General features: G+C 57.8%; 59 protein-coding genes (2 of these 59 only partly in view). 30 read left to right on the top strand and 29 right to left on the bottom strand.

Features of this window, described 5'->3' with window-relative positions; translation table 11 throughout:
- Together GOW92_RS12760 and GOW92_RS12755 are read left to right on the top strand one after the other, a co-directional pair.
- Positions 1–258, top strand: the 3' end of a protein-coding gene (locus GOW92_RS12760) for a crotonase/enoyl-CoA hydratase family protein (RefSeq protein ID WP_170560983.1). 525 nt of this gene lie to the left of the window's left edge; only the last 258 of its 783 coding nucleotides appear in the window; its start codon lies off the left edge, out of view; it ends in the stop codon at positions 256–258.
- On the top strand, positions 255–617 hold the full coding sequence (locus GOW92_RS12755; RefSeq protein WP_170560982.1) for a VOC family protein: 363 nt from the start codon (positions 255–257) through the stop codon (positions 615–617). The genes GOW92_RS12760 and GOW92_RS12755 overlap by 4 nt, the downstream gene beginning before the upstream one ends.
- On the opposite strand, the gene GOW92_RS12750 is transcribed toward GOW92_RS12755, so the two are convergent.
- The 4 genes from GOW92_RS12750 to GOW92_RS12735 form a co-directional block, all read right to left on the bottom strand.
- Positions 614–946 carry a DUF1992 domain-containing protein gene (locus GOW92_RS12750; protein WP_170560981.1) on the bottom strand — a complete coding sequence of 111 codons (333 nt, stop codon included), beginning with the start codon at positions 944–946 and terminating at the stop codon, positions 614–616. The genes GOW92_RS12755 and GOW92_RS12750 overlap by 4 nt on opposite strands.
- A 39-nt stretch (positions 947–985) precedes the next feature.
- Positions 986–2,149 carry a benzoate/H(+) symporter BenE family transporter gene (locus GOW92_RS12745; protein ID WP_170560980.1) on the bottom strand — a complete coding sequence of 388 codons (1,164 nt, stop codon included), beginning with the start codon at positions 2,147–2,149 and terminating at the stop codon, positions 986–988.
- Between the two features lie 139 nt (positions 2,150–2,288).
- Complete coding sequence (locus GOW92_RS12740) at positions 2,289–5,363, bottom strand: valine--tRNA ligase (RefSeq protein ID WP_170560979.1); 3,075 nt, start codon at positions 5,361–5,363, stop codon at positions 2,289–2,291.
- Between the two features lie 77 nt (positions 5,364–5,440).
- Positions 5,441–6,172, bottom strand: a complete 732-nt coding sequence (locus tag GOW92_RS12735) for a dienelactone hydrolase family protein (RefSeq protein WP_170560978.1) — start codon at positions 6,170–6,172, stop codon at positions 5,441–5,443.
- A 108-nt stretch (positions 6,173–6,280) separates the two neighbouring features.
- On the opposite strand from GOW92_RS12735, the gene GOW92_RS12730 reads away from it, so the two are divergent.
- Both GOW92_RS12730 and GOW92_RS12725 read left to right on the top strand, forming a co-directional pair.
- Positions 6,281–8,572 carry a xanthine dehydrogenase family protein molybdopterin-binding subunit gene (locus GOW92_RS12730; protein WP_170561526.1) on the top strand — a complete coding sequence of 764 codons (2,292 nt, stop codon included), beginning with the start codon at positions 6,281–6,283 and terminating at the stop codon, positions 8,570–8,572.
- Positions 8,550–9,626: a DUF2235 domain-containing protein gene (locus tag GOW92_RS12725; protein WP_170560977.1), complete on the top strand. Its 1,077-nt coding sequence runs from the start codon at positions 8,550–8,552 to the stop codon at positions 9,624–9,626. The genes GOW92_RS12730 and GOW92_RS12725 overlap by 23 nt, the downstream gene beginning before the upstream one ends.
- Positions 9,627–9,629: 3 nt before the next feature.
- On the opposite strand, the gene GOW92_RS12720 is transcribed toward GOW92_RS12725, so the two are convergent.
- Together GOW92_RS12720 and GOW92_RS12715 are read right to left on the bottom strand one after the other, a co-directional pair.
- Complete coding sequence (locus GOW92_RS12720) at positions 9,630–10,187, bottom strand: hypothetical protein (protein WP_170560976.1); 558 nt, start codon at positions 10,185–10,187, stop codon at positions 9,630–9,632.
- A gap of 329 nt (positions 10,188–10,516) precedes the next feature.
- Positions 10,517–11,092, bottom strand: coding sequence for a GcrA family cell cycle regulator (locus tag GOW92_RS12715; protein ID WP_170560975.1), 576 nt, complete (start codon positions 11,090–11,092; stop codon positions 10,517–10,519).
- A gap of 126 nt (positions 11,093–11,218) precedes the next feature.
- Here GOW92_RS12715 and GOW92_RS12710 point away from each other — a divergent pair, with 126 nt between their 5' ends.
- Entirely contained in the window at positions 11,219–12,022 is an 804-nt protein-coding gene (locus tag GOW92_RS12710; RefSeq protein ID WP_170560974.1) for an ABC transporter permease, read from the top strand.
- On the opposite strand, the gene GOW92_RS12705 is transcribed toward GOW92_RS12710, so the two are convergent.
- Positions 12,019–13,254, bottom strand: coding sequence for an MFS transporter (locus GOW92_RS12705; protein ID WP_170560973.1), 1,236 nt, complete (start codon positions 13,252–13,254; stop codon positions 12,019–12,021). The two genes, GOW92_RS12710 and GOW92_RS12705, sit on opposite strands and share 4 nt — an antisense overlap.
- A gap of 110 nt (positions 13,255–13,364) precedes the next feature.
- Positions 13,365–14,249, bottom strand: coding sequence for a DMT family transporter (locus GOW92_RS12700; protein ID WP_170560972.1), 885 nt, complete (start codon positions 14,247–14,249; stop codon positions 13,365–13,367).
- 292 nt (positions 14,250–14,541) lie between these two features.
- Between GOW92_RS12700 and GOW92_RS12695 the strand changes: the two genes are divergently transcribed.
- A complete protein-coding gene (locus GOW92_RS12695) occupies positions 14,542–15,729 on the top strand; it encodes an aspartate aminotransferase family protein (RefSeq protein ID WP_170560971.1) in 1,188 nt (395 codons plus the stop codon).
- 28 nt (positions 15,730–15,757) lie between these two features.
- The gene (gene argF, locus GOW92_RS12690) at positions 15,758–16,684 is read left to right on the top strand and encodes an ornithine carbamoyltransferase (RefSeq protein WP_170560970.1); all 927 of its coding nucleotides are present in this window, start codon (positions 15,758–15,760) and stop codon (positions 16,682–16,684) included.
- On the opposite strand, the gene GOW92_RS12685 is transcribed toward argF, so the two are convergent.
- Both GOW92_RS12685 and GOW92_RS12680 read right to left on the bottom strand, forming a co-directional pair.
- On the bottom strand, positions 16,681–17,286 hold the full coding sequence (locus tag GOW92_RS12685; protein WP_170561524.1) for a ferric reductase-like transmembrane domain-containing protein: 606 nt from the start codon (positions 17,284–17,286) through the stop codon (positions 16,681–16,683). The two genes, argF and GOW92_RS12685, sit on opposite strands and share 4 nt — an antisense overlap.
- A complete protein-coding gene (locus tag GOW92_RS12680) occupies positions 17,286–17,774 on the bottom strand; it encodes a twin-arginine translocation pathway signal (RefSeq protein WP_170560969.1) in 489 nt (162 codons plus the stop codon). Before GOW92_RS12680 ends, GOW92_RS12685 begins: the two co-directional genes overlap by 1 nt.
- A gap of 191 nt (positions 17,775–17,965) precedes the next feature.
- On the opposite strand from GOW92_RS12680, the gene GOW92_RS12675 reads away from it, so the two are divergent.
- From GOW92_RS12675 to GOW92_RS12665, 3 genes are all read left to right on the top strand, one after another.
- Positions 17,966–18,808 carry a phytanoyl-CoA dioxygenase family protein gene (locus GOW92_RS12675; RefSeq protein WP_170560968.1) on the top strand — a complete coding sequence of 281 codons (843 nt, stop codon included), beginning with the start codon at positions 17,966–17,968 and terminating at the stop codon, positions 18,806–18,808.
- 123 nt (positions 18,809–18,931) lie between these two features.
- Positions 18,932–19,894 carry a pirin family protein gene (locus GOW92_RS12670; RefSeq protein WP_170560967.1) on the top strand — a complete coding sequence of 321 codons (963 nt, stop codon included), beginning with the start codon at positions 18,932–18,934 and terminating at the stop codon, positions 19,892–19,894.
- Positions 19,895–19,961: 67 nt separating this feature from the next.
- Entirely contained in the window at positions 19,962–20,936 is a 975-nt protein-coding gene (locus tag GOW92_RS12665) for a 2-dehydropantoate 2-reductase (RefSeq protein WP_170560966.1), read from the top strand.
- Between the two features lie 11 nt (positions 20,937–20,947).
- Here the strand turns inward: GOW92_RS12665 and GOW92_RS12660 are convergent, their stop codons facing one another.
- From GOW92_RS12660 to hrpB, 3 genes are all read right to left on the bottom strand, one after another.
- Entirely contained in the window at positions 20,948–22,426 is a 1,479-nt protein-coding gene (locus tag GOW92_RS12660; RefSeq protein WP_170560965.1) for an inorganic phosphate transporter, read from the bottom strand.
- Between the two features lie 92 nt (positions 22,427–22,518).
- Entirely contained in the window at positions 22,519–22,977 is a 459-nt protein-coding gene (locus tag GOW92_RS12655; RefSeq protein WP_170560964.1) for an NUDIX hydrolase, read from the bottom strand.
- A gap of 109 nt (positions 22,978–23,086) precedes the next feature.
- Positions 23,087–25,522, bottom strand: a complete 2,436-nt coding sequence (hrpB, locus tag GOW92_RS12650) for an ATP-dependent helicase HrpB (protein WP_170560963.1) — start codon at positions 25,520–25,522, stop codon at positions 23,087–23,089.
- Positions 25,523–25,722: 200 nt separating this feature from the next.
- Here hrpB and meaB point away from each other — a divergent pair, with 200 nt between their 5' ends.
- From meaB to GOW92_RS12625, 5 genes are all read left to right on the top strand, one after another.
- Positions 25,723–26,700 (top strand): methylmalonyl Co-A mutase-associated GTPase MeaB, encoded by a 978-nt coding sequence (gene meaB, locus GOW92_RS12645; protein ID WP_170560962.1) that lies wholly within the window; start codon positions 25,723–25,725, stop codon positions 26,698–26,700.
- A gap of 146 nt (positions 26,701–26,846) precedes the next feature.
- Positions 26,847–27,998, top strand: coding sequence for a Hint domain-containing protein (locus GOW92_RS12640; RefSeq protein WP_170560961.1), 1,152 nt, complete (start codon positions 26,847–26,849; stop codon positions 27,996–27,998).
- Between the two features lie 159 nt (positions 27,999–28,157).
- On the top strand, positions 28,158–28,445 hold the full coding sequence (gene rpmB, locus GOW92_RS12635) for a 50S ribosomal protein L28 (protein WP_120633384.1): 288 nt from the start codon (positions 28,158–28,160) through the stop codon (positions 28,443–28,445).
- Between the two features lie 408 nt (positions 28,446–28,853).
- Positions 28,854–29,204 carry a hypothetical protein gene (locus GOW92_RS12630; protein ID WP_170560960.1) on the top strand — a complete coding sequence of 117 codons (351 nt, stop codon included), beginning with the start codon at positions 28,854–28,856 and terminating at the stop codon, positions 29,202–29,204.
- Between the two features lie 45 nt (positions 29,205–29,249).
- Positions 29,250–29,723, top strand: a complete 474-nt coding sequence (locus GOW92_RS12625; RefSeq protein ID WP_170560959.1) for a copper chaperone PCu(A)C — start codon at positions 29,250–29,252, stop codon at positions 29,721–29,723.
- A gap of 86 nt (positions 29,724–29,809) precedes the next feature.
- Here the strand turns inward: GOW92_RS12625 and GOW92_RS12620 are convergent, their stop codons facing one another.
- Positions 29,810–30,418 (bottom strand): HdeD family acid-resistance protein, encoded by a 609-nt coding sequence (locus GOW92_RS12620; protein ID WP_170560958.1) that lies wholly within the window; start codon positions 30,416–30,418, stop codon positions 29,810–29,812.
- Between the two features lie 68 nt (positions 30,419–30,486).
- Entirely contained in the window at positions 30,487–31,182 is a 696-nt protein-coding gene (locus GOW92_RS12615; protein ID WP_170560957.1) for an NAD-dependent deacylase, read from the bottom strand.
- A gap of 28 nt (positions 31,183–31,210) precedes the next feature.
- Here GOW92_RS12615 and GOW92_RS12610 point away from each other — a divergent pair, with 28 nt between their 5' ends.
- Positions 31,211–31,654 carry a low molecular weight protein-tyrosine-phosphatase gene (locus GOW92_RS12610; protein ID WP_170561522.1) on the top strand — a complete coding sequence of 148 codons (444 nt, stop codon included), beginning with the start codon at positions 31,211–31,213 and terminating at the stop codon, positions 31,652–31,654.
- Here GOW92_RS12610 and GOW92_RS12605 read toward each other — a convergent pair.
- The 3 genes from GOW92_RS12605 to GOW92_RS12595 form a co-directional block, all read right to left on the bottom strand.
- Complete coding sequence (locus tag GOW92_RS12605; protein ID WP_170560956.1) at positions 31,651–32,592, bottom strand: LysR family transcriptional regulator; 942 nt, start codon at positions 32,590–32,592, stop codon at positions 31,651–31,653. The genes GOW92_RS12610 and GOW92_RS12605 overlap by 4 nt on opposite strands.
- 63 nt (positions 32,593–32,655) lie before the next feature.
- The gene (locus GOW92_RS12600; protein ID WP_170560955.1) at positions 32,656–32,964 is read right to left on the bottom strand and encodes a hypothetical protein; all 309 of its coding nucleotides are present in this window, start codon (positions 32,962–32,964) and stop codon (positions 32,656–32,658) included.
- Between the two features lie 163 nt (positions 32,965–33,127).
- Positions 33,128–34,303: a hypothetical protein gene (locus GOW92_RS12595; RefSeq protein WP_170560954.1), complete on the bottom strand. Its 1,176-nt coding sequence runs from the start codon at positions 34,301–34,303 to the stop codon at positions 33,128–33,130.
- A gap of 48 nt (positions 34,304–34,351) precedes the next feature.
- Here GOW92_RS12595 and lepA point away from each other — a divergent pair, with 48 nt between their 5' ends.
- Positions 34,352–36,151, top strand: a complete 1,800-nt coding sequence (gene lepA, locus GOW92_RS12590) for a translation elongation factor 4 (protein WP_170560953.1) — start codon at positions 34,352–34,354, stop codon at positions 36,149–36,151.
- Positions 36,152–36,186: 35 nt separating this feature from the next.
- Here lepA and GOW92_RS12585 read toward each other — a convergent pair whose 3' ends face one another.
- Entirely contained in the window at positions 36,187–37,131 is a 945-nt protein-coding gene (locus tag GOW92_RS12585; RefSeq protein WP_170560952.1) for an aldo/keto reductase, read from the bottom strand.
- Positions 37,132–37,405: 274 nt separating this feature from the next.
- On the opposite strand from GOW92_RS12585, the gene GOW92_RS12580 reads away from it, so the two are divergent.
- Positions 37,406–37,891 carry a hypothetical protein gene (locus tag GOW92_RS12580; protein WP_170560951.1) on the top strand — a complete coding sequence of 162 codons (486 nt, stop codon included), beginning with the start codon at positions 37,406–37,408 and terminating at the stop codon, positions 37,889–37,891.
- A 182-nt stretch (positions 37,892–38,073) separates the two neighbouring features.
- Positions 38,074–38,526, top strand: coding sequence for a hypothetical protein (locus tag GOW92_RS12575; protein WP_254453021.1), 453 nt, complete (start codon positions 38,074–38,076; stop codon positions 38,524–38,526).
- 1,101 nt (positions 38,527–39,627) lie between these two features.
- On the opposite strand, the gene GOW92_RS12570 is transcribed toward GOW92_RS12575, so the two are convergent.
- Together GOW92_RS12570 and GOW92_RS12565 are read right to left on the bottom strand one after the other, a co-directional pair.
- Complete coding sequence (locus tag GOW92_RS12570) at positions 39,628–39,765, bottom strand: entericidin A/B family lipoprotein (protein WP_170560950.1); 138 nt, start codon at positions 39,763–39,765, stop codon at positions 39,628–39,630.
- A 213-nt stretch (positions 39,766–39,978) separates the two neighbouring features.
- Positions 39,979–40,320, bottom strand: coding sequence for an ArsR/SmtB family transcription factor (locus GOW92_RS12565; RefSeq protein ID WP_170560949.1), 342 nt, complete (start codon positions 40,318–40,320; stop codon positions 39,979–39,981).
- Positions 40,321–40,653: 333 nt separating this feature from the next.
- Here GOW92_RS12565 and GOW92_RS12560 point away from each other — a divergent pair, with 333 nt between their 5' ends.
- From GOW92_RS12560 to GOW92_RS12535, 6 genes are all read left to right on the top strand, one after another.
- A complete protein-coding gene (locus GOW92_RS12560) occupies positions 40,654–41,286 on the top strand; it encodes an ATP-dependent Clp protease proteolytic subunit (RefSeq protein ID WP_039970058.1) in 633 nt (210 codons plus the stop codon).
- Between the two features lie 134 nt (positions 41,287–41,420).
- Positions 41,421–42,686 (top strand): ATP-dependent Clp protease ATP-binding subunit ClpX, encoded by a 1,266-nt coding sequence (clpX, locus tag GOW92_RS12555; RefSeq protein WP_170417906.1) that lies wholly within the window; start codon positions 41,421–41,423, stop codon positions 42,684–42,686.
- A gap of 62 nt (positions 42,687–42,748) precedes the next feature.
- Positions 42,749–43,111, top strand: a complete 363-nt coding sequence (locus GOW92_RS12550) for a RidA family protein (RefSeq protein ID WP_170560948.1) — start codon at positions 42,749–42,751, stop codon at positions 43,109–43,111.
- Positions 43,112–43,190: 79 nt separating this feature from the next.
- Positions 43,191–43,574 (top strand): NADH:ubiquinone oxidoreductase subunit NDUFA12, encoded by a 384-nt coding sequence (locus GOW92_RS12545; RefSeq protein WP_170560947.1) that lies wholly within the window; start codon positions 43,191–43,193, stop codon positions 43,572–43,574.
- Positions 43,575–43,587: 13 nt separating this feature from the next.
- The gene (gene mlaD / locus GOW92_RS12540; RefSeq protein WP_170560946.1) at positions 43,588–44,040 is read left to right on the top strand and encodes an outer membrane lipid asymmetry maintenance protein MlaD; all 453 of its coding nucleotides are present in this window, start codon (positions 43,588–43,590) and stop codon (positions 44,038–44,040) included.
- On the top strand, positions 44,037–44,405 hold the full coding sequence (locus GOW92_RS12535; RefSeq protein ID WP_170560945.1) for a DUF2155 domain-containing protein: 369 nt from the start codon (positions 44,037–44,039) through the stop codon (positions 44,403–44,405). The genes mlaD and GOW92_RS12535 overlap by 4 nt, the downstream gene beginning before the upstream one ends.
- Here the strand turns inward: GOW92_RS12535 and aat are convergent.
- The 4 genes from aat to GOW92_RS12515 all read right to left on the bottom strand — a co-directional run bounded on the left by aat (position 44,360) and on the right by GOW92_RS12515 (position 47,587).
- Positions 44,360–44,992 carry a leucyl/phenylalanyl-tRNA--protein transferase gene (aat, locus tag GOW92_RS12530; RefSeq protein WP_170560944.1) on the bottom strand — a complete coding sequence of 211 codons (633 nt, stop codon included), beginning with the start codon at positions 44,990–44,992 and terminating at the stop codon, positions 44,360–44,362. The genes GOW92_RS12535 and aat overlap by 46 nt on opposite strands.
- A gap of 48 nt (positions 44,993–45,040) precedes the next feature.
- Positions 45,041–46,390: an acetyl-CoA carboxylase biotin carboxylase subunit gene (gene accC / locus GOW92_RS12525; protein WP_170560943.1), complete on the bottom strand. Its 1,350-nt coding sequence runs from the start codon at positions 46,388–46,390 to the stop codon at positions 45,041–45,043.
- 9 nt (positions 46,391–46,399) lie between these two features.
- On the bottom strand, positions 46,400–46,900 hold the full coding sequence (gene accB, locus GOW92_RS12520; protein ID WP_170560942.1) for an acetyl-CoA carboxylase biotin carboxyl carrier protein: 501 nt from the start codon (positions 46,898–46,900) through the stop codon (positions 46,400–46,402).
- A 150-nt stretch (positions 46,901–47,050) separates the two neighbouring features.
- Entirely contained in the window at positions 47,051–47,587 is a 537-nt protein-coding gene (locus GOW92_RS12515) for a LuxR C-terminal-related transcriptional regulator (RefSeq protein WP_170560941.1), read from the bottom strand.
- A 204-nt stretch (positions 47,588–47,791) separates the two neighbouring features.
- Between GOW92_RS12515 and GOW92_RS12510 the strand changes: the two genes are divergently transcribed.
- The 5 genes from GOW92_RS12510 to GOW92_RS12490 all read left to right on the top strand — a co-directional run bounded on the left by GOW92_RS12510 (position 47,792) and on the right by GOW92_RS12490 (position 53,704).
- On the top strand, positions 47,792–49,087 hold the full coding sequence (locus GOW92_RS12510) for an XRE family transcriptional regulator (protein WP_170560940.1): 1,296 nt from the start codon (positions 47,792–47,794) through the stop codon (positions 49,085–49,087).
- A 75-nt stretch (positions 49,088–49,162) separates the two neighbouring features.
- On the top strand, positions 49,163–49,543 hold the full coding sequence (locus tag GOW92_RS12505) for a response regulator transcription factor (RefSeq protein ID WP_170560939.1): 381 nt from the start codon (positions 49,163–49,165) through the stop codon (positions 49,541–49,543).
- Positions 49,540–49,854 (top strand): hypothetical protein, encoded by a 315-nt coding sequence (locus tag GOW92_RS12500; RefSeq protein WP_170560938.1) that lies wholly within the window; start codon positions 49,540–49,542, stop codon positions 49,852–49,854. Before GOW92_RS12505 ends, GOW92_RS12500 begins: the two co-directional genes overlap by 4 nt.
- Positions 49,842–52,520 (top strand): sensor histidine kinase, encoded by a 2,679-nt coding sequence (locus tag GOW92_RS12495; RefSeq protein WP_170560937.1) that lies wholly within the window; start codon positions 49,842–49,844, stop codon positions 52,518–52,520. Before GOW92_RS12500 ends, GOW92_RS12495 begins: the two co-directional genes overlap by 13 nt.
- A 77-nt stretch (positions 52,521–52,597) precedes the next feature.
- Positions 52,598–53,704 carry a FliM/FliN family flagellar motor C-terminal domain-containing protein gene (locus GOW92_RS12490; protein ID WP_170560936.1) on the top strand — a complete coding sequence of 369 codons (1,107 nt, stop codon included), beginning with the start codon at positions 52,598–52,600 and terminating at the stop codon, positions 53,702–53,704.
- A 16-nt stretch (positions 53,705–53,720) separates the two neighbouring features.
- On the opposite strand, the gene GOW92_RS12485 is transcribed toward GOW92_RS12490, so the two are convergent.
- The 4 genes in view from GOW92_RS12485 to GOW92_RS12470 are tightly spaced (at most 32 nt apart) and all read right to left on the bottom strand, a layout consistent with a single transcriptional unit that may run on beyond the window.
- Entirely contained in the window at positions 53,721–54,149 is a 429-nt protein-coding gene (locus tag GOW92_RS12485) for a TIGR01244 family sulfur transferase (protein WP_170560935.1), read from the bottom strand.
- 9 nt (positions 54,150–54,158) lie between these two features.
- On the bottom strand, positions 54,159–54,590 hold the full coding sequence (locus GOW92_RS12480) for a DUF6691 family protein (RefSeq protein ID WP_170560934.1): 432 nt from the start codon (positions 54,588–54,590) through the stop codon (positions 54,159–54,161).
- Positions 54,590–55,012 carry a YeeE/YedE family protein gene (locus GOW92_RS12475; protein WP_170560933.1) on the bottom strand — a complete coding sequence of 141 codons (423 nt, stop codon included), beginning with the start codon at positions 55,010–55,012 and terminating at the stop codon, positions 54,590–54,592. The genes GOW92_RS12480 and GOW92_RS12475 overlap by 1 nt, the downstream gene beginning before the upstream one ends.
- 32 nt (positions 55,013–55,044) lie before the next feature.
- Positions 55,045–55,319 carry the final stretch of an MBL fold metallo-hydrolase gene (locus GOW92_RS12470; RefSeq protein ID WP_170561518.1) on the bottom strand. Its footprint extends 589 nt past the window's final position, so the window shows 275 of its 864 coding nt (coding positions 590–864); its start codon lies beyond the right edge, outside the window; the stop codon is at positions 55,045–55,047.

Here is a 55,319-nt window from a genome sequence, read left to right as displayed (position 1 = left end):
CGGGCCGCTGAATGGGGGCTGGTGACCAAACTTTCGGATGATCCGCTGACCGAAGCAGTGGCTTTGGCCGAGGACATCGCGGGCCAAAGCCCATCGGCCATCCGGGCGGCCAAGCGCGTAATCGAGGTCGCCTATGCCAAACCGCGAAAAGAGGTGCTGTTAGAGGAGTCTTCGGAGCAGGTCGAACTGATCGGCAAGCCGGACCAGATGGAGGTCATTGCAGCAAACCTGCAAGGTCGCAAGCCAGAGTTCAAATGACCTCGCCATCCGTCGCCCGCTTGATACTTTACACCAAGGACATCGACAAGATGGTGCCTTTCTATGGGGCGCACTTTGGCTATACGGCGCGCCAGTTAGAAGGGGACCGGATTGTTGAGCTTGTGCCTGAAGGGGACGGGTTGCGCCTGTTGTTGCATCCGGCCGGCAAGGCCGCCCGCCAAGGTCAATCAGCGGTCAAAATCGTATTCGATGTCGCCGAGTATTGCAGACAAGCCGAAAAACGCGGTCTGAAATTTGGGCCTATCCATAAGGCCGATGGCTACTGTTTCGCCAATGCGAAGGATCCGTCGGGCAACTCGATTTCTGTGTCCAGCAGGGCATTTGCCCTCGGAAGCTAACGCATAAACGCGCGCCGGGCGTCGCGGGCCATATTGTAGCGCATCTCAAGCTCGGCGATCAGCCGCATCGTTGCCTTACGATCATCAGGATCGGTCTGGGACGCATAGGTTTTGCGAGCCACTTCCAGTTCTTTTTTGATACTGAACTCTTCCGGCAAAACCCCGGCCTGCGCCATGATCCGGTGGCCTGCCGCCAAGGCCGGATCGGTTTGCGCTTCGGATGAACGATCCGGCAAGGGCTGCCCTTCGCCTTCCAGGCCATCCATTTGACCTTCGGCTTGCGCCTTTTTTATCTGGCGTTCCACCAGTTTTCCAAGCGATCCCAGCATAGGCTTACGATACTTGGCCAACGTGGCCGAGAAAAGTCGTCATTTGGATCGCTTGGTAACCAAATAAGCAATGCCGCCCGCCGCCAGCCCCCAGACCGCAGCGCCCAGGCCAAAAACGGTAATGCCTGACGCGGTGATGGCGAATGTCAGAACCGCAGCTTCACGTTCTGCAGGAACCTCAAGGGCCGCAAAGGTCGCGTTTGCCAATACGCCAATCAGGGCGATGCCGGTCAGGGTGCCCATGAGCAATGGATCCGCGTGGGCCGCGAACCCGGTGATCGCCACGGCAAAAACGCCAAAGACGCAGTAAAACAGACCAGCCATGACCGCTGACCAGTAACGCTGGTTTGGATCCGGGTGGCTATCTTCATTCGAGCACATTGCGGCGGTAATTGCAGCAAGACATGTAGCCGGCGCGCCAAAAGCAGAAGACAGGATACTTGCGCCTCCGACAGCCGAGAACAGCCTGCCGGCACTCGGTACATATCCAAAACTGCGCATCACGGCGATACCTGGGATATTTTGCGTGGCCATGGTGACGATGAAAAGGGGGATACCGATCCCGATTGCCGATGCGATCGAAAAGGTCGGCATGGTCCAGACGGGGGCAGCGACCAGGTGCTCGGGTCGGACCGAGCCGTCACCAGAGTTCACAACGACAACAATTGCAGCAGCGATCACCGCAGCGGGAACCGCGATCAATCGATTGATCCGTCCAGCAATGAACCAGGTCAGGATAACGGGCAGCGCTTGCCAGGGCAGCTCAACCGCCGCCCTGAAGGGAATGATGCACAAGGGGAGCAGAACTCCGCCCAACATCGCCTGCGCAAGTGTTGTGGGAATGGCGGCTGCAAGACGCCCAAGCGGACGCCACATTCCGGCAATAACCGTAAGGGCACCGGCACAGAGAAAAGCCCCGACCGCATCGGAAAACCCGGCCAAAGGGGTCGCCGAAACCGCCAGCAAAGCGGCGCCGGGTGTCGACCATGCCACGCTAATTGGTTGCCTGTACCAAAGGCTGACCACGATCGCCGTCACACCCATTGCCACTGCTGCCATCATCAAACCGGAGGCGGCCTCAGCTTCTGAAGCACCCATTGAAACAAGGCCCTGCAGCACAATCGGGAATGAGCTGAAGAACCCTACGACCGCCACCACAAGCCCGGTCGATATTGTCTGCACAGGAGGGAAAGGGCGCGCCATGAAGTCCTCGGAGCTGTCTGCAGAACTTGCTAACAATTGGAAGCGGATGAAAACAAGTTGAAATGCGTCACCGCATAACAAAAACCCGCCGAGCAAACGGCGGGTTTGGGGAATTCGAGAACCTACAAAAAGAGGAAAATCAGGCGATCTCGGCCAGACGGGCCAGCGCCTCGTCCAGTTTCGCCTCTTCCTCTTCGCGGGCGGCAAGGTTGGCTTTAGCTTCCGCGACAACTTCTTCCGGGGCTGAGGCCACGAATTTAGGGTTGTTCAGGCGTCCGCGCAGGCCGCCCAGTTCCTTGGCCAGCTTGCCCTTGGCTTTTTCCAGCCGTTCCTTTTCCGCTCCGATATCGATGATATCCGCCAGTGGCAGGCCAAAGGATGCACCGGGGGCGGCGATTGAGATGGTGCCTTTGGGCAGTTCGTTGGCCTTGGACAGGCTATCGATCCGTGCAAGTCGCTTGATCAGTGCCTCGTTGCAGTCCCATGCGGCTTGGCCATTAGCGTCGATTTCGGTCACCAGCATCGGCACGTAGAGGCCAGCAGGCACCCGCATTTGAGCACGTGCCGAACGGGTGTTTTCGATCACCGAGATCACCCAGTTCATCTCACGATCCGCTTCAGCGTCGATCAGGTCGGCGGCTGCGTAAGTCGGCCAGTCAGCATGGACAACCATTTTCGCGCGGCTGCCGGTCAGGCCCCACAGTTCCTCGGTGATGAAGGGCATGATCGGGTGCAGCAGGACCATGCATTGATCGAGAACCCAGCGCATTGTGGCGCGGGTTTCGGCCTGCGCTTCGGCATCATCACCTTGCAGCAATGGCTTGGACAGTTCCACGTACCAGTCGCAGACCTTGCCCCAGACAAAGGCGTAAAGCCCGTTGGCCGCGTCGTTGAAGCGATAGCTTTCCAGCGCCGCGTCGACCTCTTCACGCACACGGGCGGTTTCGCCGATGATCCAGCGGTTCACGGCCGCCTTGGGTTTCAGCTCGGCCACGTCCAGTTGCGGGACGGCGTCGGTGAAGACCTCGTTCATCTCGGCAAATCGTACGGCGTTCCACAGCTTGGTACCGAAGTTGCGATAGCCGGTGATGCGCTCCTTGGACAGTTTCAGCACGCCGCCAATCGCCGCCATCGAGGCGTTGGTGAACCGCAATGCGTCGGCACCGAATTCGTCGACGATTTCCAGCGGATCGATGACGTTACCGGTGGTCTTTGACATCTTCTTGCCCTTCTCGTCACGGACGAGCTGGTGCAGGTAGACAGTGTGGAACGGAATCTCGTTCATCACGGCCAGCTGCATCATCATCATCCGGGCGACCCAGAAGAACAGGATGTCCGCGCCGGTGATCAGAACGTCCGTGGGGAAATAGCGCTCCAGCTCTTCGGTCTGCTCGGGCCAGCCCAGCGTGCCGATAGGCCAGAGGCCGGATGAGAACCACGTGTCGAGGACGTCGGGGTCGCGGCGAATGATCACAAAATCGCCATTGCCTCTAAGCGCGGCCGTTTCTACGGCATCGTCAAACATGTCATTGCCTTCAACATGCTCGACGACGTGCGAAACATCATAGTACTCACGAGCCGCGTTCTGGGCTTCTTCGAATGTTGCAGCACAGAAAGGTACCAGTTCCGGGCTGTCGTAATCGACGCCCAGAGACTTCTGGCTCGGGTCTTTCTTAGGCCCATACCAAACCGGAATCTGATGCCCCCACCACAGCTGGCGCGAGATGCACCAGGGCTCGATGTTTTCCAGCCAGTGGTAATAGGTCTTCTCACCCGACTCGGGCAGGATCTTGACCGTGCCGTCCTTGACCGCATCCAGCGCGGGGCCGACGATCTTTTCGGCGTCGACGAACCACTGGTCGGTGAACATCGGCTCGATCACCACCTTCGAGCGGTCGCCGAAGGGCTGCATGATCGGTTTGCTCTCGACCAGCGGCACCAGTTTGTCTGCGCCTTCGTGATCGGGCTTTAGCGCGGTCGAACCCAGACGCGGATCATCCGCGCGGGTCATCACGGCCAAACCGTCTGCGTTGATCTCTTCAACGACCTTCGCACGTGCCTCGAACCGGTCGAGCCCGCGCAGGTGATCAGGGACCAGATTGATCGCGTCGATCTCGTTCTCAGTGAACTCACGTCCACGCGCATATTCCTGCGCCTTATCGGCCTCTTCGGCATAGGGTGCACCATCTGACCGCATTGCGCCCTTGGTGTCCATCAGGCGGTACATCGGAATACCGCTGCGCTTGGCGACCTGGTTGTCGTTAAAGTCATGCGCGCCGGTGATCTTCACCGCACCCGAGCCGAAATCGGGATCAGGGTAATCGTCGGTGATGATCGGGATCTGGCGGCGATGTTCTTTCGGACCAACCGGAATTTCACAAAGTTTGCCAACAATTGGCGCGTAACGTTCATCTGACGGATGAACGGCAACCGCGCCGTCGCCGAGCATGGTCTCGGGGCGGGTCGTGGCGATCGAGATATAGTCGCGTTCTTCTTCGAACACGATGTTCCCGTCCTCGTCCTTCTCGATATAGGTGTAGGTTTCACCACCGGCCAGCGGATATTTGAAGTTCCACATATGACCCGCGACTTCGATGTTTTCGACCTCGAGGTCCGAAATCGCGGTCTCAAAATGCGGGTCCCAGTTAACCAGCCGCTTGCCGCGATAGATCAGGCCTTTTTCGTACATATCGACGAAGACCTTGATGACGGCATCATGGAAGTTGGCCGAGTTCTCGTGCCCGGTGCGCGGATCGCGCGGCGCACCCGCCATGGTGAAGGCATTGCGCGACCAGTCGCAGCTGGAGCCGAGGCGCTTGAGCTGTTCTATGATCGTGCCGCCGTATTCGCCCTTCCATTCCCAGACCTTGTCCAGAAACGCCTCGCGCCCCAGCTCCCGACGGCCGGGCTGTTGGGTGGCGGCCAGCATTTTCTCGACCTGCATCTGCGTGGCGATACCGGCGTGGTCCTGACCGGGTTGCCAAAGCGTATCGAAGCCGCGCATCCGGTGCCAGCGGGTCAGGATGTCCTGCAACGTGTTGTTGAAGGCGTGGCCCACGTGCAGCGCGCCCGTCACGTTTGGGGGCGGGATCATGATGGTAAAGCTTTCGTCGCGCGAACGGTTCGCGCCTGCCTTGAAGGCTCCGGCCTGTTCCCAGGCCTCGTAAATGCGGGCCTCGGCCTCGGCCGCGTTGAATGTCTTTTCCATCGCCATGGGGTGCGTCCTGCGTCATCAATCTCGGGTCAGCGCCTGCAATAGCGAATGCGTAAGGGAAGGGGAAGGGTCGTATGCTATTCGGCCTGGGCAAAACGTGCGCGAAAATAATCCTGAACACTCTGAAAAGCAGGTTCATGGAAATCCAACGTCAGCAATGAGTGATCTTTGCCGTCGAACTCTGCGGTCTCCAAATGATCGCCAAATGCTTCCTTCAGAGCGCCCATCAGCTTTTTTGAAGCCAGCTTATCGTCGGAGTATCGCATGGCAAGTCCGGGGCCTTTTTGTGCCATGCCTGCTCGGGCATCGCCCACATCCTGCGGGCTCATGTGCAGATTGTCGCCGCCGAAGAACGGTAGGGCGGGCTGACTGGCGACACCACCCAAAACGGCATCTTCAGCCATCAGGGTCAGGGCAAAGCTGCCGGTCAGGCACATGCCAATGACGCCTACACCGGCGGCATTTTCACGGGACTTGATCTCGGCAACCAACGCCTGCATCCACCTGACAATTGGGCTTTGGCGCCTCCTGAGAAACATGTTGAACTCACGCCGGACGCAGAAAAGGCGCGCTGCGTTTCTGATCTGCGTGACTTGTCCATAAGTTCCGATCATGTGCGGTAGGTAGACGCGAAACCCGGTTGCGTTTAAACGCCGCGCCAGATCCAGCGTTTCCGGGCCGATCCCGGGTAGTTCCTGCAGGATAAGGATCGGAGGACCGTCGCCGCCGACATACACGTCGTGAGTGGCGTCCCCGCCGCGGGTCAGCGGGGCGGTGAACGGGAAAACCTTGTCATGTGCCCATGTCATGACCTGCAAGTTAACCGAAACATGATCGTCAAGACACCGGGAAGCTTTCGGTTCGACTGGACATCCCATTGCGGTGGGCTACGGTCGCCAACGCAGGAGGATCACCGCATGGAAAAGTTCGGCAAAAGCCAGCCCGTCAAACGGATTGAAGATCAACGATTTCTGACCGGGCATGGGCAATACATGGACGATGATGTGCCCGAAGGAGCTCTGTTCGCGGCCTTTTTCCGCAGCCCGGTTGCTCATGGCCGGATCACGTCACTGGATCTGGATGCCGCGCGCGAGGCCGATGGCGTGCGTCTTGTCATGACCCTGGATGATCTTGCAGCAGCGGGGATCGACACGGTGATGAATGCTGCGACTGTACAGAACCGGGACGGCTCTCAGGCTGTTGCGCCCGACAGGCACATGCTGGCCAAGGAACGGGTCCGGTTCGTTGGGGAACCCGTGGCCGTTGTGATCGCGGACACAGCCCTGCAGGCCCGCGATGCAGTTGAGATGATCTGGATGGAAACAGATGATCTGCCCGCCAAGCTGGATGTCGATGCGGGTGGCGAACCGTTGCATGATCAGGTCGCTGACAATCGTGCTTTTGATTGGGAATTGGGTGATGAAGCGGCAACTGACGCCGCCTTTCAGTCCGCCGCGCACACCGTCGCGCTGGATGTGGCAGACAATCGGGTGATCATCACCTCAATCGAACCACGAGGATGCAATGCCGATTGGGTCGATGGGCGTCTGCACTTTGCCTATGGTGGTCAGGGTGTTTGGGCCATGCGCGCGCAATTGGCGCAAAAACTGAATCTGGACCCCGAGGCGATACGTGTCACAACCCCGGATGTCGGAGGCGGGTTCGGCATGAAGGTGATGCCTTATCCCGAGTATTTCTGCGTTTCAGTCGCAGCCATGAAACTGGGCCAATCCGTGCACTGGATGTCCGACCGGTCCGAGGCGATGCTATCGGACCACCACGGTCGCGATCTGACCTCGTTGGCCGAGCTTGCCTTTGACGAGGATCTGAACATCACGGCCTACCGGGTGCACAGCAAGGTCAATCTGGGTGCGTATAGCAGCCATTTCGGACAAGCGATCCAGACCAGCCTTTTCAGCAAAGTGCTTATGGGGGTCTACGACGTTCAAACGACGTATTTACGGGTCGAAGGGTTCTATACCAACACCACGCAAGTTGATGCCTATCGAGGTGCCGGGCGCCCCGAGGCGATTTACGTGCTGGAACGTGCGATGGATCGCGCCGCGCGGCAACTGGGCGTCGATCCTTGGGAACTGCGCCGTCGAAACTTCATCCGACCGGAAAGCTTTCCGTACAAAACCGCCACGGGCGAAGTCTATGACGTGGGTGATTTCGGCATGGTCCTTTCCCGCGCAGATGCCCAGACACAGGGGTTCGCGGGGCGAAAAGTTGCAGACGCGGAACGCGGCCTGATCCGGGGCCGGGGCTTGTGTTATTACATCGAAAGCATTCTGGGTGACCCTTCGGAAAACGCGAAAGTCGAATTCTGCGACGACGGCACCGTGAACCTTTATGTCGGCACCCAATCGAACGGGCAGGGTCATGAAACGGTCTATACTCACTTCTTGTCGGACCAGACTGGGATTCCGGTGGACAAGATCACCGTGATCCAGGGAGATAGCGATCAGCTTCCACATGGTGGCGGAACCGGCGGGTCACGCTCGGTCACGGTGCAAAGCACCGCAACGCTGGCCACAATTGACGTTATGATCGCCGCATTCACGCCGTATCTGGCCGATAAGATGGGGGTCGAGGAAACAGATGTGCATTTCGATCATGAAACCTTCCGCGCGCCGGGATCGAACCTGACGCCTACGCTGACCGAGGCGGCCGATATGGCCCGTGCCGATGGTCGCACAGATCTGCTGAGCCACGAAGCCAGCGCCAATCTGGACGCGCGCAGCTATCCCAACGGGGCACATGTTGCCGAAGTCGTGATCGATTCTTTCACGGGCGAAACATGGGTGGACCGTTATACTGTCGTTGATGATTTCGGTAACCTTATCAATCCGATGCTGGCCGAGGGGCAAGTTCATGGCGGGGTGGTTCAGGGCATTGGTCAGGCGCTGACGGAACACGTCGTGCATGATGCGCAGGGGCAACTGCTCACGGCTTCGTTGATGGATTACGCCTTGCCCCGTGCGGCCGAGATACCCATGATTAAGTTTACCTCGGCGCCGGTTCCGTCAACTTCTAACCCGATGGGGATGAAAGGATGCGGAGAGGCCGGCACCGTCGGCGCGCTGGCCGCGGTGGCAAACGCGGTTCAGGATGCGCTCTGGGATCACGGGGTGCGGCAGGCCGATATGCCTTTCACACCTCTTAAAGTATGGGAATTGCTGAACGATGGTTCTAACGCGGCTGAGTAAAAAGGTTCTGGGATGGCTCGGGCGGCCTTTACGGTCCGAGCATTCCGCCGAGGCGCTTCATCGCGAACCGATCAGCCATGTCATCATCCTGGACGGCACTATGTCGACCCTGGAGCCGGGGTATGAAACTCATGCCGGCCAAACCCTGCGTCTGTGCCGAGAAATGGGCAGCAAGGTTTCGGTTTTCTACGAATCCGGTGTGCAGTGGGAAAGTTGGAAATCCTCGCTGGACGTGATGATGGGGCGCGGAATCAACCGTCAGATCCGTCGCGCCTATGGTTATCTTGCATCGCGCTATAAGCCCGGGGATCGCATATATTTCATTGGCTACTCACGCGGTGCCTACGGTGTGCGCAGCCTGGCCGGTGTGATCGACATGATCGGACTGCTCAAGGCGGAGCATGCCACTGTGCGCAATATCAAGCAGGCATACCGGCACTATGAATGCAACGCCAACGGCTCGGCCGCGGCTGCGTTCCGGCAACAGTTCTGCCACGAAGATGTAGCGATTGAGATGGTCGGCGTCTGGGACACTGTCAAAGCGCTGGGTCTGCGCCTACCGCTGCTTTGGCGTTGGGCCGAAGAGCGCCACGCCTTTCACACACACCAGCTTGGCCCGGCAACGCGCCACGGCTATCACGCGATGGCGCTGGATGAGACCCGCGAGGTATTCGAGCCGGTCTTGTGGAAGTGTACTCCCGAATTCAAAGGTCATGTCGAACAAGTCTGGTTCCGCGGCACTCATGGAGATGTCGGCGGCCAGTTGAACGGGTTCGAAGAGGCGCGTCCGCTTAGTAACATCTCTCTGGTTTGGATGCTGGACAAGGCCGAGTTGCACGGCTTGCCGTTGCCCGAAGGGTGGCGCGACCGTTACCCAACAGACACGTCGGCTCGTTCAGTCGGCACGTGGCGTGGCTGGGGAAAGATTTTCCTGCTGCGCAAGCACCGCAAAGTGGGGCGGGATCGGTCAGAGAAACTGCATGTCTCGGTGTCGCCAGATCAACTGCCGGGCTGGGTGCCGATGCCGGATTTGCCGTCACATCCGGCGCAGTAGGGGTTAGGTCGGAACGCAGGCGTTTCTGACAGGTTCGATTAGTATATCCGGACGTTCGACCAGATTGAAACGCCATCGCCTCGGGGACCAATTGTAAACCCTTTGTTCTTCTGGGTGATCTGCGATCATCAGGCCGTGAAAGTACCACTCGGATGTGGACTTATAGCCGGTGCTTACCGTGTAAAATGAGAATCCCCGCAACTCATGTAACGCTTCTATCGGAGAATTCGGTGCATGATGGGCGATGCAAAAAGGAGAGCCCGCCGCAATATGACGAGCCTGCGTCAGGATCATTGGAACGGTACTCAAGGACCATAGCGCCGTTACAGTCGTAACCAGTATCCCCAGTTTCGCAAAACGCGAGGGACGTGGTTTTCCCTTATCCCCGGACCAAATCAGAAAACTGGACCCGACAGCGATCGATAGACTGACACCGTGCAGAAGCTCCGTGTCCGAGCCAAGCGAAAACGCGGAGGATGCCACTGTGACGAAGAGACCCGCGGCAATGGAAACCGCTCCGAGGGTTACAGCGAGGGTGACGGGAATCAAACGCATACCCATCAGTGCAAGCCCCGCTACAAACAGCGGTACAATCGGTGCGAACCAAGTCGTCAGAAAAACCGCTTGTATCCAATGCGGGGGTCCGCTGCCGAATTGATTGGGTTCAAATGCTGACGGGTCAATTGGCTGAAAATAGGCCAGAAACATCATCATCGCATAAGCGAAAAATAGGATCTGGTACTTCAGTCGAGGCTGGATAGGAAAATCTTTCTGGTCAATCTATGTAGATGAAGCTGGCCAGTCGCCCGTAAGCTCAAGGCCAGCCATGGAAACAGGATTTCGTTCTAGAGCATAAGGCGCAGGACATGCCGGTGTGCCTCAGGTCTCGCCTATCGCCGACGATCTCTGCGCGAGCTCATCGGCTGGAACGCCACGCCTACATGCGCTTCGCAATAGGGCTTGCCCGCCTCAACCGGCAGGCCGCAGAACCAGAAATCCTCGGTCGCGGGGTCGCCCACGGGCCATTTGCAGGTTTTCTCGGTCAGTTCCATCAAAGTCAGCTTCTTGGCTTTCTTTTCGACTTCGTTGACCTTGGCCAATGCCTCGGGGCTGATTTCGTTGGCCGATGGCTGCGGCGGAAGTGGCTGACCGGCCGGGATGATCTGGCGGCGGGCAGGCACGGCCGGTTTCGCATCGGCGGCCGGGGCCGGGGCTGGGCGTGCCGGTTCGGTCTTGGGCGCGGGCTTTGGTTTGGCCTCGGCTTTGGGCGCGGCAGCCGGTTTTTCCTTAGGTTCGGCTTTGGCCGGCGACGCGCCGGTGGCCCGATTCGACAGGCCTAGGCGGTGGACCTTGCCGATCACCGCGTTGCGGGTCACGCCGCCCAGTTCTTTGGCGATCTGGCTGGCCGACTGGCCCTCGCCCCACATTTTCTTTAGCAGTTCTACGCGCTCGTCAGTCCAGGACATGATTTGCCTTTCAAAAGCGGAAAGCGGCCCCGGATTCGGGCCGCCTTGGGAATTCGTCTCAGCACTCTATTCTAAACACTGCGGGCCGAGTTACAAGCGGTCTTCGAATCAGGCAGAGGGCAAAACATGCAGATTTCCGCAGATCAGAACGCGCGCCGTTTCGGCGCGGTCAACTGGATGGGGCTATATACGCTGGCTCAGCGCGAAACGCTGCGGTTTCTGGCCGTATGGACTCAAACTCTGTTGGCCCCGTTAGTGACGGCTGGCCTGTTCCTGCTGATTTTCAACATCGCCATCGGACCCGGGCGCCCGGATGTGATGGGGGTGCCGTTCCTGACCTTTCTGGCGCCAGGCATCATGATGATGACCGTGATCCAGAACGCGTTCGCCAATACCTCGTCGTCGATGGTGATCGCAAAGGTGCAGGGAAACATCGTCGACACGTTGATGCCGCCTTTGTCACCGCTTGAGATCCTGCTGGGTTATCTGGCCGGCGGTGTGGCGCGCGGTGTCCTGATCGCCTGTGTGGTCGCGGTTGCACTTGCGCTGGTTTTGGGAATTTACCCGCAGAACCCGCTGTTTGCCCTGATCTTTGTTGTTCTGGGTGGGGCGTTTATGGGCGCCTTGGGTCTGTTCGCCGGGATTTTTGCCAACAAGTTCGACCAGATGGCGGCGATTACGAACTTTATCGTGACACCATTGGCTTTCCTGTCGGGCACGTTCTATTCGGTTGAGGCGCTGCCTCCGATCCTGAATCGCCTGAGCCATGTAAACCCGGTATTCTACCTTATCGACGGGTTGCGGTTTGGGATGATCGGGGTGTCCGACAGCTCACCCTGGTTAGGCATCTTTGTATGTATCGGAGCCACCCTGCTGGTCGGTGCACTGACCTGGCAAATGTTGCGGACGGGGTATCGCCTAAAGGCTTAACCCGTTTCAGCCAGTGCGCCGGGTTGGAAGGTCATTCTTGGCTTACCCAGTCTCGGGTGTAAATTTGCAGCCACGGCCCAGGCCCCGAACAGGGCTAACCCTCCGACTGCAAAAACCCCCGCGACAGGTGAGACCAAAAGGACCAGTGATGCAATTCCAGGTGTCAGAATGCCGGAAACGTCGCGGTAGCTGGAGTAAATCGCGGACATCTCGGTGCGCTCGGAAGGTTTTACCGCCATTAGGAACGGCAAGCCGGCGCAGATATCCAGAACAATCAGCCAGATGGACCCAAGGACCAGCGCCGCCACCGCAGCCACGGGCCATCCCGCGATGGCCCCTGCAGTGACAAAGCATGTTCCGCAGGCAGCAAAACCCACGCGAACCGCAGTGCGAATCGAACGCCCCTGAACCCAGCGCAAAATAAGCGGCGCGGCGAACAGCATCGCGTTGGTCGTGGACAGAAGGATACCGCCCAGCTGCTCACCCAATCCGTTTTGAATTGCAAAGATCGGCAGGTAAACCACATAGATCCACCAACCGCAGGATCGGATCATGGCAAAAAGATACCCTGCCACCAATCGGGGCTGAGCGAAAAAGCGCGGCAGAAACGCCAGCGGGCTTTTTGCGGGGCCGCGCGCCTTGGTGATTAACTTGCCATTGCCCAGTCGCATGCGCCAGAACTGGATCAGCATAACCGCGCCTGCCACCGCGCTGATGACAAAGGGGGCGGGGCCCCAGGCCTCGAGCAGCAAGACGCCCGCCATCGGGCCGCCTGCCCAGCCGAGGGCGCTGTAAAACATACGGCTTGTCTCGCATTTCCCCAACTCGATTTTGCTGATGTAGTCCAGAACGTAAGCGTTGAAGCAGATGAATGTGACGACAGTCGCGACCGTGTTCAGGGCCAAGGCAGCAACGACTGCCACAGGGCTGCCCTCAATCGCTAGCAGGGCACCACCGATGAACATGAGGCAACCGGCTGTATAGGCCCATCTGCGCGGTATGAAACGGATCAGGAATGGCACCATCAAGCCCGCAATCAACGAGATGACGCCAACCAGAAAATACAGCAGCGAGACCGAAGACGCGTCGCCTAGTGCCCGGTACATGGCCAGCGGAAAGACCGATATCAGAATACCGCGGACAATAGCCTCGAACCCGGCCAGGATTCCGAAGTCGCGGACTGATGGTGCTGGGGCGTGGCGCACCCATTCGGGGATACGGCGTTCGTGCATTTGTAAACTCTCAAATCAACTGAGGTCACATTGCGCCGGATCGATCCGGGTTCTTTGGGGTTTGCGACATACAGGTCGCCCCCGGGCTATGTGAGAAAATTTTTGGGGTTTCAGGCCTGCCTGGCCCGTGCCTCGCGCCAGACCAGAGTTAGTCCACCGGTGAGAATGATGGCCGAGCCGATCATGCTGATCCCGTCTGGGATCACGCCGAAAATCGCAAAATCGTAGAAAGCCGCGAAAATCAGTGTTGCGTAGCTGATCGGGGCAACAAAAGAGGCATCCGCCCGCGCCATACCGTTTACGAAACACGCCTGCGCGCAGGCCATAAGCGCGCCAATACCAACCAGCGCCGCCCATTGTTCTGAAGTCGGCATCTGGAAAACAAAGCTGACCCCGACCGAGGCAATCGTCAGTCCCATAGCGTTGTTGATCAGCAAAATCTGGATCGGGATTTCGCGACCCGAGAGCTTTTTGATGAAGATCAGTTCCATCCCGATCACGGCTGCCGCTGTAAGCGCCAACAGGGCGGCGGGTTGAAAACTGGCCGGCGAGGGTCGTAGCAGGATCAGTGCGCCAACCAGCGCTACCGCCGCGGCCAGCCAGCGCCACGGACCGACACCTTCTTTCAGCAACGGGATCGCCAACACCATCGCAAAGACCGGGTTGAGGAAAGAAATGGCTGTCGCATCCGCGATCGGAATGAACGCGACCGAGGCGAACATCAGCGTAATGCCGACCCAGCCAAAACTTGTGCGCCCAATATGCAGGCCCCAATGCGGACGCTGCAGGTGCGGCCGCATCACGCCGACGGCGGTGACAATCACGATAAACGCAAAAAGGAACCGCCCGTGGCTAATCTGCATCGGATGCAGTGCGGGACCCAGCGTGTCCGTTCCCAAAGCCTTGGCCAGCAAAGTTGTCCCAGCCAGCAATGCACTGGCGGCGGTGATTAGCACAGCGGCAAGAGGGGGATTGTGGGCTTTGGCAACGAACATGTCACAGCGGTGCGTTAGCGTACATCAAATGGCAAGCGACAAATGCCATACGCTATATTTTTTCGCAGGTTATTAATTTCAGGGTTTTCAGACGATGGTCGCACAGTTATACGGCCCCTCATGATCAAAATCGCACATATCCTGCGACTCCGACGCCGACGCTTTGCTGCGTAACCGGCCCTTTTGATCTGTTGGCGCTGCCCAAATCGGCGCTATTCCCACCAAATTAGTTGACGAACACAGGCCGAGTGTATCACTCACGAGGCTCAAGCTACCTGAAAAGGATGATCCCATGATCCCGTCCGTTTTGCCGACCTACAATCGCGCGCCCTTGACTTTCGTAAAGGGCGAAGGCGCCTGGCTGACCGAAGCGGATGGCCGACGTTTTCTGGATCTGGGCGCCGGGATCGCAGTGAATGCGCTGGGCCATGCCCATCCCGCACTGGTCAATGCCCTGACTGAGCAGGCGCACGCGTTGTGGCATGTCTCGAACCTTTACCACATCCCACAACAGCAGGCCCTTGCCGACAAGCTGGTCGAGCACACCTTTGCCGACACTGTGTTCTTCACAAACTCGGGCACGGAGTCTTGCGAACTGGCTGTAAAAATGGCCCGTAAGTACTTCTATGACAAAGACGAGCCCGAACGGGTCGAGATCATCACCTTCGACGGCTCGTTTCACGGCCGGTCCTCGGCCGGTATTGCGGCTGCTGGGTCCGAAAAGATGACCAAGGGTTTCGGTCCTCTGCTGCCGGGTTTTGTTCATGTCACGTTTGGCGATCTCGATGGTGTCACTAACGCCATCACCGATAAAACAGCCGCGATTATGATCGAACCCGTGCAAGGCGAGGGCGGCATCCGTCCCGTCCCAGACGCCGAACTCAAAGCCCTGCGCCAGATTTGCGATGAAAACGGCCTGCTTTTGATCCTTGATGAAGTCCAATGCGGCGTTGGCCGGACCGGCAAGCTGTTCGCGCACGAATGGGCTGGGATCACACCCGATATCATGATGGTCGCCAAAGGGATCGGCGGGGGCTTCCCGCTGGGTGCCGTTCTTGCCACCGAAGACGCTGCCAGCGGCATGACTGCAGGCACGCATGGTTCGACCTACGGCGGCAACCCGCTCGGCTGTGCCGTCGGTTGCGCGGTGATTGATCAAGTGGCGACACCCGCATTTTTAGAAGGCGTCAACCGCAAGGCAGGGATGCTGCGCCAGAAACTCGAAGGGCTGATCGCCGAGCACCCGGAGGTCTTCGAAGAGGTGCGTGGGACCGGGCTGATGCTGGGTTTGAAATGCAAGGCGCCTAATATCGACATGGTCAACGCAGGCTATGACAATGAGGTCATAACGGTTCCTGCCGCTGATAACGTGATCCGCCTGCTTCCGCCTCTGACCTTGACCGAGGATGACATCGCGCAAGCCGTGATCCGCCTCGACAAAGCCGCAGCGCAAGTCGAAGAGTCGATGGCCTCGGCTTAAGATACACCCGAATGAAAAGTGAACTGAAATGAACCATTTCCTCGATATCCATAAAACCGACGCGGGCGATCTGCGGAACATGATTGATCAGGCGGGCGCGATGAAACAGGCGCGTCTTGGGCGTCCCAAGGCGGCGCTGGACGAAGAACAACCGCTCAAGGATCGGATGGTCGCCCTGATCTTTGAAAAGCCTTCCACCCGAACCCGCGTGTCATTTGACGTGGGTGTGCGCCAGATGGGCGGGCAGACGATGGTGCTGTCGGGCAAAGACATGCAACTGGGGCACGGCGAAACCATCGCCGACACCGCCCGCGTCCTGTCGCGTTACGTCGATATGATCATGATCCGGACATTCGACGAGACCATCCTGACCGAGATGGCCGAATACTCGGATGTGCCCGTGATCAACGGCCTGACCGACCGCACCCACCCATGCCAGATCATGGCGGATGTGCTGACGTTTGAGGAACATCGCGGTCCGATTGCGGGCAAAAAAGTGGTCTGGACCGGCGACGGCAACAATGTCTGCGCCTCGTTTCTGCACGCAGCTGGCCAGTTCGGCTTTGACCTGACTTTCGCGGGCCCGGCTCAGTTTGACCCGGAAGAGGAGTTCATGGGTTTTGCACGCAAGAAAGGGTCGAAGATCGCGGTCGAGCGTGATGCGTTCAAGGCTGTTGAAGGTGCGGATCTGGTTGTCGCGGATACCTGGGTGTCGATGCACGATTCCCAATCGGCCAAGGAACGTCGCCATAATCTGCTGCGCCCCTATCAGGTGAACGCCGAGTTGATGTCACACGCTAAACCGGACGCACTGTTCATGCATTGCCTGCCGGCGCACCGCGAGGAAGAGGCCACATCCGAAGTTATGGATGGCCCCAACTCGGTCATCTTCGATGAGGCCGAAAACCGCCTGCATGCGCAAAAGGCAGTGATGCGCTGGTGTCTGGGGGTTTAAACCCGCCGCCTCACATCCCAAACCCGTAACTTGGCGAGCGTCCGGGCGCTCGCCAAGAGAACAAGCCCGCATAAAGCCCATTTGGTCATGACCTCCATGGTTCCTTCAATCAGCAGAGCATGCACGACGCTGCCGATGATCGTTATGGTCGCCAATCCTGTGTGCCCCAACCTCCAGATCCGAAAACGCAGGCCAAGGCGCTGACGAGCAAGACCTAGCAAGGCCGCCGCGAACGCGGCCCACATCGCGATCACACCCCACGCCGAAAACGGGGTTGGTGAAACGAACAACAACGCGTCGATGACGTCAGGAGGGCTTGTTATCCACAAACCGCCGACATGGACGAAAATTGCAGCGATCAGCGCCAGCCCACACCACTTGTGCCATTGACGGCTGGCAACCGGTGTCAGCCCCGGCAACCAACGACCCGCAAGTAGAGGCTGCAACAAAAGCAGGCACATTGAAACTACGCCAGAAAATCCAGCCGCGATGTAGATCGGTTCGCGCCAAGCCAACAGGGGGCTGGCGGCCGCCGCGATAATCGGTACCGCAATAGCAAGGACCACAACTGTCCAGATGACTATGCTTCGACGCACTGCGATCAGGCAGGTTGCAGAACGAAATGCGCGGCTAAGGTCTTGTCCTTGGAACTGCCCATGATCGGGCGCAGGAATACAGTCTCGAACTCGCCGCTGTCATAGGCCAAATGGCCATGTGGTTGGCCGAAGGCCGGCACAATCTGGGGCATTTCCAGCCGAAACTCGCCATTAGCATCGGTTAGCGTCGCGCCATGGCTTTGCGGGTCGCGTTCGTGGCCTTCTGTCGTGTGTGCCCAGATCTGGATGCGCTGGCCGGGAAGGGGCGCGCCATCACCGGCACGTCGCACCGTGCCGGTCATCCAGAACCCACCACCGCCGATCCGGTCGACGATCGGTGCGCCGGGGCGGTAATTGTTGGATCCACCTCGCATGGATGATGTGGGCGCCAGGCTTTTCGCGCGCGCAGGAACCAACAGGCCTGCCGCACCCGTTGCCAAAGCTGCCCCAGACGCCAGGACTAAAGAACGACGAGAGAATGTAACGCCAGCCATGCAAACCTCTCTGTTAAAAATATTCGCCTCACCTCGACAGCGCCGAGCGCGCTTTGGTTAGAAGATAGCACGAATTTTTAGGTTTCCGAGGGGCCGCGCGGCAGCGAAAGCAAATTGTGATTTCCTTTGACCATGACCTGACCCGGGTGCAATCCTGAAATCCGTCAGCTCATATCGGGAAGGCTTGCACGATGAAAATAGACGACTTCGTCACAGATGAAGAAATCAAGGCGTTCCAACGCGACGGTGCGGTTGTGCTGCGGTCCCGGTTCTCAGAGGATTGGCTGACGCTTTTGCGCGACGGGATAGATGCGGATTTGGCCCGACCTACCGATAATTTTACCCGCCATACCAAAGACCTGCGTGCACCTGCTTATTTCGAAGACTACTGGGCCTGGAACAAAATACCGCAATTCACAGAATTCGTTCACAACTCACCCTGTGCGTCACTTGCCGCACAATTGCTGGGTGCGCCGTCGATCAACCTGGTCATGGACAATTGGTTCCTGCGCGAGGCTGGGTCGACCTCACGCCCGCCGTTTCATCAGGATCTGTCATACTTTGACTTTGAAGGGACGATGTGTGTCCTGTGGTTGCCGCTTGAACCCGTAACCAAAGAAAACGGCATCGCCTTCGTTAAAGGTTCGCATCTGTGGGAAAAACTGTTCATGCGCGTGCGGTTCGCCGACGGGCATCCCAGTTATGAACCAACCGAGGTTGCCGGGCTGACTTATCACCCACCACCAGACGTCAATGCCGATCCGGGCGCGTACGATCTGCTGCAATGGGACATGGATCTGGGTGACTGTATCTTTTTCGATATGCGAACCTTGCACGGTGGGTTGTCCTCGGTCACCCCAACCGAAACAGTGCGTCGTTTTACGCTAAGGATGACCGCGCCGGATGGCATGATCCGGTATCGTGGGGACTGGGCCAAGGGTGAACGGGCGCAGTTCGAAGCCGCAGGATACCGTGAAGGTGATCGTATTGATGGCGCCTTTTTCCCACAGCTTTGGCCGCGTGAACCCGGATAACGCCTGATTATCCGAACACGTCTGTTGGGCGCACCCGCTCTGTGCATTTCCGCAAATTGAATGCCGGTTTTTGCTAATTATCATACATTATTGAACGCGACGTGTAGCAACGGGAGAGAAAGTATGAGTTGGAATCCCACCCATAGCCCAGAACTCCAATCGGATAATGCAGTTTTGGAAACGCTGATTATTCCCCGTGCCCGCGATTTGGGTGGGTTCGAAGTGCGGCGTGCGCTGCCTTCGGTCAAGCGTCAACTGGTTGGCCCGTTCATCTTTTTTGATCAGATGGGCCCGGCTGAATTCATTACCGACGGTGGCATCGACGTCCGCCCGCACCCTCATATCGGGTTGGGTACAGTGACCTATCTGTATCAGGGCGAGTTCGAACATCGCGACAGTCTGGGCACCCATCAGATGATCTATCCCGGTGAGGTCAATTGGATGGTGGCCGGTCGCGGTGTAACTCATTCGGAACGCACCAGCGAAGAAACACGCGGCAAGCGGCACAGCCTGTTTGGCATCCAGACCTGGATTGCGCTGCCTGAGGCGCACGAAGATATGCCCCCCGATTTCGAACACCACAAACAGGGCGCACTACCGCATATCGAAGACAACGGTGTTAGTGCCCGGCTGATCCTTGGATCGGCATATGGCGAAACCAGTCCGGTGACGATGCTGTCAGACACCTTCTATCTGGACGTGCGGCTTGAACCCGGTGCCGCCTTTCCACTGCCTGACGATCATGAAGATCGTGGCGTCTATGTCACTCAGGGTTCGGTCGAGATTGCAGGTGACATGTTCGAGGAAGGTCGCATGATGGTGTTCCGCCCGGGCGACAGCCTGTCGGTTAAGGCCGGTCCACTTGGCGCGCGATTGATGCTGTTGGGCGGTGCGACGTTAAACGAAGAACGGTACATTTGGTGGAACTTCGTGTCGTCGTCGAAGGAGAAGATTGAAAACGCGACGCGCGAATGGAAAGCCGCTGATTGGGCCAATGGTGCCTTCCATCTTCCGCCCGGCGACGATCAGGAGTTTATTCCGATCTCAGAAGACTTGGAGCGCACTAAGCCAAGACGGGCGCGTTGACCAAGCGTCAGGGGGCCTTGTCCGAACCTGCGATACCGGCAATCCTCGCCCCAAGGGGAGGGGTGCAATGAAGATCGTTATCGCGGGTGCCGGCAGCATTGGATGCTATTGCGGGGCTTTCCTGGCAGATGCCGGACACGCGGTTAGCCTTTTGGGCCGTCCTCGCATTCTGGACCCGATCCGCGAGAATGGCCTGACCGTTACCGATTTTTCCGGCCTGAACCTTAATGTCGCGGCCGATAAGCTAACGTTGTCGGAAAACCCTAATTGCCTGGTAGATGCTGAGTTGGTGATCGTTACTGTCAAAACGGCGGCCACGGCGGGTATGGCAGGTCAGATTGCGCAATTCGCGCCAACGTCTGCGCCGGTTCTGTCCTGGCAGAACGGAATGGAAAACGCCCGCGTTCTGCAGGCAGCATTGCCGGATCATGATGTTCGCGCAGGAATGGTGCCCTTCAACGTTGTGCCGCCCGAGCCTGCTAGTTTTCACCGCGCGACGTCCGGCGATATCGTGATCCAATCCGGCCCGGGTTACTTAGGGCAGGTACTCAGTTTACCTGATCTGCCAGTGATCGAAAGTGACGAGATCGAAGCCGTGCAATGGGGCAAGCTGGTCATCAATCTGAACAATGCACTGAATGCGTTGTCAGGGCTGACATTGAAGGATCAGCTGCTGGACCGTAAATGGCGCTGTTTGATGGCCGATCAGATGTCCGAGGCTTTGGGCGTGCTAAAGGCAGCTGGTCATCCTGTCACGTCGACGACCCCACTGCCTGCTTGGGTTACTCCACATATCCTGCGTCTTCCAACGCCGGTGTTTTCCCGGATCGCTGCGCGGATGCTGACCATCGACCCCAGCGCGCGAACGTCGATGGCCTATGATCTCATGGCAGGGCGCGTTACGGAAATCGGCAGCCTGCAAGGCGAGATTGTCCGACTGGGTGCGCAACATGGGCGGCGCACGCCGATCTGCGCAAGGGTTCAGGAATTGATTGAACAGAAGCCGGACGAAAGCTTGTCACCCGACCAGATTATCCAGTGAACCGACCGCGTTCAGGTGAACGCAGTCAGTATCCAGAAGATTACCGCCGACATTGCCGCCGCCGCCGGGACCGTGATTACCCAGGCTGCCACGATGGTCATGAAATGCGACCGGCGAACCAGTTTGCGCCGCCGCTGCTCTTCACGAGCAATACGCTGTTCGGGCGGACGGCGATCATTGCTTTTCTTGCGCCGGCGATCCTGATTCCATTCCCGGTAAAACCCAACGCCAAACACTGCACCGACTGCAATGTGGGTCGAACTGACCGGTAGCCCAAGCCAGCTTGCGACAATCACTGTGATGGCTGCCGACAAGGCCACGCAGAATGCGCGCATCGGGTTCAGCTTAGTGATCTGGCTGCCCACCATCCGGATCAGCTTGGGGCCAAACAGGAACAGGCCAAACGAAATGCCAAAGGCTCCGATCACCATCACCCATGTCGGGATCGTTACTTTTGAGGCAAAATCGCCGAACTCGGCGGCGTGAACGATTGCGGCCAGCGGGCCAACCGCATTTGCAACGTCATTGGCGCCATGGGCGAAGCTCAGGAACCCGGCCGAGATCACCAGAGGCAATCCAAACAGTGTTTTCAGCGATTTGGTTCGGTTCTCAAGCCCTTCGGATTTGCGCCGAACCCATGGCACGGTCACGGCCCAGGCAAGAAAGCCTGAGGTCAGACCAATCAAAAGCGCAATTTCCAGATCGATTTTCACGATCCGCTTCAAGCCTTTCACCGACAGATAGGTGGCAAATGCACCAGCCATCACGGCCACAAGAATGGGTACCCAGCGGCGGGCCGCGGCGATCTTGTCGTCCTGATATTGAATTTTGGCCTTGATCAGCGCCAGAAACCCGGCAGCAATAGCGCCGCCCAGAACCGGAGAGATCACCCAGCTGGCTGCAATCGCGCTCATCGTGCCCCAGCTAACCGCGCTTAGACCTGCTGCGGCAATGCCAGCGCCCATCACACCGCCCACGACCGAGTGCGTGGTGGAAACAGGCGCGCCGACCCATGTGGCCAAGTTGACCCACAGCGCTGACGAAATCAGCGCTGCCATCATCGCCCATATGAAGACATTGCTGTTCTGGACCGAAGCTGGGTCGATAATGCCCTTGGAGATGGTCGAGACGACGTCGCCGCCTGCCAGCAGAGCCCCCGCGCTTTCCGCGACGGCCGCGATGGCGATTGCCCCGCCCATTGTCAGCGCGTTCGCGCCAACAGCAGGGCCCATGTTGTTCGCAACGTCGTTGGCACCGATGTTGATTGCCATATAGGCGCCAAAACCGGCGGCAGCTATGACGATCAGCCCGCCATCGACCCGACCGAACAGAATTGCCGCGATAAGCCCCGCCATGACAATGAATGCTAGTGCTATACCCGGTGCAAGAAGCGGCCGTGCCACGTGCACGTTTGCATGCTCAAGGCGCGAAATTCGGTGTAGATCGCTGTCCAGAGCCTGCCAGCGGTTTTTTTCGTTCGTGTTCGACATCGGTTTTCTGTGGGTGATATGGTTTAACCGGCGCGGTTAACGGTTGCCCGGTCACGTTGCAACCGGCCTCACAGAAGTTTGTTGCGAAAGCGTTACATTTGACGCAGCATTTCGCGCAATTCCGGCTCTTGCACCAGCTCTGCGGCCTCATGCGGCGAAAACCAACGCCGTTCACGCTCGCTGACTTCGGGGAATTCCTCAGCCAGATCTTTGACATCTATGCGATACACATTGGTGCGTACAGGCTGGGCTGTGCCATCATCCAGGATCTTGTCATAGGTGAAATGTCCGACGGCCTTGCGGCCCAGATGTTTCACCTTAACCCCAGCCTCTTCCCAAGCTTCTTCCTTGGCAGTCTCTGCCCCGTCCATGCCGTCAATCGGCCACCCCTTTGGGATAACCCAACGACCCGTGCCGCGGCTGGTAATCAACAGGACTTGCTTGTCGTCGCCGGTTCCGCGTACGCACAAGGCTGCAAACTGAACCCTGTGAGGGCGTTGGAAGAAGGGTTTGCCTACTTCTTCCCAGATATTATTCAGCCATGATGCCATTGGTAAGAGCCATTACTTTTCTGAGATCCAAGGAAAAGTGACATAACAACTATGTTGTGGGGCTTCAATGCATCTATTGAAAAGGCATTTATGCTGAAGCAAACGAACGTCAGTTGCGCCGTTTGACCCGTAAGGTCGGATCGGCTTGTGTTGGGTCCTCGGGCCAGGGGTGTTTGGGGTATTGCGCGCGCATGTCCTTGCGTACATCCGCGTATGATCCAGCCCAAAACCCTGGCAAATCGCGCGTAATCTGGATCGGACGCTGTGCGGGGGACAGCAACGTGATCTTGAGCGCTTCGCCACCAATAACCGGATGCCGGGTGACGCCAAACAATTCCTGCAGGCGAATCGAAATCTCCGGAACCGTCCCGCCATAGTCAATCGGCACCTTGCGGCCCAGGGGCGTTTCAAAAGACCCTGGCGCGCGGCGGTCCAGTTCCTGTGTTTGGGTCCAGTCCAGCCGGGCACGCAAGGCGGGCAGCAAGTCGAACCGTTTCCAATCGTCTGCAGTCCGCTGGCCTGACAACATGGGCAACAGCCAGTCGTCCAGCGTTTCCATCAATCCATTCAGTGAGAAGTCCGGTAGGTTGGCCCCTTCGGTGCGCACCAATTCCACCCGCGCGGCCAATCGCGCAGAGGCACCTTCTAGTCGTAACCCCAGATCACGGACACCGTCCAGCATGGCGCGGTCGACGGCCTCGTCCGGAGCGTCCTTCCAGATGCGGTCATCCAGTGTGATCGCGCCAAAGCGTTCCTGTCGACGCGCAATGACTCTGCGTTCGCGCTTCGACCAGGCACAGTTGTCGACCCATTCGATCTGATCCGCAAACAGATCGCGGATTTCTCGTTCCGAGATTTGCGCGGCCATGCGCACTTTGGCCTCACGCGGGTTTCCATCCGTGTCGGTGACCACAAGATAGGGCGTGGCAGCCAGAGAGTCGTCGCCATCCAGCACGACGCCTTTACCGCCGGACAGAACGTAACGCGGCACATCGCCTTTTCGCCGTTGCCCGATCCGGTCGGGGTAGGCCAGCGCTGCCATGGCTGCAGGGCTCAGATCCTTCGAGTTGTTGCGTGTTCTCAGCCGTTTGGTCTCGGCCTTGATCCGTTCCAACGCGCCCATGTTGACTTGCCAAGCGCGGTTTCGTTGAAAGGCGCGAACATCACGCAACGCTTCAAGCCGCAGCTGCAGATCTACCGGAGCGCCCTTTAGCGGATCACGTTCTGCCATAAGCGCCGCCAGCGGAGCGGCGTTGGTCCCGGCCGTCACCAGCATATGCCCCAGCCGAGGATGCAGGGGCAGCGCAGCCAGGGCCCGTCCGTGGTCGGTGATCCGCCCTTTTGCATCCAACGCACCCAGCATGTTCAGCAATGTACGGGCCTCGGCCATCGTTCCTTCGGGTGGTGGTGTCAAAAAGGCCAGGTCATCCGGTTCGGCCCCCCAAAGCGCCAGTTCCAGCGCCAGGCCCGTCAAGTCGGCGGCTTCGATTTCGGCAGGGGGGTAGGCGGCCAGCGCGCCTTCTTCCCCCTTGGACCACAGCCGGTAACACACGCCCTCGGCCACGCGCCCCGCACGACCTGCGCGTTGGGTTGCTTCGGCTCGCGTCACCCGTTCCGTCACCAGACGCGACATGCCAGAACCCGGATCGAACCGCGCCCGGCGCGCCTGACCCATATCCACAACCACGCGGATGTCGGGAATGGTCAGCGAGGTCTCGGCGATTGACGTCGCGAGAACGACCTTGCGCCCTGTCTCGGCTGGCGAGATCGCTGCGCGCTGGGCGGCAAAGGGCATTGCGCCGAACAGAGGTCTAACAGCGCAATCGCCAGGCAACCGTTTGGATAGCGCGGCCTCGGCCCTGCGGATTTCGCCCTCGCCGGGCAGAAACACGAGCATGCCGCCCTCGGTTTCACGCTCGGCCTTGGCGACCAGATCTATTAGTGCATCCAGCCGTCGTGCCTGCGCACCCAATGGTCGGTCCAGCCAACGTGTTTCAACCGGATAACTGCGCCCATCGGACGTCACCAGCGGTGCGTCCATCAATCGCCCGACCGGTTCGGCGTCGAGTGTGGCGGACATCGCAAGCAGGATCAGGTCGTCGCGCAGTGCCCCGGTTACCTCAAGGCATAAAGCAAGCCCAAGGTCCGCGTTCAGGGATCGCTCGTGAAATTCATCGAAAATCACAGCGCCGACGCCGGGCAGGTCCGGTTCAGATTGCAGCATTCGGGTCAGAATGCCTTCGGTCACCACTTCGATGCGGGTCGTTTTTGAGATTTTCGCTTCGCCACGCACGCGGTAGCCCACGGTCTCGCCCGCGCGTTGCCCCAGTGTTTCGGCCATCCGCTCCGCAGCGGCTTGCGCAGCAAGCCTGCGGGGTTCAAGCATGACGATCTTACCATCACACACCCCCGCCTCAAGCATCGCCAGCGGTACACGCGTTGTCTTGCCCGCGCCCGGTGGGGCCTGCAAAACAGCCCGGCCTTTGGCCTTCAGGGCGTTAAGCAATTCAGGAATGGCGTCATCGATCGGCAGGCGTGTTGTCATTGGCGCTTTATCCGCCAAGCTCGGCGCAAGGTCCAGTTCTGCTTAGTCCAAAAGGTATCAGCCGTTGGCAGGTCAAAGAGGATCAACAGCAACACATAAGTGCGAAATTCAGGTCTCGGGTGCCTTTCCGTTCCGGTCCGGTCTGGACAAATCACTCGATGGGGCGGCAAGTAGTCGTGCCGTAGGAGATCGGGGTCGGAATGGAAATGGACAGCCTAGGTGACAAGATTCTGAACGGAGACCGGCGCGCGCTGGCCCGGGCGATCACGCTGGTCGAAAGTGGCCGCGCGGATCATCGGGCGCAGGCGTCAGAATTGCTGTCGCATCTGGCCAAAGCCGGTCGCCAATCTCTGCGCATCGGGTTGTCTGGAACTCCGGGGGTGGGCAAATCCACTTTTATCGAAAGCTTTGGCATGATGCTGGTCGAACAGGGTCTGCGTGTGGCTGTTTTAGCTGTTGATCCCAGTTCGGCCCGGTCGGGTGGATCTATTCTGGGTGATAAAACCCGGATGGAAAGGCTAAGCCGCGAGAAAAACGCCTTTATCCGCCCATCGCCCAGCCAATCCCATCTGGGTGGCGTGGCCCGTCGTACACGCGAAGCAATTGCATTGTGTGAAGCAGCAGCATTCGACGTGGTGCTGATTGAAACCGTGGGTGTAGGGCAATCCGAGACCGTGGTTTCCGAAATGTCTGATCTGTTCCTTCTTTTACTTGCACCAGCAGGTGGGGACGAATTGCAGGGGGTCAAACGCGGCATCATGGAAATGGCCGATATGATTCTTGTGAACAAGGCGGATGGAGATCTGAAGGCTACAGCCACCAGAACCTGCGCCGACTACGCCGGTGCCTTGCGCCTGTTGCGCAAGCGCCCACAGGATCCTGAAGGTTTTCCCAAAGCGATGACCGTTTCAGCGGTCGAGGAACATGGGCTGGATCAGGCCTGGGATGAAATGACTACTCTGTCGGGCTGGCGGCGTGAAAACGGCCACTGGGATGGCAACCGTGCGGCTCAGGCGCGGTTCTGGTTCGATCAGGAAGTGCGCCACGCATTGCTTTCACGGTTGGATACGGCGGATGCGCGTGCGGAAATGGATCGCCTTGGGTCCGCTGTTGGGGCAGGCAATCTCAGCCCGTCAGCTGCGGCGGATCGAATGCTCAGAATACTGGCAACACACTAGACGCATTTCAGCGTCAGAGGTGGAGAGTACACCAAAATCATGTATCATGGGCTGAGATACAATTCCTGATTGTGCGACTTCAGGCGAAGGGCGATAGTCCCGATGTCGCGCAGGTCAATGAATGAACACGTCGGGGATAGCTGTACATGCCCAATATCCGTGGGACAAATGGTGACGACGAAATCGAAGTCACCGGCGACGAAGGTACGCTGAACGGCACGCCGCAGGGCACGCCCATTGATGATATCCGCGCCCGCGGCGGCGACGACGAGATCACGGTTGTCAGCAGCAGCATATCAGGGGACGTGCGCGGCAATTCCGGAAACGATGAAATCACCGTGTCCAATGCCCAGATCGATGGGCAGATCAACTCGGGCCGTGATGCGGATACTGTCACTGTTTTCGACGTAGGTGTTGGAAACATCCGTCTGGGGCAGGGCAACGACACCCTGAATTTCCTCCGAACCCAAGTTGCCGGGGACGTCAGGGGCGGCGGCGGGCAGGACGCGCTGAACCTTCCGGTAGGCACGGTTGTTACCGACGCGAATTTCGGCACATTTACCGTTGTTGTCGGACAGTCATATTCGCTGTCCAGCGGTAGCTTCGAATTGCCTTCAGGGATCGTAGTTAACTACAGCGGGTTTGAATCAGGCACAGGGTTTTTGTGTTTTACCCGCGATACGCTTATCCGAACCCAGCGTGGGCCGGTCCTTATTCAGGATCTGCGCCAGGGGGATATGATCTCAACGCAAGGCAACGGGGCGCAACCGATCCGCTGGATTGGGCGCCGCAATTTTAACTCGTTGGAATTGGCGGACGATCCGAAGCGTCGACCCGTTCGTATATTGGCAGGTGCGCTGGGTAACGGGTTGCCCAAACGTGACCTGCTGGTGTCGCGGCAGCACAGAATGCTGGTGCAGTCGAAAATCGCTGAACGGATGTTTGGCGAGCCCGAGGTTCTTATTCCGGCGATCAAACTGACCGAGCTGCCGGGAATTTTCGTCGATAATGCCGTGGACAGTGTCGAATATTATCACCTGCTTTTTGATCAACACGAGGTTATTTTCGCTGAAAACGCCCCAAGCGAAAGCCTGTTTACCGGGCCTGAGGCACTCAAGGCTCTTAGTCCGGAAGCCCGGCGTGAGATATTCGATATCTTTCCCGAGCTGGCAGATATGAACCACGATCCCAACCCGGCCCGGTTCATACCCAAAGGCCCCCAGCAGGCGCGACTCGTGGCGCGGCATCTGAAGAATGACAAACCGCTGCTGACCGATGCGGCAGGGAGAAGTCAGTAGGAATATTGAGATGGTCAAAGAATTCGCACCACGTGTCTTGACCCTTCCTGCGATTCCCACTACACGCATCCAACCAGTTTTCGGGCGCGACTTCGGGTTGCGCCCCTTGTGATTTGGCCGAGGGCATATCCCCGGCCTCCAGAAACAAAGGAAGAAACCATGTCGCGCCGTTGCGAACTGACCGGAAAAGGCCCGATGACTGGCAACAATGTCAGCCACGCCAAAAACAGAACTCGTCGTCGTTTTCTGCCCAACCTGAACGACGTTACTTTGCAGTCGGAAACCCTGGGTCGTGGCGTCAAGCTGCGTATCTCGGCGGCTGCCCTGCGTTCGGTCGACCACCGTGGTGGTCTGGACGCGTTCTTGGCCAAGGCCAAAGACGACGAACTGTCCGACAACGCATTGAAAGTGAAAAAGGAAATCGCCAAGGCACAAGCTTCGGCGTAAGTTCTTTTTCCTGAAAGAATTCAGGCCCTGTACCGAAAGGTGCAGGGTTTTTTTTGTTTTGCTTGGAAAGCTGTTCTCAATTTGGAAATAAATTTCCACTATGGGTGAAATTGTTCACATACCGTTTGCGCGTCTCATATTATGTTCAAGCATATTCATCTGGCGGAGTTTACTCTCATGTCGTTCAAATCATTTTCTTCGTTCTCCCTGTTGACCGACTTTTTCGGCAAAACGTTTGGTGCATGTCTGCGGATGCAGCGTCGGGTGAATCGGCTGCATACAAGCCTGACAAAAGGGTCCGTCAAGCGACCGGAACCGGATCGCTGATAATCTCCTCCCGACCCTGGGCTTCGGGCGTGTCTGATTGCGCTTGAAGCCCGTTTTGTCTCCGGCGTATATCGGGGCAGGATGAAACCCGTTCTGAACAAAGCTCTGCCTTTTGTGCTCTCTCTGCTCGTCGTTTTGACCGGGCAGGGCGTTGCTGCATCGCGTGGTATGGACCGGGCGGTGGGGCAGATGGTGTTGTGCACCGGCACGGGGCCGGTTGTGGTTTATATGGACGCCGAAGGGCAGCCGACGCAGGCCCCGCATTTCTGCCCGGATTATGCGTTGACACTTTTGGGTGCAGTGAGTCCTTCGGAACCGTCCTTGCCGGTGGCTCCGGAAATCGATCGACCCATGCCGTCGCGCATGACAGAGAATCTGATCGCTCTGCCGATTCCGGCGCAACCTGCTCGCGCCCCTCCTGCACGTGTTTGAGTCATTTTCAATTCTTATCAAACACCAAACTACAGGAGAGACGCTATGTCCCTCACATCCAGACTGCTGACCACACTTGCCGCTGCAACTCTTGCCACCGCCGCTTTTGCGCAGGACACCATCACCGTTGATGACGCATATGCCCGCTCATCAGGTAAAACGGCCAAGGCTGGCGCGGCGTTTATGATGATCCAGAACACCGGTGCGGCTGATGACCGTTTGATCGGCGTGGAGTCGGATGCCGCTGCCCGTGTCGAACTGCACACGCATATCGTGGACGAAAATGGCGTTGCCAAGATGACCCATGTCGAAGAAGGCTTAGTCATACCCGCCGGTGAAATGCACATGCTTAAGCGTGGTGGCGATCACGTGATGTTCATGGGCCTGACAGCTCCGTTCGAACAGGACGCAATGGTTCCCGTTACGCTGATCTTCGAGAAAGCAGGTGAGGTCGAGATCGAAATTCCGGTTGATCTGGAACGTAAGGATGCGGGCGGCCACGGTTCCCATTCAAACTAGGGCAACGCCTTTCTTCGGGCCGCGTTGCGGCCGTCATCCATGCGTCAGGCCGGGTTTTCCCGGCCTGTTGTCTTTGCGTCGAAGGTCTATCGGTTAACCACTTTCATCGCCACGCGGTCATGGGCGCGTTTGAAGCGTACGGCCAGCCAAAGCATTACCGCCGCAAAGGCCAGCGCCGAGAAGGCAATCGCCCAGCCGAGCGCCACCATGCCGCTGCCTGGCCAGAACAAAAGAACGAGGCCGATCAACAGCGCGACAACACCAGAATTGCGCATTGTGGATGCGTCGGGATGCGCATCGGGCAACTGCCGCCACGCCATCAGCGAGCCGATCCCGACAATCAAAGCCCAGGCCCCCAGCAGGAAGAACGCCAGGCGCGCGACGCCTTCTGGCCATATTAGGAGTATCAGTCCGATCAGAAGCGCCCCGATGCCGAACCCACCGATCAGTCCGCGACGACCGAACCCCAGCAGCGTCAGGCCACCATCGAGGACCAAAAGCACACCGACCAGACGGATCAGCAACGAAATGCTGCCCGTCGGCCAGAATAGCGCCGCGATCCCAAGCACCCCGGCCAGAATACCGCGCAGCAGGAATGTCCACCACAGGTCCGTTAATTGATCACCTAGGGCGTCACGCGGATCGATGCTGCCGTCATCAAGGATTTCACCTTGTTGGTTCTGGGGGTCTGTCATGGGGACCTCTCGGGTTGTTAGAGCGCTAGTATAGCAGGGAAATCCGCCCTTTGTCTGCGGGTTTCGCCCTATTGCGAAATCAGCATCTGATCGACCCAGTGGGGAACGGTTTCTGTTGCGGGACCCAGCACAACGTCGTCGAAACTGGACGCACCGGTCGATGGGTCGAGGTTCAGTTCAACTGTTCTGGCCCCAGACATAGTGGCCTCGTGCACAAAGGCCGCAGCGGGGTAGACCTGACCCGAAGTGCCGATAGCAGCGAAGAGCCCCGCGCCTGCCAGGTGGTCATAAATGGAATCCATGTGGTACGGCATCTCACCAAACCAGACCACATCCGGACGCGCGGTTGGTGCTGCGCAGGCCGGGCAGGGCTCGCCCACGGCCATCTCGGGCGGTGCCGTCCAGCGATGGCCACAGGCCGCGCAAAGCGCTCCCGCCAGTGTTCCGTGCATATGGATCACGCTTTGTGCGCCGCCGGCTTCATGCAGGCCGTCGACGTTTTGTGTGACGATTATGACTTCACCGGGCCAATCCCGCTGTAACCGGGCAAGCGCTTTATGTGCCGCGTTCGGTTGTGCCTCGGCGGCCTGTACCCGGCGGGCGTTATAAAATCCATGCACCAGTGCAGGGTCGCGCGCGAACCCCTCGGGCGTTGCAACGTCCTCGATTCGATGCTGCGCCCACAGGCCACCCTCATCCCGGAACGTGCCCAACCCGCTTTCGGCGGAAATCCCGGCCCCTGTCAGAATGACGATCTTTTCCATCTTTGCCCTTCGCGTTACACCGTGGTTTATGACTCACCGTATCCTGTTCGTCTGTCTGGGCAATATCTGCCGTTCTCCTGCCGCCGAGGGAGCCTTTCGCGTCCGCGCGCCACATCACCGTACCGACAGTGCCGGAACATCGGGCTGGCATATCGGCGATCCGCCATATGGGCCGATGCAAAAAGCAGCCCGGGCGCGCGGGATTGAGCTGGACGATCTTCGCGCGCGGCAATTCGCGGTCGGGGATTTCGACCGGTTCGATCTGATCATCGGCATGGATGCCGACAACATCGCGAATATCGAGGCTATTCGGCCTGCGGGCAACGAAACTCCGGTGCGCCTGCTGACAGATTTCGCGCCGCATATCGGCACGGATCACGTGCCGGACCCTTACTATACCCGTGATTTCGATGGGGCCCTGGATTTGATCGAGGCGGCGGTCGAAGGTCTCGACGCGCATCTCCGCGGCTAATTCATCAGCTTCAAGCGATTTTTCAGCCATGGCAGTTGCGCAAGGGCCGGATCGACGATCTGGCTGCCCATGAGGCGCCGCATCATACCTGCGACTTCTTGCGGAACCTGACCGGACCAGTCGGTGCGAGTGAACAAGGATATCGTCCGCGAGACGTCTCCGATCGGTGCGGGGTGCGCCTCAAGCCCGTCATGGAATCGCGCTGCCCGCATATAGCCCAGTGGTGTGGTGATCGCCCAGCCAAGGCCGCGCGCGACCATCGCCATCAGCGCCAGATGCGAGCCGATTTCAAACCGTTCTTCAAATTCCAGCTGATGCCGCGCCAGATGGGCTTCGATCTGACGGCTGATCAATTGCTCGCGGGCATACCGCAGAAAGGGCAGGTCCTGCATGGCGTTCTCAGCCCCCTTGGGCAGCACCAGAATGAAGGGATCGCGCACGAGCGGGTACTCGACCACGCCTTCCAGCACCTCGCCGCTATGTGCTGAAACCACAAGCTGAAGTCGCTGCGCCTCAAGTTCTTCGAATAGATCAAGACTGGGCAAAGTGATCAATTTGAACTTTGACCGCGTCAGACTTTCGGCCAACAAAGTGGCCAGTCGCGGGGTTAGGTCGTTGTCGAAATCGTCAATCAGGCCGATGGACAGGGTTGCAAGGTGACCCAAATCCATCACGGTCAGCTCGCTTTGGGCCATTTGAAGCTCGGCCAGAACCGCCTGTGCGCGAGCCAGAAAACTGCGCCCGGCCTGTGTCAGGCGCATCGGGCGCCGTGTATGATCCACCAGATCAGTGCCGACTGCCTTTTCCAGATTGCGCAATTGCTGGGACACCGACGGCTGGCTGAGCCCCGTGATTTCGGCAGCCTGCGCCACCGATCCCGTCCGCGCCAGCGCCTCGAATACTTCGAGGCCGCGCAGGGTCAGCCCTTTCATCACCATCAGATATCCCTTTCGCTGCGCCTTTCTGAGGCGCAGTTCAGGTCAGGTCAAGGATTGATCAACCTAGCTGCAGATCGCCTGCGCCATCTGGCCGAAGTTCCGATACCGGTCCCACAGCGCATCGTCGCGCGCGGTTTTCGACATCTTGAGTTCCTGCGCCTGATGCGGGTCTTTGAACCACTTGGCGACGGTTTTCTGGTCGCTGCGGGTCAGCGCCTGATTGGCCACCCGCTGAATGCAATTGCAGCGATCTCGCGTCGCCGCTGATCGATCCGACGCCAAACAGGCGCGTTTGATCTGTGCTGCGTCCACGACCGGAGCCACCGCTGTCAGCGACGTGGCACAGAATGCGATTAAGAGGAACTTTTTCATGCTCATGCCTCGTATTTGCCTGCCCGGACGGGTCTTATGCCCCTCTCGGTCTGCGGCGGAGTATGAAACAAACTGGATTCAGGATCAATCATACGCTGCGAAAAAGTGATTGCGCGAGTTGGGAAAACCGCACCCTACAGGCTGAGCTTTACTCCAGCATCGATCAGTGCAGGAACGGCAACCATCGTTCGAGGGCGTCAATTAACGCTTCAAGCTTCTCTGGATACTTGGCGGCATACCCCGCTCCAGTCGCCGGAATTCCCCACTTGATCAGAGTATCGACCGCAAGATCGCCTTTGTTTGCACACCATCTGAGGAAGCTGGCTAACCCGGATTTGAACTTAGCTAGGATTGTTTCAATCCACACCCGACTGGGGTTTTCTGCTTCCAATGCGGTCGAAAGCTCTTTCTCTGCTTCCCAAATCAAAGTAACCGCTCCAGACAAAAGCTCATCGTGAATGCTCTCGGGAGGGTTGTTGCCTCCGATGCCGTGACGCGCAGTGGTCTGGGCTTTCAAACTATCTTTGAGATTTGCACAGGCGATTTCTACCTGCCTTCGTGCTCGAATTTGCTCGATCTCATCTGCGACTGATTCCGGACCTTTGTCCCAAATCGTATCGTCGATCAATACAAGCCGACGTTGTAGGTCCCAGTCTAAGGGCTCGCCGGTTAGCAATCCACGATACCAATCGCGCCAATATTGGAAACGAGAACCTTCTGGCGGGTCACCTTCATATCGTGCTATTGCAAACTTCCAAAGATTTGTGAGTTCGCCCGAAAGCCAATCTTCGGAAAAAAGCGGTGCGGCGACTTCAGTGAATTCTCTTGTTTTGAGGTCAGTTGCGTCTTCTTGAGCATGTTCAATGACTCTTGACCATGCTAGTGCTGCCGCTTCTTGAGCTTGTCTAGTACCAGATGAGTCACTGGAAGATAGCTTTGCGAGGGCCAATGCGCAAAACTTCAGAGCTTCATACCAATGCTCTCGTTCAGCACTGCTCGCATTTTCCAGACAGAAAGTCGCAAACTTGGACTGAACCTCCAAAGTGAGATCAAGTTCTACTTCCGAAAACCGCTGAAAAGCCGTGGGAGGAGTTGAGAAAGTTGCTCGCCAAGGCGAATAGATTTTATTGACAATGAGAAGTACAAGCCGGATATCCGCATGTGTTTCTCGCCAGTGTATTAAGTCGAATTGGGGTTCTCTCGTCGCAATTGCCAAAGTGACCAAGAAGGCTCGGAGCGCGGCTAGTGAGGCGACCTGCTCTGCTATTCGGTTGTCCAGATTGCTGAACCACTTCTCAGCTGCATGGTCTTCCAAGTATATTTCACCTAGCTGGATCATTCATATCCCCATTGACCAACCCACGATTCCCCTACATATCCCCAACCCATGACAGACCTCGCTCATATCCGCAATTTCTCCATCGTCGCGCATATCGACCATGGCAAATCCACCCTTGCTGACCGGCTCATCCAAGAGACCGGAACAGTCAAGGATCGCGACATGAAGGAACAGCTGCTCGACAGCATGGATATCGAGCGTGAACGCGGCATCACCATCAAGGCCAACACAGTCCGCATCGACTATACCGCCGACAATGGTGAGCAATATGTGCTGAACCTGATCGACACTCCCGGTCACGTGGACTTTGCCTATGAGGTCTCGCGGTCCATGCGCGCGGTCGAGGGTTCGCTGCTGGTCGTGGACTCGACCCAAGGGGTCGAGGCGCAGACGCTGGCGAATGTGTATCAGGCCATCGACGCCGATCATGAGATCGTACCGGTGTTGAACAAGATCGACCTCCCCGCGTCGGATTGTGACCGCGTCGCCGAACAGATCGAGGACGTGATCGGCATCGACGCGACAGACGCCATTCAGGTCAGCGCCAAGACGGGGCAGGGCATCCATGAGACGCTGGAAGCCATCGTGCAGCAACTGCCCGCGCCACAGGGCAACCTCGACGCGCCGCTCAAGGCGATGCTGGTCGACTCGTGGTACGACGCCTACCTGGGCGTTATCGTTCTGGTCCGCATCATGGACGGCACGCTGAAAAAGGGCATGCGGGTCAAATTCATGTCGAACAACACCCTGCACCATGTGGACCGCGTCGGTGTCTTCCGCCCCGAGATGGAGATGGTCGACTCGCTTGGCCCTGGTGAGATCGGCTTTCTGACGGCGTCCATCAAACAGGTCCGCGACACCCGCGTCGGTGACACCATCACCAATGACCGCAACGGCACCGAAGACGCGCTGGACGGCTTTAAACCCGCGCAGCCGGTGGTGTTCTGCGGCCTCTTCCCCGTCGACAGTTCCGAATTCGAGGACTTACGGGATGCGATCGACAAACTGGCGCTCAACGACGCCTCGTTCAGCTTTGAAATGGAAACCTCGGCTGCGCTGGGCTTTGGCTTCCGCTGCGGCTTCCTCGGCCTTTTGCACCTTGAGGTCATCCGCGACCGCATCGAACGCGAATACGATATCGAGCTCATCACGACGGCCCCGTCGGTGATCTATCACGTCTACATGAAAGACGGCGAGATGATCGAGCTGCACAACCCCGCCGACATGCCCGACCCGTCGAAGGTCGACCATATCGAGGAACCGCGCATCAAAGCGACCATTCTGGTGCCCGACGAATACCTTGGCGACGTGCTGAAACTGTGTCAGGACCGTCGCGGCATCCAGCTGGACCTGACCTATGCGGGCAGCCGCGCCATGGTCGTCTATGACCTGCCGCTGAACGAGGTTGTCTTTGACTTTTACGACCGCCTGAAATCGGTTACCAAGGGCTATGCCTCGTTCGACTACCAGATGACCGGCTATACCGAGGACAATCTGGTCAAGATGTCGGTGCTGGTGAATGACGAACCGGTCGATGCGCTGTCAACCATGGTTCACCGCGACCGGGCCGAGATGCGGGGCCGGGCGATGTGCGAAAAGCTCAAGGACCTGATTCCGCGCCACATGTTCAAAATCCCGATTCAGGCCGCCATCGGAGGCAAGGTCATCGCGCGCGAGACCCTCTCGGCCCTGCGCAAGGACGTGACCGCCAAATGCTACGGCGGCGACGCTACGCGGAAACGCAAACTGCTGGACAAGCAGAAGGCGGGTAAGAAGAAGATGCGCCAGTTCGGGAAGGTAGATATCCCGCAGGAGGCGTTTATCTCTGCGTTGAAGATGGACAGCTAAGGCTGTCCGTTCTCTCCCTTCTTTTTTGACGCATATTAGGTGGCCTCTGGATCAGCGTCCGACTGCCTGAGGTCGACAAGCGCATTCCAGACCACTTCTGGAATATCCCATTCCGCCCATTCTATTGTCTGCCGAACGTGTTGTGGCCAAGTGACTCCACACACCGTTGAGGCAATGCTATCGTCCCTAAGTGAAAACTGCAGCGCTAGCGCGCCCATCGGGACGTCGTGGAGAGCACAAATTTTCTCAATCTCGCGCACCGGGGCAAGCGTTTCTTCTGTTGCCGGCCGGTAGACATAGAAGTGATGCAGTGCGCTGCCCTTTGCCAGAACGCCCCCTGCGTAGGGCGCGGCATTTAGAACCGAGACCCCCTTTGAATTGGCCAGTTGAATCAATGGTGCTGCGTTGACGTTCACAAGTGTATGCCGGTTATGCGTCATCACAACGTCGAAATCTCGGTCGCGGAGCATAGGCATGAGAACATCCAGCTTTCCGCCTGCCAGTCCGACGGCGGTTGCCAGACCTTCCTCTTTCATCCGGAACAACTCGTCCAGCGCGCCTCCGTTGCGCGTGATCTCGGACACGTCAACAGCATATTCCGGATCATGTAAGTGGAGGATGTCCACGCGGTCAACACCAAGCGCTTTAAAACTTTGTTCAAGAGACCGCCGGGCCTGAGAGGCATCGAAAACGCTGGTTTCCATGTTGCGGTCGATTTTCGTAGAAAGTATTCGACCTTCGGGCCAACCGCCCAGCTCGCGAATGACATCCCCAATGCGTTCTTCGCTACGCCCAAGTGCATAGCCGCGGGCAGTATCAATAAAGCCGCCGGGCTGAGCCAGGATTGTCCGCAAGGTCTCGCGCGCGCGTTCTTCATCAACCTCGTACCCGTAGATTTGCGGGATGCTGCCAATGCCCGTTGAGCCAAAACCGATATGCGGAACTCGAATTCCCGTTTTGCCAATTTCCTGACTGTCCATGATAGTCCCCCCCTTTGCTAACATTGGAATTTTTGAATATTAAGCGGGGTGAACCATCGACGCAAATCTGCGGGCGATTATTCCAATGGACAATCCAATAAAGCTCAGATTGGTATTTGTAAGGCTGCCAATGCTCTTGCGGGTTGAGGTCAGGGGCGCAGTTTAGACGCTCACATCGCGATGTGTTATTGTGACCACGGGGAGCCGCGTTCAAGCGGGTTCGATGCATGATCAGACGCTTGCAACGCCCGAGCCTCAGAAAAGAGAGGGTATTATGCACAAGTTCTTTCAAACGACCGCCGTCACAATCTTTGCCATCGGCCTGTCCGCCGCCTCGGCCGATGCGGAAACCCATGACGCCGCAGGCAAGGGTATGGGGGAGAACGCCAACGAGGTTTATGGCATCTCGGACGGTCATGCCGTGGTGAAGACGCAGACCAATTATGACAGTTTCGAAGTTGCCGCTGGCCACCCGCTGGAAGGGGCGAGCGGGGCTTGTTTTGGCGCATTGCTGGTGAATGGGGCCGGGGTCTCAGGCACCGGTAACTGCGTGTTCGACACCGCATCGGGGGAAAAGGCGGTGATGAGCTGGACGGCCACCGGATTTGGTTCGGATGGCGCTCTGACCGGTGACTGGACCGTGTCCGGAGGCACGGGCGGCTGGGCAAGTGCAACAGGTAGTGGCGCATTTTCTTCGCTGACCGATCCTGACACCAAGAAGTTCGTCAACACGATCAGCGGCAGTATTACGATCGAATAGTTGTATTGTGTCACAACGACTTAGAACAGGGCGTACGAGTTCGTGCGCCCTTCCTACGCGGGGTTTGTCTGAGGGTCAGGTTAACCCATTGTGAAGTTTCCCTTAGGTAAGTTGCAACCCGGGCACCCTCTCCCAATCTGTTCAACAGGCCAGCAACGGCCCTGAATTTTGGAGGAGAGCCCATGACCAGATATATGACTGCCGGAGCAGCCGCTCTGGCCACGAGCCTAACCCTTGCAACGGCCTCGATGGCCGAGACCACACCTGATCTGCGTGGTGCCTGGAGCGGCACTTATACCAAGGTTTCGCCGTCTCGGGTGGCCACCGGAGACGCACCGCGCTTTCATCAGGGAGAGTGGGTGTTGGACATCCAGCAGCAGCAGGACAACCTGTTCTGGGGCCCCAGCATGTGGCGGCCGGATGCAAGTACGGATTGGCGTGTGTTTGACGCCACCGGAACCATCAGCCTGGATGGTTCCAACACTATCGGCATCGTCGAAAGCTCGGCCGATCCGCAGGTTGGTGTGAATGCGCTGGTGGATGCGCGCTATCAGGACGGCAAGATTTACGCGGATTTCCGTAGCCTGCGTCGCGGGACAACGTACAGCGTTGTGCTCGAACGACAGGTGAACTGAAGCGTCTCCGGCCCGACCGGCCGTAGGGGGTACTGGCTGCACCGTGTTGCAGCGCGTAGTAGGTAATCTCGGTCGGGTCGGAACGCTTCTCATAAACGGACCCAGCGTCTCCACAGAGTGGAGGCGGGTCGGGCGGCGTCTTGGCCGCGAGTGACAGAGACGGAACAAAACATGCCGGATTGCCGCGTTCCTTGGCACAGGTGGCTCCGGAACCGCGAACCTTCAGCGCGGCTTCACTTGCGGCCTGAGGGCTGTCCGACCCCGATTATTCCGAATGACTCTGGGCAGGCTGCGGCAAACTTGGATGCGGCTGATTCTATGCTCCGCGGCTTTGAAACCCCATCAATTGCAGTAAACCGGCCTTTGCAGGTGCAGAAAGTAGGGAATACACGCCTGTTTCAAGGCCTCTAGTGTTTTCCGTCCGCAAGACCGCATGGCGTTTCGGTTTCCGGAGTTATCCACAAAATTCTCCCGGCGGATATCAACACGTTATCCCCGACAAAATCTCATGCTGCAGTGCTATTTTCTTGTCGGATCAAAGCCCAGATGTAACAGTTTGTTCACCGCAACGGTTCTTAGGAACCAGGGTGGGGCGCAAAGACCAAGGGGGTCGACGCAATAGAGGCAAGTCTTAGGATTGGCTTTTATATGCAAAGGCTTACCGGTGGATGGTTAGTTGAGCTGGGTGTCAGACCCGGATCAAATGATCAGACTCTCAGAAGGTTGATGCGTGCTGTAAAGCACCTCAGGGTGCGGTGCAGCAGCCGTGACCCGCTTTAGGGTTGGGGCAACTGGATCGGCGCGTCCCTCGGACGTATCGACCCGGCAAGGCGTCAGGAGTATCCGTAAGGGTACATGCATGGACCGCGTCTGCGCACCTGACGCCTTTTCCTTTTTCAAATTCCCTGCCTTATGGGCTGCCACTCTACCCCCACTCAAAATGGGAACGGGGTTCTTGTGTGTTCACAAGAACCCCGAGGTTTTGTCAGAAATGCAATGCCGCGTCTATGCACCTGTACCAAGGAGGGTACCTTGGATGGCCACGATTTTCAACCACATCTTGTGGATGGATGTTGCTCATTCGCTACATCCTGAAGCGCGTCAGAGGTTTTCCTGGACGTCCGTCGCTGCGCCTTGAATGGCGTCACCCGCTTTTTCGATATCTTTGCCTGCGCCTTTGGCGGTCTCGCATGCGGCGAGAGAAAACAGCGCTAGTCCTACCAGAATTGCTCGGATCATCAGTACCTCCATTGGATTATCTGAATATGGCGTATCAGCTTTTATTGGCTGGAACCAGTATTTTACGGTGTCTTGAATCGGGCCTGATGTTGCGAAACTGCAGACCAATTGACCGCCTGGGTGATAGGCAAAAAGTATTGCAGCACCCTCAAGCGGTGTTTGGGTCAGAAAGACGTGAGTTACGCATCAGATGCGGTGGAAGGGAAAGCGAAATCAGCTCTTCTCGTCACCGCAAAACAGTTCGTACACAACTTCCAGCATCCGGCGCGGTCTATCATCAGCGAGTCGATAGTAAATCGCCTTGCCTTCGCGTCGAGGAATCACCAGACCTTCAAGGCGAAGACGGGACAGTTGCTGCGATACCGCCGCCTGACGCGCGGAAAGAAGGTCCTCAAGCTCGGTCACGGATTTCTCGCCAGAGACCAGATGGCACAGGATCATCAAGCGGCCTTCGTGACTGATTGCCTTGAGGAAATTCGATGCGCGGGTCGCATTTCCCGCCATCCGATCGAAATCGTCAGATGTCATGTTGGGTGAAATCTGCGGCAATGCCATTGGTGTTTTCCTTTCGGGCCCTGAGGCGGGCGCGTGATTTTTTCGAGTGGTCCGCGAAATTGCGGTGAGTTTTGCTACACGTTCTGAGCATGAATTTCCATATGCATGGATCAAAATGATGTGATGGGAAAAGGGGAACTTGTGCCCAAGTGCGTCAATCTGGATTTCAACCTTTACTGCATCTTTGCATTTGGGATCCGATAATCCACCTAAATTTGTCGGTTAAAGCGCGATCTGTTGTGCCCCCCTTGCAGCCCCCCCGTGGCGACACTAAGACTCGGGTAACGTTTCTTCGGGTAATGTCCCGATCCATAGCAAAACAGGCAGGTTCTCATGTTCGATCCCGTTGATACCTATATGAATACGCTCGTTCCCATGGTCGTCGAACAGACCAGCCGGGGTGAACGGGCGTACGACATTTTCTCGCGCCTTCTCAAAGAGCGGATCATTTTCATCAATGGCCCAATCCACGACGGGATGAGCCACCTGGTCGTCGCGCAATTGCTACATCTTGAGGCAGAGAATCCGAACAAGGAAATCTCGATTTACATCAATTCGCCCGGCGGCGTCGTGACCAGCGGTTTGTCGATTTACGATACAATGCAGTACATCAAGCCGAAATGTTCGACATTGGTAATCGGTCAGGCGGCTTCGATGGGGTCGGTTTTGCTGGCCGGTGGCGAGAAGGGAATGCGCTTTTCTCTGCCCAACAGCCGGATCATGGTGCACCAGCCCAGTGGCGGTTATCAGGGCCAGGCCAGCGACATCATGATTCACGCAGCCGAGACACAAAAGTTGAAGGATCGCCTTTATGACATCTACGTGCGTCATACCGGCCAGACTAAAAAGGCGGTTGAAAAAGCTCTGGATCGTGACAATTTCATGAGCCCGGAAGAGGCAAAGGACTGGGGGCACATCGACGAGATCGTCGAAAATCGCGCCAAAATGGATGGTGATGAGGCCTAAGAATTTGTCCCCACGTCCCGGGCGTGGGGGCCATTTTTGAGATTGTAGCCGCCCCAGTGGTGGCCTAAGCTGCACCAACATGCGGCAAGCGCGGTCCGGTTCGGGCTGCAGGGACGAAGCCCGAAAGGTAGAACATGGCGACGAATTCAGGCGGCGACGGCAAAAACACGCTCTACTGCAGCTTCTGCGGCAAGAGTCAGCATGAGGTACGCAAGCTGATTGCCGGCCCGACCGTTTTCATCTGCGACGAGTGCGTCGAGCTGTGTATGGACATCATCCGTGAGGAGACAAAGGCCAGCGGCCTGAAGTCCAGCGATGGCGTGCCGACACCCAAAGATATTTGCGAAGTGCTGGACGATTATGTAATCGGACAGGCAACCGCCAAACGCGTTCTGTCGGTTGCGGTTCACAACCACTACAAACGTCTGAACCATGCGCAAAAGGCTGGCAGCGATATTGAACTGGCCAAGTCCAACATCCTGCTGATTGGTCCGACCGGTTGCGGTAAGACGCTGCTGGCTCAGACTCTGGCACGTATTCTGGACGTACCGTTCACCATGGCAGACGCAACCACACTGACCGAAGCCGGGTATGTGGGTGAGGATGTTGAGAACATCATCCTTAAGCTGCTGCAAGCCAGCGAATACAACGTGGAGCGGGCGCAGCGCGGCATCGTCTATATTGACGAGGTCGACAAGATCACCCGCAAGTCCGAAAACCCCTCGATCACACGCGACGTGTCGGGTGAGGGTGTGCAGCAAGCGCTGCTGAAACTGATGGAAGGCACCGTTGCCAGTGTGCCGCCGCAAGGTGGACGCAAGCATCCGCAGCAGGAGTTCCTGCAAGTGGACACCACGAATATCCTGTTCATCTGCGGTGGTGCGTTTGCAGGTCTGGACAAGATCATCGCACAGCGCGGCAAAGGCTCGGCGATGGGTTTCGGTGCCGACGTGCGGGACAATGACGAACGCGGCGTTGGTGAGATCTTCAAGGATCTAGAGCCCGAAGATCTGCTGCGGTTCGGTCTGATTCCGGAATTCGTCGGCCGACTGCCGGTTCTGGCGACGCTGGAAGATCTGGACGAAGATGCGCTGGTGACCATCCTGACCAAGCCCAAAAACGCTCTGGTCAAGCAATATCAGCGCCTGTTCGAACTTGAAGACGCTGAGCTGGCCTTTACGGATGACGCGCTCAAGTCGATCGCCAAGAAGGCTATCGAACGCAAGACCGGCGCGCGCGGATTGCGCTCGATTCTGGAAGATATCCTGCTGGACACGATGTTCGAACTGCCGGGCATGAAAAACGTGACAGAGGTTGTTGTGAACGAAGAGGCTGTGTCGTCGGACAAGCAACCGCTCATCATCTACGCCGATGCGGCGGAATCAGCGTCCGCGGGTTAAGACAAGTCGGAATTCAAAAACACGGCGCGGCATTCACCGCGCCGTTTTCTTATGGGGTGACAATGGCAATCAAACGGATTTCATCTGGCGGAGAATTCGAAGAAAAGATCGGCTATTGCCGGGCTGTTGTCGCCGGGGGCTGGGTTCATGTCGCTGGTACAGTCGGGCAGGGCGATGACGTTACCGAACAATGCCGCTCGGCGTTGGGTACAATCGAAAAAGCGCTTGCCAACGCGGGTGCCAGCTTTGCCGATGTGGTGCGTGTTACGTATATGTTGCCGGATCGGTTCGAGTTTGAACCGTGCTGGCCCATTTTGCGCGAAACATTCGGGGCAAATCCACCTGCGACGACAATGATCGAATGCGGGTTGATTGACCCAAAATACCGCATCGAGATTGAGGTGACCGCCTTTCTGCCGGAATAGAAGGTGCGCGCCTTGTGACACTGGACCTTAGCCCGCCTTTGGTCCATATCTGCGGGTACAGAAATGCCGGAGGCAGCCGATGGGAATCCTAAACAGTCTTTTGCGGGCCGTAACCTGGTGGAACGGAGCCACATTGAACACGCAGATTTACACATCGCGTAAGGGTATCAAGGTCGGCGAAGACGATGAAGGCAACGTGTTTTACCGCAATGCCGACGACAGCAGACGTTGGGTGATTTTCAATGGTGAGGCCGAGGCAAGCCGCGTTGACCCGGACTGGCATGGCTGGCTGCACCGCACTTGGGATGAACCGCCGACGGACAAACCGCTTAATCATAAATCTTGGGAAAAACCGCATCAGGAAAACCTGACAGGCTCAGCTTTGGCATATACGCCGGCAGGGTCTTTGCGCCGCCCGGACCCGGTCGAGCGAAAAGACTATGAAGCCTGGAGCCCGGAATAACACGAGGCGAGCAATGTCGAGCTATAATGCAACCGAAGTTCTGGTCGGTGGGGTCGTTTTGGCCTGTGCCGTCGCATTTGGCGTTTACGCCAGCCAGTCCACAGGCCTGTCGCAAGGCGGTGACGGGTACGAATTGGGGGCTTCTTTCCGTTCCCTGGAAGGGGTCGGGGTCGGCACCGACGTGCGCCTTGCAGGTGTCAAGATTGGCACCGTGACCGGTGTAACGCTGAACTCTGAAACATATAGGGCCGACACCACCTTTACGATCTCTGACGGGATTCTGGTGCCGGATGACAGCGCTATTGTCATCTCCTCCGAAGGACTTCTGGGCGGTAACTTTGTCGAGGTCATGCCGGGTGGTTCGCCATTCTATTTCGAGGCGGGTGATCAGGTCGAGGATACGCAAGGTGCCGTCAGTCTGATTTCCCTGTTGGTCAAATTCGTCGCCGGGGACGGAAGCGAATGAAGAGGATTGCCCTGATTGCCGCGTTGCTGGCCGCGACGGGGGCCACGGGCCAGCAAAAAGCCCAGTCTGGCCCGGGTGCAATGCTGCGCGGTCTGGACAAGGTCAGCGGTCAGACGGTTGATGTTGAAATGCGGAATGGTCAAACACAGCCGGTTTTTGGCTTGGATGTGGCCTTGGGTGATTGCCGTTACCCGGCGGACAACCCGACCGGTGATGCGTTTGCGTATCTGACTATCTGGGAAAAAGGCAGGACGGATCAACTGTTTGACGGTTGGATGATCGCCACGTCGCCCGCTTTGAACGCGCTGGACCACGCGCGTTATGACGTCTGGGTGATCCGCTGTATCACTCCGTCGGGTGATTGAGGCACCTCTGCCGCGAAATCTGCACTTGCGTTGATCGCTTCTTCCAATGCGTTTCGGTATTGCGATCGCGGAATTTCAATGGCTCCTAAAGAAGCCAGATGAGCGGTCAAAAACTGCGTGTCAAACAGGCGAAATCCGGTTTGGCGCAGGCGATCTACCAGATAGGCCAGAGCGATCTTTGAAGTGTCTTTTCGGCGTGAAAACATGCTTTCGCCAAAAAACGCAGCGCCCAGCGCAACGCCGTAGACGCCACCGACCAATGCGTCTTCGTCCCAGACCTCTAGAGAATGGGCCCGACCGGCGAGGTGGAGTTTCTGGTACAGACCACGCAATTCGGCATTGATCCATGTGTCCGCCCGATCGGCGCATCCATCCACCACTCCGGCGAAATCGCGGTTGATGGTTATGGAAAAGTCTGACTTTCGAATGCGGCGTGCAAGGCTGCGCGATATATGAAAGCCATCTAACGGAAAGACGCCACGATACTTTGGATCGACCCAAAACAATTCCGGGTCATCCCTGTGTTCGGCCATCGGGAAAATTCCGATGGAGTAGCCGTGTAGCAAAAGTTCAGGGGTCAGGCTCATGCGCGATACTTGGGGACCAGAGCGCAAGTGCCCTCTGGTCCAGTGGTATTATTGGGCCATATTCGCCGCGAGCCAGTGTTCCAGCCAGTGAATATTGTAGTCACCGTTGTGGATATCCGGCTCTTGCAGCAGCGCGTGAAACAGCGGCACAGTTGTGTCGATACCGTCCACGATCAACTCACCCAGTGCGCGTTCAAGACGTGCCAAGGCCTCGGCCCGGTCGCGGCCCTGTACGATCAGCTTGGCAATCAGCGAGTCATAGTAGGGCGGAATCGAATACCCGTCATACAGCGCCGAATCCATACGCACTCCCAGACCGCCGGGGGCATGATAGGCCGATATCTTGCCCGGACAGGGCGAGAAGTTCGGCAGCTTTTCGGCGTTGATCCGAACTTCGATGGCGTGGCCGTTGATCACAAGATCGTCCTGACCAAACGACATCGGCTCGCCTGCGGCAACACGGATTTGCTCACGCACCAGATCGACGCCGAAGATGCCTTCGGTCACAGGGTGTTCCACCTGCAGACGAGTGTTCATCTCGATGAAGTAAAACTCGCCATTCTCGTACAGGAACTCAATGGTTCCTGCGCCAATATAGTTGATCTTGGCAACCGCATCTGCACAGATTTTACCGATCTTGGCACGCTCTTCCGGGGTGATGCTGGGGCCGGGAGCCTCTTCAAACACCTTCTGATGGCGACGTTGCAGCGAACAGTCGCGTTCGCCCAGATGGACGGCCTTTCCTTTGCCATCGCCAAAGACCTGAATTTCGATATGCCGCGGCGTGGTCAGGTATTTCTCGATATAGACCTCGTCATTACCAAAGGCGGCTTTGCCTTCGGCCCGCGCGGTCATGAACGCGCTTTCCATCTCATCAGCGGTCTGCGCGACTTTCATGCCGCGACCACCGCCGCCTGCCGTGGCTTTGATGATGACGGGATAGCCGAATTCTTCACCGATGCGCTTGGCATCCTCCAGCGTGGGAACGCCTCCGTCCGAGCCTGGGACGCAAGGAACGCCCAGCGCTTTCATCGTGTCCTTGGCGGTGATTTTGTCTCCCATGACACGGATATGTTCGGCGGTGGGGCCGATGAAAGTGATGCCGTGATCTTCGACGATCTGAACGAACTCGGCATTCTCAGACAGGAAGCCATAGCCGGGGTGGATCGCCTGTGCGCCCGTAATTTCGCAGGCCGAGATGATCGCGGGCACCGATAGGTAGCTTTGCGGGCTGGGCGGAGGACCGATGCAGACCGATTCGTCGGCCATGCGTACGTGCATTGCGTCGCTGTCGGCGGTGGAATGGACGGCAACCGTCTTAATCCCCATCTCGCGCGCGGCGCGGATGACGCGCAGGGCGATCTCGCCTCGGTTGGCAATCAGGATCTTGTCGAACATGGGACTGCCTTACTCAACGATGACCAGAGGGGTGCCGAATTCCACCGCGTCACCATCACCAACCAGAATGCGTTTGATGGTTCCGGATTTAGGTGCGTGAATGTGGTTCATGGTTTTCATCGCTTCGACGATCAGCAGGGTGTCACCTTCGGACACCGATGCGCCGACGCTGATGAAGGAAGGTGCGCCAGGTTCGGGCTGCATATAAACGGTTCCAACCATGGGCGAGGTGACAGCACCCGGGTGGCTGGCTGGATCTTCCTGTGCTGCCGGGGCCTCGACAGGTGCAGCTGCTGCCGCGGGCGCGGCTGCCGGTGCTGGTGCCGCTGCGGGTACGGCCACCTGAACAGGGGCGGGTGCGACTTGCGACATGCGACTGACGCGGACATTGAGGCTGTCGTCGTCGCCATATTCGCGCATGACTTCCAGTTCGGTCAGGTCGTTTTCGCGCAGCAGTTCGGCCAGTGCCTTGATGAATGCCACATCCGCTTCGTGTTTGGTATCTGTCATGAGTGTCCTCGACGGTTCCCCTTTGGCCCGTCTGTTCTCGCGGGCTTTGGTCTGATTACGCAGCGTTATAAGCTATGCGCACGGTCATGAAAAGCGCAGTCTCGGCCTGTCAGATAACGGTTTTAACCAATATTTCGAGGGGGAAGGGGATTAAAGCGGCATCCCCGAGAGTTTTGCTACAAGTTCCGGTAGTTTGCGCGCGCCGAACTTCTCGAGCAAACGCGCTCGGTAGGCTTCAATCGTGCGGTAACTCAACCCCAATTCGACGCCGATTTCCTTGGCCGACAAACCGCGACACGACAGGATGGCAACTTCACGTTCGCGGGTCGTCAGCTCGACCAACGGGCGTTCTTCCGAAATGTCGGAGAAGCTCCAGATCCCGTGGCGAAACGGGTCATCCGGTGTCAGAGACCGACCCCGTGCCCGACACCAGAAGAGGTCACCGTCGCGTCGGCGCATGACCCGTTCGTCGGTGTAGTATCCCGTATCCTGCATAACTTTGAGGCTGCGCTGTCCGATCCTCTCCCAATCCGCGACCGAAGGGTAGAGGTGCAATAGGGGCATGTTGCGATACTCTGCTTCTTCGCCGCCAAAGGTGCGGGCGAATTGCAAATTGCAGCGTCGGATGATGCGGTTTTCCAACTCGACCAATCCGATGGGGGCATATTCGAAAGCTGGATCGCTCATTCGCCTATCGTGCAAGGATTTCAGGAAAATTAGAAGAGGGTGGACGCAGATTTGGCGGATTGCGCGCCGGTCGCAGGGGCAAAAGGTCTTGGTATTTTGTGGTCAAGCCTGTGAAGATTGTAAATAGGCTATGAAAATTACCAGTTAAAAACTAGAAATCTAAAGGGAGTTTTGAAAACGATTGAGCGAATTGGGTGAAAAAACATGCGCGATACGCTGACGGGTAGCCGCATTCGTGAACGACGCCAGATCGCAGGTTTGCGGCAGGCCGAACTTGCAAGGCAGGTCGGCATCTCGGCATCTTATCTGAATCTGATCGAACACAATCGCCGTCGGATTGGGGGTAAGCTGCTGGTGGATATCGCCAATGCGCTGGCTGTTGAGCCTTCGCTGCTGACCCAAGGGATTGAGGCGACGCTGATCTCAGCGCTGCGCGAAGCAGCTGCAGACGCAGTGGGGCAGCAAGCCGAAGTGGATGCGCTGGAGGAATTCGCAGGACGGTTTCCCGGATGGGCGGGCGTGCTGGCCCAAATGCACCGCCGGGTCGTCTCGTTGGAGCGCACGGTCGAGACCCTGTCCGACCGGCTGACGCATGACCCTCATCTTGCCGCGTCGATGCATGAAGTGCTGTCCACAGCTGCAGCGATTCGTTCAACGGCGGCAATTTTGGCCGACACGCAGGAAATCGAACCCGAGTGGCGCGATCGGTTTCATCGCAACCTGCACCAGGATGCTGAACGCCTGGCCGACAGTTCCAAGTCTTTGGTGGCGTATCTGGATGATTCTGAAATGGCTGAAGACCGGCGTGGTGTACCCTCCGAGGATGTCGAGGCGTTCTTTCAGGCCAACGGCTATCATTTTCCTCACATCGAAACCGGCGGAACCGACGCGGATATTGACCTGAGCTCGCTGGATTCGGCCGCGGCGCGAACCGTGGCCAAAGGACATCTGGAAATCTATGCGGCCGATGCCAGGGCCATGCCCCTGGAAGAAGTGCAGAAGGCTCTGACCGAGGCCGACCCCGATCCGCTGGCTCTGGCCGCGCGGTTTTCAGTAGATGTTGGCACGGTTCTGCGGCGGCTGGCGACATTGCCCGACGGATATCTGAGCAGACCAACCGGGCTGGTGGTTTGTGACGCTTCTGGGAGTATCCTGTTCAGTAAATCCGTTCCGGGCTTCGCCATGCCGAGATTCGGCGAAGCGTGCCCGTTCTGGCCTGTCTTTCAGGCGCTGAACAGGCCATTGGTCCCGATCCGCAAACGCGTTGTTCAGTTAGGGCGAACGGCGGCCGAGTTCGACTGTTATGCTTACGCGTGGCCGCAGATGGTTTCGGGCTATGACGATGCGCCTGTTTACCATTCGGTTATGCTTGTTCGGTCGGTGGATGAGGGGGCACAGAACGCGCAACCTGTGACGCGTGTCGGCCCGAGTTGCCGGGTCTGCCCAAATGACGCGTGCACTTCGCGCCGCGAGCCGTCGATTTTGAGCGAAGGTTTTTGACAGTTTCCTGACAGAACGCGTAAGCTGACGCCGACAGGTTCATGGACGGAACCCGTCACGGGGAGGAAGGAACATATGAGCCGCAAGGTTCTGTTAATTGAGGATGAGCCCAACATCGCAGAGGCCATTCGATTTTTGCTGACCCGAGAGGGGTGGCACGTAGAAACGCACGCAGAAGGGTCGGATGCACTACAGGTCATTCAGGGGGCGGACCCTGATCTGGTCATTCTGGACGTTATGCTGCCCGGCAAGAGCGGAATGGAGATTCTGCGCGACCTGCGCGAGCTTGAGGGTATGCAACATTTGCCAGTATTGATGCTGACTGCACGCGGGCAATCGCGAGATCGGGAAATGGCCGAAAATGCCGGGGTCAGCCGCTTTATGACAAAACCGTTTTCGAATGCCGAAGTGCTGACAGCAGTGCGAGACCTGCACGCGCAGGCAACCCGGTCATGAATTCGGGCGAAGATCGTAAACCCACAGGGGTCCGACCTTCGCTATTTCTCGAGCGTCAAGGCTATCGCCGCCGCAGGCTGATGGATGCGGCACGCTTGTTGCCCATTCTGGGGGCCGCTTTGGTTGCTATTCCGCTGCTCTGGCCCAGCCAGGGCGCGCCTGAAGGCGGCGTACCGCTGTCTTCGGCAATCCTGTATATCTTCACATGCTGGGCCTTGCTAATTGTGATCAGCCTTATCTTTGGATTTGCGGCCAGACGAATGGCTGGAAGTGACAATTCCGAGGCAGAGACGGATCGATGGCCACACTAAACGTCCTGATCCTTGTTTGCCTCGGCTATGTCGTGCTGTTGTTCGGAGTGGCATTTGCCGCGGACCGGATGGCGGCTGCTGGCCGGGGGGCCTGGTTAAGGTCGCCGTTGATCTACACGTTGTCCCTGTCGATCTATTGCACGGCCTGGACTTTTTATGGCGCGGTTGGAAACGCTGCGCGGTCCGGGTTAGAGTTCGTTACGATTTACCTTGGGCCAACACTGGTGATGCTGAGTTGGTGGTGGGGTTTGCGCAAGCTGGTGCGGGTCGGGCGTACTCAGCGCGTCACATCCATCGCGGACCTGATTTCATCGCGATACGGGAAGTCAAATACGCTGGCCATTTGCGTGACAATTCTGGCCGTATTGGGTGGGACGCCTTACATCGCGCTGCAGCTGCAATCCATTACCCTTTCCTTTTCCATCTTTGCCGAGGCTGACCCTTCTGGCCTTTATCGTGAAGGCTCCAGCGTATTTTGGGTGGCTGCAGGTCTGGCGGTCTTTGCGATTCTATTCGGCACCCGAAATCTGGACGCAAACGAACGGCACCACGGTGTCGTCACCGCCATTGCGCTGGAATCGGTCGTAAAGCTGTTTGCCTTGCTTGCGGTTGGTATCTTTGTCGTTTGGGGCGTTGCGGGTGGGGTTGGCCCGATTATGGATCGCATCGACGCCTCAGAGATTGGGCAATGGAATGTTGATGCCGGACGTTGGACCACATTTATCTTCCTGTCCGCTGCTGCTTTCATCTGCTTGCCAAGGATGTTTCAGGTGATGGTGGTTGAGAATGCGGATGAAGGGCATCTGAGAACCGCTGCGTGGGCCTTTCCGCTGTATCTGTTGTTGATGAGCCTGTTCGTTGTTCCCATCGCCGTTGTAGGCCTGGATTTGATGCCAGAAGGGTCGAACCCTGACCTGTTCGTCCTGACAGTGCCGCTTTCGCAAGGCAATGACTGGCTTGCGATGCTGTCCTTTATCGGTGGGTTTTCGTCGGCAACGTCGATGGTCATCGTGACCGCCATGGCCTTGTCGACCATGGTGTCGAACCATCTGGTCATGCCGATCTGGCTAAGCACGCAAGAGGGGTCGGGTTCCGTCTCGGGTGACGTACGAAACGTGGTACTGCTGGCGCGGCGCGTGTCCATCGCGGTCATCATGGCGTTGGGTTACTACTACTATCGTTTGTCGGGCGGTGGGGCAGCTCTTGCGTCGATAGGGCTTGTGGCCTTTGCAGGTATTTCTCAGATCTTGCCGGCGCTGGTTGGCGGATTGTTCTGGCGCGGGGCTACTCGAACCGGGGCGTTGGTCGGGCTGACGGTAGGCTTTGTGCTGTGGATCTACACTTTATTGCTGCCGGGGATGGGGGGCGCCATAATGCCCGACTCGGTGTTGCAGAATGGCCTTTTCGGTTGGGGTTGGCTGCGTCCGCGTGCCCTGTTCGGGATCGAAGGCATGGACCCGATGGTCCATTCGGTTATGTGGTCGTTGGCTTTGAATACGGCCGCGTTTTGCGTCACGTCCTTGCTGAGCTTCCCCAGCCCGTTGGAACGCCTTCAGGGTGCGCAGTTCGTCAACGTTTTTGATCACTCGGTCTCGCCGGCTGGCTGGACCGGGTCGGTGGCGCAAAGCGAAGACCTAATGATCATGACACAGCGCATTCTGGGCTCCGGCCCGGCGCAGGAGTTCTTTCAGCACGAGGCGGAAGCGCAAGGTGGACGGTCAAGCCTGCCTGAGCCAACGCCGGGGTTTTTGGAAAGACTGGAACGTGAACTTAGCGGCTCGGTCGGCGCAGCCACGGCCCATGCGATGATCGGGCAGATTGTCGGTGGATCGTCCGTTTCTGTCGAGGACCTGCTTGCGGTGGCGGACGAGTCGGCCGAACTGTTAGAGTATTCCAGCCAGCTTGAAGTCAAATCTGCCGAGCTCAGCCGCACGGCGCGACAACTGCAAGAAGCAAACACCAAGCTGACGCAGATTTCCGAACAGAAGGACGGCTTTCTCAGTCAAGTCAGTCATGAATTGAGGACGCCGATGACCTCAATTCGGGCCTTTTCCGAGATCATGCGCGATACAGATGGTCTGAGTGCCGAAGAGCAAACGCGTTACGCAGCGATCATCCATGATGAGGCTTTGCGGTTGACGCGTTTGCTGGACGATTTGCTGGACCTGAGTGTACTGGAAAGCGGCCGTGTAAACCTGAACATGGGCGGGGATACCTTGAGTTCGATCCTGGATCGGGCGGTCTCCAGCGCTTTGGCGGGGTCGCACCCGAAACTCAAGGTACGCCGCTCGCGACCTTCCGAGCGCATTCCGCTGCACACTGACCTTGATCGTCTTGGACAGGTTTTCATCAATCTGATTTCGAACGCGCAGAAATACTGCGACGCGGACGAACCCGTTCTGACCATCTCGGCCCATGATGTCGGGGGGCAGATTGTCATCGATTTCGCGGACAATGGCAGCGGTATTCCACCCGATGCGCAGTCAATGGTGTTCGAAAAGTTTGCCCGTGTCGGTGGCGACAAGGCGGGTGGTGCCGGTCTGGGATTGGCCATCTGTCGCGAGATCATGCAGCGTTTGGGTGGTGAGATCAGCTATCTTCCCGGGCAGGGCGGAGCGGCCTTTCGCGTCCGCCTTCCGATGGCGCATCGGCAAGCTGCGCAATGACGCGGCCATAAAGACATTGGTAACCCGCCACGGGTTAGACCGGATAACAGGTTTAGAAACTCAATTCGGTATCCGGCATGACGCAGTCCGTCAGTACAGCTTTGGCGCGCAAACTTTCCGCGGGACAGGAAGAGCAGGGTGAAAAGCCGCGTTCTGTTCTGCGGGCCCTTCGGCTGGCCTTTGCGAGATCTGCAGGAGATCGGTTCCAGTTGCCGCTGTCGGTGATCGGCGCCAAGCAGTCTCACAGAAATCCGGACGCGCTGGCAGAAGTGATTGACGTGGATTGGATGTTGCTGCATCTGGGCAATGCGGACGGAATGTCCGCAGCGATTTGCGTAGATTTGGGGGTCGCATCAGCGATCGTACAAGTGCAGACAATTGGTGAGGTTATGGCCAGCCCACCAACAGCGCGCGAATTCACCGATACGGATGCAGCTATGGTGGCGCCGCTGGTCGAAGATGCTTTGACCAAGGCCGCGGGGTTGGTTGACACGACCGCCGAACAATCCAGCCTTACCGGGTTTGAGTTTCAGGCGCGGTTACCGGATCAACGATCCTTGTTTTTGGCTATGATCGAGGACGTATATCGCGTGTTTGAACTGACGGTTGAGCTTGGCGGTGGGCTGCGGCAGGGACAGATCACGGTCCTGTTGCCCGATATGCCGGCAGAGCAGGAGGCGGACGATGCAATTCAGATTGCTGCCGGCCCGAACCTCGAGCAAGCATCGGGGGTTCTTCGAGCTGAATTAAACACAGTGATCAGCCGGATGTCAGTGCCGTTGGCAACCCTGTCCGGGCTGACGGTGGGGGATGTTCTGCCTCTGGCCGGATCGCGGTTGGATCGCTCGGAAATCCTGACCATCGATAGAAACCGGGCTGCAATCGGACGTCTGGGACAATGCGGAGGGATGCGCGCAGTTCGGCTGAACGAATGTGTTTCGGTTGAGGCACTGGAACAATCCGAAATGCCTGAGTTTTTCGAGGCGCGTAGCGACGCGCCGGTGCCGGACGATCTGACAGACCCGATGCCATCAAACGCAGCACATGACGTTGTGCCTATAAGTTCAGCGGCATTGAATGATTTGGAGGGCGATCTGGGCCTTGGAAACCCGGATCAGGTGATGGCCGAGATTTCGCAACTTGCTGGTTTGACGGGCCTTGGCAACGAGCCTGAGCAAAACTGATCGCTTGAGGCCATTATCAGTCTGAATCGCGCATATGATCCAGCGCAGGGCGCAAGTTGTCCAACATGTAACCAGCTTTGGTAGTGGCCTCGAGTATTTCATCCGTGCTCATGTGGTCGCACTGGCCCAAGGCCCATACAACCGAACAGCGGGTACCCGACGCGCAATAGGCCAAAACGGGGCCAGAACAGCTTTCGGCCAATTCCCGTTGCAGGGCAACATTGCCGGGTGTCATGGTCTGGTGGGTCAGTTCCAGAACCTCATATTGCATCCCTGCCGCAAGAACAGCCTGACCGATTGCATCCGACTGCATGTTGGGCGGAACTTCGGCATTGGGGCGGTTACAGATGACCTTAACGAAACCTGCAGCGGCGATGGCTGGTACATCCTCGACCGTGATCTGGGGCGAGACGGCATAGCGGGGGGTTATTGGTCGAATCTCCATGGCAATTGCTTAGGCCGCGTTTGCGGATCTGTCCAGTTGCACACCAAGCCTGGGCGCCGCAATCATTCCCGCGAGCATCGCGGCAAGAAACACGATTCCGCCAAGACCCCCATAGGTGATGGACGCGATGGCTGGCCCCGGGCAGAGCCCGGATAAACCCCAGCCCATGCCAAACATTATGGATCCGATAACCAGGCGGCGATCCAACTGAGGCGGGGTAGCCTTGGGAAACTGGCCGCCGGTCAGCGGCTTGCGGTGGGCCGTCATCCTCCACGCGACGAGCATGGGCAGGATCGCGCCGCCCATCACAAATGCCAGGGTGGGGTCCCAGTTGCCGAACACGTCCAGCCACCCTTGAACCTTGGTGGTATCGGTCATGCCCGAGATTAAAAGACCAGCACCAAACAGCGAGCCAGCCAGCAAAGAAATGAGAATCCGCATCAAATCAGCCCCCATAGATGCCGCATAAGTGCAATTGTTGCACCTCCCGCGGCGATATAGATCAACGTCGCGATGATGCCCCTGAAAGAAAACCGAGAGATTCCGCAAACCCCGTGCCCCGAGGTGCATCCGTTTGCAATGCGCGTTCCTGCTCCAACTAGAACTCCGGCGAGTACAATCACCGCGAAATTGCTGGTTAGATGGGTCTTGGGCGCAGAAGAGAGCAGAGGGCTTAAAACAAGTGGAGTTGCAACGACACCGGCAATGAAGCTTATGCGTTCAAGGGTCCGGTCACTGCCATCGACAAGACCCCCCAGAATTCCGCTTGCCCCCATGATGCGCCCATTGCCCAAAAGGTAGACCGCAGCGCCCAACCCGATAAGCAGGCCACCTGCCAGTCCCCAAATCCATTCTGTGTACATTTGTTGTCCTCAGTTTGCCTGATGGGTCCGCGTCACAACTTGTTGATCGGCACCTTAAGGAACACATCGCCCTGTTCGTCCGCAGGAGGCATCTGCCCGGCCCGCATGTTGACCTGCAGAGACGGCAGAATCAGGCGCGGCATGGGTAACGTCGCATCGCGCGCGTCGCGCATCTCTACAAACTCCTCGATGGACTTGCCCTGTCCGATATGGACGTTCAGGGCTTTTTGTTCGCCGACCGTTGTCTCCCACGCAAATTCATCACGCCCCGGAGCCTTGTAGTCATGACCAACGAAGATGCGGGTTT

It is taken from the genome of Ruegeria atlantica (assembly GCF_013032505.1).
GTDB lineage: Bacteria > Pseudomonadota > Alphaproteobacteria > Rhodobacterales > Rhodobacteraceae > Ruegeria > Ruegeria atlantica_F.
The sequence above is the reverse complement of the archived record's forward strand: the minus strand, read 5'-3'. Positions and strand labels throughout refer to the sequence as shown.

Coding starts and splice junctions, on each gene's coding strand:
- GOW92_RS12535 (WP_170560945.1), top strand. CDS start 44,037: ATGAAGAGGATTGCCCTGATTGCCGCGTTGCTGGCCGCGACGGGGGCC.
- GOW92_RS12665 (WP_170560966.1), top strand. CDS start 19,962: ATGAAGATCGTTATCGCGGGTGCCGGCAGCATTGGATGCTATTGCGGG.
- GOW92_RS12630 (WP_170560960.1), top strand. CDS start 28,854: ATGAAACCCGTTCTGAACAAAGCTCTGCCTTTTGTGCTCTCTCTGCTC.
- GOW92_RS12585 (WP_170560952.1), bottom strand. CDS start 37,131: ATGGACAGTCAGGAAATTGGCAAAACGGGAATTCGAGTTCCGCATATC.
- GOW92_RS12485 (WP_170560935.1), bottom strand. CDS start 54,149: ATGGAGATTCGACCAATAACCCCCCGCTATGCCGTCTCGCCCCAGATC.
- GOW92_RS12675 (WP_170560968.1), top strand. CDS start 17,966: ATGAAAATAGACGACTTCGTCACAGATGAAGAAATCAAGGCGTTCCAA.
- GOW92_RS12710 (WP_170560974.1), top strand. CDS start 11,219: ATGCAGATTTCCGCAGATCAGAACGCGCGCCGTTTCGGCGCGGTCAAC.
- GOW92_RS12515 (WP_170560941.1), bottom strand. CDS start 47,587: ATGAGCGATCCAGCTTTCGAATATGCCCCCATCGGATTGGTCGAGTTG.
- GOW92_RS12640 (WP_170560961.1), top strand. CDS start 26,847: ATGCCCAATATCCGTGGGACAAATGGTGACGACGAAATCGAAGTCACC.
- GOW92_RS12480 (WP_170560934.1), bottom strand. CDS start 54,590: ATGCGGATTCTCATTTCTTTGCTGGCTGGCTCGCTGTTTGGTGCTGGT.
- GOW92_RS12700 (WP_170560972.1), bottom strand. CDS start 14,249: ATGTTCGTTGCCAAAGCCCACAATCCCCCTCTTGCCGCTGTGCTAATC.
- GOW92_RS12725 (WP_170560977.1), top strand. CDS start 8,550: ATGGTTCTAACGCGGCTGAGTAAAAAGGTTCTGGGATGGCTCGGGCGG.
- GOW92_RS12510 (WP_170560940.1), top strand. CDS start 47,792: ATGCGCGATACGCTGACGGGTAGCCGCATTCGTGAACGACGCCAGATC.
- GOW92_RS12495 (WP_170560937.1), top strand. CDS start 49,842: ATGGCCACACTAAACGTCCTGATCCTTGTTTGCCTCGGCTATGTCGTG.
- clpX (WP_170417906.1), top strand. CDS start 41,421: ATGGCGACGAATTCAGGCGGCGACGGCAAAAACACGCTCTACTGCAGC.
- GOW92_RS12655 (WP_170560964.1), bottom strand. CDS start 22,977: ATGGCATCATGGCTGAATAATATCTGGGAAGAAGTAGGCAAACCCTTC.
- GOW92_RS12750 (WP_170560981.1), bottom strand. CDS start 946: ATGCTGGGATCGCTTGGAAAACTGGTGGAACGCCAGATAAAAAAGGCG.
- GOW92_RS12570 (WP_170560950.1), bottom strand. CDS start 39,765: ATGATCCGAGCAATTCTGGTAGGACTAGCGCTGTTTTCTCTCGCCGCA.
- GOW92_RS12745 (WP_170560980.1), bottom strand. CDS start 2,149: ATGGCGCGCCCTTTCCCTCCTGTGCAGACAATATCGACCGGGCTTGTG.
- lepA (WP_170560953.1), top strand. CDS start 34,352: ATGACAGACCTCGCTCATATCCGCAATTTCTCCATCGTCGCGCATATC.
- GOW92_RS12660 (WP_170560965.1), bottom strand. CDS start 22,426: ATGTCGAACACGAACGAAAAAAACCGCTGGCAGGCTCTGGACAGCGAT.
- GOW92_RS12580 (WP_170560951.1), top strand. CDS start 37,406: ATGCACAAGTTCTTTCAAACGACCGCCGTCACAATCTTTGCCATCGGC.
- GOW92_RS12605 (WP_170560956.1), bottom strand. CDS start 32,592: ATGGTGATGAAAGGGCTGACCCTGCGCGGCCTCGAAGTATTCGAGGCG.
- GOW92_RS12500 (WP_170560938.1), top strand. CDS start 49,540: ATGAATTCGGGCGAAGATCGTAAACCCACAGGGGTCCGACCTTCGCTA.
- GOW92_RS12720 (WP_170560976.1), bottom strand. CDS start 10,187: ATGGGTATGCGTTTGATTCCCGTCACCCTCGCTGTAACCCTCGGAGCG.
- GOW92_RS12730 (WP_170561526.1), top strand. CDS start 6,281: ATGGAAAAGTTCGGCAAAAGCCAGCCCGTCAAACGGATTGAAGATCAA.
- GOW92_RS12560 (WP_039970058.1), top strand. CDS start 40,654: ATGTTCGATCCCGTTGATACCTATATGAATACGCTCGTTCCCATGGTC.
- aat (WP_170560944.1), bottom strand. CDS start 44,992: ATGAGCCTGACCCCTGAACTTTTGCTACACGGCTACTCCATCGGAATT.
- GOW92_RS12575 (WP_254453021.1), top strand. CDS start 38,074: ATGACCAGATATATGACTGCCGGAGCAGCCGCTCTGGCCACGAGCCTA.
- GOW92_RS12505 (WP_170560939.1), top strand. CDS start 49,163: ATGAGCCGCAAGGTTCTGTTAATTGAGGATGAGCCCAACATCGCAGAG.
- accC (WP_170560943.1), bottom strand. CDS start 46,390: ATGTTCGACAAGATCCTGATTGCCAACCGAGGCGAGATCGCCCTGCGC.
- GOW92_RS12695 (WP_170560971.1), top strand. CDS start 14,542: ATGATCCCGTCCGTTTTGCCGACCTACAATCGCGCGCCCTTGACTTTC.
- rpmB (WP_120633384.1), top strand. CDS start 28,158: ATGTCGCGCCGTTGCGAACTGACCGGAAAAGGCCCGATGACTGGCAAC.
- GOW92_RS12475 (WP_170560933.1), bottom strand. CDS start 55,012: ATGTACACAGAATGGATTTGGGGACTGGCAGGTGGCCTGCTTATCGGG.
- GOW92_RS12670 (WP_170560967.1), top strand. CDS start 18,932: ATGAGTTGGAATCCCACCCATAGCCCAGAACTCCAATCGGATAATGCA.
- meaB (WP_170560962.1), top strand. CDS start 25,723: ATGGAAATGGACAGCCTAGGTGACAAGATTCTGAACGGAGACCGGCGC.
- GOW92_RS12705 (WP_170560973.1), bottom strand. CDS start 13,254: ATGCACGAACGCCGTATCCCCGAATGGGTGCGCCACGCCCCAGCACCA.
- GOW92_RS12550 (WP_170560948.1), top strand. CDS start 42,749: ATGGCAATCAAACGGATTTCATCTGGCGGAGAATTCGAAGAAAAGATC.
- GOW92_RS12565 (WP_170560949.1), bottom strand. CDS start 40,320: ATGGCATTGCCGCAGATTTCACCCAACATGACATCTGACGATTTCGAT.
- GOW92_RS12620 (WP_170560958.1), bottom strand. CDS start 30,418: ATGACAGACCCCCAGAACCAACAAGGTGAAATCCTTGATGACGGCAGC.
- GOW92_RS12615 (WP_170560957.1), bottom strand. CDS start 31,182: ATGGAAAAGATCGTCATTCTGACAGGGGCCGGGATTTCCGCCGAAAGC.
- mlaD (WP_170560946.1), top strand. CDS start 43,588: ATGTCGAGCTATAATGCAACCGAAGTTCTGGTCGGTGGGGTCGTTTTG.
- GOW92_RS12610 (WP_170561522.1), top strand. CDS start 31,211: ATGACTCACCGTATCCTGTTCGTCTGTCTGGGCAATATCTGCCGTTCT.
- hrpB (WP_170560963.1), bottom strand. CDS start 25,522: ATGACAACACGCCTGCCGATCGATGACGCCATTCCTGAATTGCTTAAC.
- GOW92_RS12680 (WP_170560969.1), bottom strand. CDS start 17,774: ATGGCTGGCGTTACATTCTCTCGTCGTTCTTTAGTCCTGGCGTCTGGG.
- GOW92_RS12545 (WP_170560947.1), top strand. CDS start 43,191: ATGGGAATCCTAAACAGTCTTTTGCGGGCCGTAACCTGGTGGAACGGA.
- GOW92_RS12755 (WP_170560982.1), top strand. CDS start 255: ATGACCTCGCCATCCGTCGCCCGCTTGATACTTTACACCAAGGACATC.
- GOW92_RS12600 (WP_170560955.1), bottom strand. CDS start 32,964: ATGAAAAAGTTCCTCTTAATCGCATTCTGTGCCACGTCGCTGACAGCG.
- GOW92_RS12740 (WP_170560979.1), bottom strand. CDS start 5,363: ATGGCGATGGAAAAGACATTCAACGCGGCCGAGGCCGAGGCCCGCATT.
- GOW92_RS12625 (WP_170560959.1), top strand. CDS start 29,250: ATGTCCCTCACATCCAGACTGCTGACCACACTTGCCGCTGCAACTCTT.
- GOW92_RS12715 (WP_170560975.1), bottom strand. CDS start 11,092: ATGTCCTGGACTGACGAGCGCGTAGAACTGCTAAAGAAAATGTGGGGC.
- GOW92_RS12735 (WP_170560978.1), bottom strand. CDS start 6,172: ATGACATGGGCACATGACAAGGTTTTCCCGTTCACCGCCCCGCTGACC.
- GOW92_RS12595 (WP_170560954.1), bottom strand. CDS start 34,303: ATGATCCAGCTAGGTGAAATATACTTGGAAGACCATGCAGCTGAGAAG.
- argF (WP_170560970.1), top strand. CDS start 15,758: ATGAACCATTTCCTCGATATCCATAAAACCGACGCGGGCGATCTGCGG.
- accB (WP_170560942.1), bottom strand. CDS start 46,900: ATGACAGATACCAAACACGAAGCGGATGTGGCATTCATCAAGGCACTG.
- GOW92_RS12490 (WP_170560936.1), top strand. CDS start 52,598: ATGACGCAGTCCGTCAGTACAGCTTTGGCGCGCAAACTTTCCGCGGGA.